This window comes from Candidatus Lernaella stagnicola (assembly GCA_030765525.1).
Classification (GTDB): domain Bacteria; phylum Lernaellota; class Lernaellaia; order Lernaellales; family Lernaellaceae; genus Lernaella; species Lernaella stagnicola.
On record JAVCCK010000010.1, the window covers coordinates 346,030 to 403,700 of the forward strand.

The 57,671-nt window shown below is 60.4% G+C and carries 48 protein-coding genes, 2 tRNA genes and 1 pseudogene (2 of these 51 only partly in view); 21 read left to right on the forward strand and 30 right to left on the reverse strand.

Features of this window, described 5'->3' with window-relative positions; genetic code table 11:
- The 3 genes in view from P9L99_05830 to P9L99_05840 are tightly spaced (at most 12 nt apart) and all read left to right on the forward strand, a layout consistent with a single transcriptional unit that may run on beyond the window.
- Positions 1-245, forward strand: the 3' end of a protein-coding gene (locus tag P9L99_05830) for a MotA/TolQ/ExbB proton channel family protein (GenBank protein MDP8222862.1). 553 nt of this gene lie to the left of the window's left edge; the window shows 245 of its 798 coding nt (coding positions 554-798); its start codon lies off the left edge, out of view; it ends in the stop codon at positions 243-245.
- Between the two features lie 3 nt (positions 246-248).
- Positions 249-674: a biopolymer transporter ExbD gene (locus tag P9L99_05835; protein ID MDP8222863.1), complete on the forward strand. Its 426-nt coding sequence runs from the start codon at positions 249-251 to the stop codon at positions 672-674.
- A 12-nt stretch (positions 675-686) separates the two neighbouring features.
- Positions 687-1,295, forward strand: coding sequence for an energy transducer TonB (locus tag P9L99_05840; protein ID MDP8222864.1), 609 nt, complete (start codon positions 687-689; stop codon positions 1,293-1,295).
- Positions 1,296-1,550: 255 nt separating this feature from the next.
- Here P9L99_05840 and P9L99_05845 read toward each other — a convergent pair whose 3' ends face one another.
- The gene (locus tag P9L99_05845) at positions 1,551-1,943 is read right to left on the reverse strand and encodes an OsmC family protein (GenBank protein MDP8222865.1); all 393 of its coding nucleotides are present in this window, start codon (positions 1,941-1,943) and stop codon (positions 1,551-1,553) included.
- Positions 1,944-2,201: 258 nt separating this feature from the next.
- On the opposite strand from P9L99_05845, the gene P9L99_05850 reads away from it, so the two are divergent.
- The 3 genes from P9L99_05850 to P9L99_05860 all read left to right on the forward strand — a co-directional run bounded on the left by P9L99_05850 (position 2,202) and on the right by P9L99_05860 (position 5,790).
- The gene (locus P9L99_05850; protein ID MDP8222866.1) at positions 2,202-3,248 is read left to right on the forward strand and encodes a glyceraldehyde 3-phosphate dehydrogenase NAD-binding domain-containing protein; all 1,047 of its coding nucleotides are present in this window, start codon (positions 2,202-2,204) and stop codon (positions 3,246-3,248) included.
- Positions 3,249-3,261: 13 nt separating this feature from the next.
- Positions 3,262-4,266 carry a type I glyceraldehyde-3-phosphate dehydrogenase gene (gap, locus tag P9L99_05855; protein ID MDP8222867.1) on the forward strand — a complete coding sequence of 335 codons (1,005 nt, stop codon included), beginning with the start codon at positions 3,262-3,264 and terminating at the stop codon, positions 4,264-4,266.
- Between the two features lie 273 nt (positions 4,267-4,539).
- The gene (locus P9L99_05860; protein ID MDP8222868.1) at positions 4,540-5,790 is read left to right on the forward strand and encodes a response regulator; all 1,251 of its coding nucleotides are present in this window, start codon (positions 4,540-4,542) and stop codon (positions 5,788-5,790) included.
- Here P9L99_05860 and P9L99_05865 read toward each other — a convergent pair.
- From P9L99_05865 to P9L99_05875, 3 genes are all read right to left on the reverse strand, one after another.
- Positions 5,787-6,230, reverse strand: a complete 444-nt coding sequence (locus P9L99_05865) for a hypothetical protein (protein MDP8222869.1) — start codon at positions 6,228-6,230, stop codon at positions 5,787-5,789. The two genes, P9L99_05860 and P9L99_05865, sit on opposite strands and share 4 nt — an antisense overlap.
- A 73-nt stretch (positions 6,231-6,303) precedes the next feature.
- Positions 6,304-6,375, reverse strand: a tRNA-Cys gene (locus tag P9L99_05870).
- A gap of 9 nt (positions 6,376-6,384) precedes the next feature.
- Positions 6,385-6,456: transfer RNA gene (locus P9L99_05875), tRNA-Gly, on the reverse strand.
- A gap of 199 nt (positions 6,457-6,655) precedes the next feature.
- Here P9L99_05875 and P9L99_05880 point away from each other — a divergent pair.
- A complete protein-coding gene (locus tag P9L99_05880; protein MDP8222870.1) occupies positions 6,656-7,504 on the forward strand; it encodes a hypothetical protein in 849 nt (282 codons plus the stop codon).
- A 7-nt stretch (positions 7,505-7,511) separates the two neighbouring features.
- Here the strand turns inward: P9L99_05880 and P9L99_05885 are convergent, their stop codons facing one another.
- Positions 7,512-8,654, reverse strand: a complete 1,143-nt coding sequence (locus P9L99_05885) for a SpoIID/LytB domain-containing protein (GenBank protein ID MDP8222871.1) — start codon at positions 8,652-8,654, stop codon at positions 7,512-7,514.
- Positions 8,655-8,840: 186 nt separating this feature from the next.
- On the opposite strand from P9L99_05885, the gene P9L99_05890 reads away from it, so the two are divergent.
- Together P9L99_05890 and P9L99_05895 are read left to right on the forward strand one after the other, a co-directional pair.
- Positions 8,841-10,223 (forward strand): sulfatase, encoded by a 1,383-nt coding sequence (locus tag P9L99_05890; protein ID MDP8222872.1) that lies wholly within the window; start codon positions 8,841-8,843, stop codon positions 10,221-10,223.
- 76 nt (positions 10,224-10,299) lie between these two features.
- Positions 10,300-11,703: a sulfatase gene (locus tag P9L99_05895; protein ID MDP8222873.1), complete on the forward strand. Its 1,404-nt coding sequence runs from the start codon at positions 10,300-10,302 to the stop codon at positions 11,701-11,703.
- Between the two features lie 9 nt (positions 11,704-11,712).
- On the opposite strand, the gene P9L99_05900 is transcribed toward P9L99_05895, so the two are convergent.
- From P9L99_05900 to P9L99_05920, 5 genes are all read right to left on the reverse strand, one after another.
- On the reverse strand, positions 11,713-11,874 hold the full coding sequence (locus tag P9L99_05900; GenBank protein ID MDP8222874.1) for a hypothetical protein: 162 nt from the start codon (positions 11,872-11,874) through the stop codon (positions 11,713-11,715).
- Between the two features lie 103 nt (positions 11,875-11,977).
- Positions 11,978-12,547, reverse strand: coding sequence for a methyl-accepting chemotaxis protein (locus tag P9L99_05905; protein ID MDP8222875.1), 570 nt, complete (start codon positions 12,545-12,547; stop codon positions 11,978-11,980).
- A gap of 37 nt (positions 12,548-12,584) precedes the next feature.
- Complete coding sequence (locus P9L99_05910) at positions 12,585-13,334, reverse strand: HD domain-containing phosphohydrolase (protein ID MDP8222876.1); 750 nt, start codon at positions 13,332-13,334, stop codon at positions 12,585-12,587.
- A 21-nt stretch (positions 13,335-13,355) separates the two neighbouring features.
- A complete protein-coding gene (locus P9L99_05915; protein ID MDP8222877.1) occupies positions 13,356-13,748 on the reverse strand; it encodes a TIGR02266 family protein in 393 nt (130 codons plus the stop codon).
- A 37-nt stretch (positions 13,749-13,785) separates the two neighbouring features.
- The gene (locus tag P9L99_05920; protein ID MDP8222878.1) at positions 13,786-15,255 is read right to left on the reverse strand and encodes a hypothetical protein; all 1,470 of its coding nucleotides are present in this window, start codon (positions 15,253-15,255) and stop codon (positions 13,786-13,788) included.
- A gap of 322 nt (positions 15,256-15,577) precedes the next feature.
- On the opposite strand from P9L99_05920, the gene P9L99_05925 reads away from it, so the two are divergent.
- The 3 genes from P9L99_05925 to groL all read left to right on the forward strand — a co-directional run bounded on the left by P9L99_05925 (position 15,578) and on the right by groL (position 19,274).
- The gene (locus P9L99_05925; GenBank protein MDP8222879.1) at positions 15,578-16,966 is read left to right on the forward strand and encodes a radical SAM protein; all 1,389 of its coding nucleotides are present in this window, start codon (positions 15,578-15,580) and stop codon (positions 16,964-16,966) included.
- 329 nt (positions 16,967-17,295) lie between these two features.
- On the forward strand, positions 17,296-17,586 hold the full coding sequence (groES, locus tag P9L99_05930; protein MDP8222880.1) for a co-chaperone GroES: 291 nt from the start codon (positions 17,296-17,298) through the stop codon (positions 17,584-17,586).
- Positions 17,587-17,627: 41 nt separating this feature from the next.
- A complete protein-coding gene (groL, locus tag P9L99_05935; protein MDP8222881.1) occupies positions 17,628-19,274 on the forward strand; it encodes a chaperonin GroEL in 1,647 nt (548 codons plus the stop codon).
- Between the two features lie 150 nt (positions 19,275-19,424).
- Here the strand turns inward: groL and P9L99_05940 are convergent, their stop codons facing one another.
- The 7 genes from P9L99_05940 to P9L99_05970 all read right to left on the reverse strand — a co-directional run bounded on the left by P9L99_05940 (position 19,425) and on the right by P9L99_05970 (position 29,596).
- Positions 19,425-20,795 (reverse strand): hypothetical protein, encoded by a 1,371-nt coding sequence (locus P9L99_05940; protein ID MDP8222882.1) that lies wholly within the window; start codon positions 20,793-20,795, stop codon positions 19,425-19,427.
- Positions 20,792-22,189, reverse strand: a complete 1,398-nt coding sequence (locus P9L99_05945; protein ID MDP8222883.1) for a hypothetical protein — start codon at positions 22,187-22,189, stop codon at positions 20,792-20,794. Before P9L99_05945 ends, P9L99_05940 begins: the two co-directional genes overlap by 4 nt.
- Positions 22,190-22,192: 3 nt before the next feature.
- Entirely contained in the window at positions 22,193-24,319 is a 2,127-nt protein-coding gene (locus tag P9L99_05950) for a DUF4091 domain-containing protein (GenBank protein MDP8222884.1), read from the reverse strand.
- 466 nt (positions 24,320-24,785) lie between these two features.
- The gene (locus P9L99_05955; GenBank protein MDP8222885.1) at positions 24,786-27,041 is read right to left on the reverse strand and encodes a heterodisulfide reductase-related iron-sulfur binding cluster; all 2,256 of its coding nucleotides are present in this window, start codon (positions 27,039-27,041) and stop codon (positions 24,786-24,788) included.
- An 84-nt stretch (positions 27,042-27,125) separates the two neighbouring features.
- Positions 27,126-28,085: an electron transfer flavoprotein subunit alpha/FixB family protein gene (locus P9L99_05960; GenBank protein ID MDP8222886.1), complete on the reverse strand. Its 960-nt coding sequence runs from the start codon at positions 28,083-28,085 to the stop codon at positions 27,126-27,128.
- Positions 28,086-28,130: 45 nt separating this feature from the next.
- Positions 28,131-28,916: an electron transfer flavoprotein subunit beta/FixA family protein gene (locus tag P9L99_05965; protein ID MDP8222887.1), complete on the reverse strand. Its 786-nt coding sequence runs from the start codon at positions 28,914-28,916 to the stop codon at positions 28,131-28,133.
- 62 nt (positions 28,917-28,978) lie between these two features.
- Positions 28,979-29,596: a TetR/AcrR family transcriptional regulator gene (locus tag P9L99_05970; protein MDP8222888.1), complete on the reverse strand. Its 618-nt coding sequence runs from the start codon at positions 29,594-29,596 to the stop codon at positions 28,979-28,981.
- Between the two features lie 520 nt (positions 29,597-30,116).
- On the opposite strand from P9L99_05970, the gene P9L99_05975 reads away from it, so the two are divergent.
- Positions 30,117-30,674 (forward strand): MXAN_5187 C-terminal domain-containing protein, encoded by a 558-nt coding sequence (locus tag P9L99_05975; GenBank protein MDP8222889.1) that lies wholly within the window; start codon positions 30,117-30,119, stop codon positions 30,672-30,674.
- Between the two features lie 39 nt (positions 30,675-30,713).
- Positions 30,714-31,928, forward strand: a complete 1,215-nt coding sequence (locus P9L99_05980) for a Xaa-Pro peptidase family protein (GenBank protein MDP8222890.1) — start codon at positions 30,714-30,716, stop codon at positions 31,926-31,928.
- A gap of 86 nt (positions 31,929-32,014) precedes the next feature.
- Here the strand turns inward: P9L99_05980 and P9L99_05985 are convergent, their stop codons facing one another.
- Positions 32,015-34,177, reverse strand: coding sequence for a S8 family serine peptidase (locus tag P9L99_05985; protein MDP8222891.1), 2,163 nt, complete (start codon positions 34,175-34,177; stop codon positions 32,015-32,017).
- Between the two features lie 140 nt (positions 34,178-34,317).
- On the opposite strand from P9L99_05985, the gene P9L99_05990 reads away from it, so the two are divergent.
- Together P9L99_05990 and P9L99_05995 are read left to right on the forward strand one after the other, a co-directional pair.
- The gene (locus tag P9L99_05990) at positions 34,318-35,019 is read left to right on the forward strand and encodes a DUF2461 domain-containing protein (protein MDP8222892.1); all 702 of its coding nucleotides are present in this window, start codon (positions 34,318-34,320) and stop codon (positions 35,017-35,019) included.
- A 105-nt stretch (positions 35,020-35,124) separates the two neighbouring features.
- Positions 35,125-36,000, forward strand: coding sequence for an HDOD domain-containing protein (locus P9L99_05995; protein MDP8222893.1), 876 nt, complete (start codon positions 35,125-35,127; stop codon positions 35,998-36,000).
- Between the two features lie 9 nt (positions 36,001-36,009).
- Here the strand turns inward: P9L99_05995 and P9L99_06000 are convergent, their stop codons facing one another.
- From P9L99_06000 to P9L99_06010, 3 genes are all read right to left on the reverse strand, one after another.
- On the reverse strand, positions 36,010-37,536 hold the full coding sequence (locus tag P9L99_06000) for an aryl-sulfate sulfotransferase (GenBank protein ID MDP8222894.1): 1,527 nt from the start codon (positions 37,534-37,536) through the stop codon (positions 36,010-36,012).
- An 88-nt stretch (positions 37,537-37,624) separates the two neighbouring features.
- Entirely contained in the window at positions 37,625-39,160 is a 1,536-nt protein-coding gene (locus P9L99_06005) for an aryl-sulfate sulfotransferase (protein ID MDP8222895.1), read from the reverse strand.
- Between the two features lie 178 nt (positions 39,161-39,338).
- Entirely contained in the window at positions 39,339-40,610 is a 1,272-nt protein-coding gene (locus tag P9L99_06010; GenBank protein ID MDP8222896.1) for an inner membrane CreD family protein, read from the reverse strand.
- A 137-nt stretch (positions 40,611-40,747) separates the two neighbouring features.
- Between P9L99_06010 and P9L99_06015 the strand changes: the two genes are divergently transcribed.
- Entirely contained in the window at positions 40,748-42,868 is a 2,121-nt protein-coding gene (locus P9L99_06015) for a hypothetical protein (GenBank protein ID MDP8222897.1), read from the forward strand.
- Positions 42,869-43,097: 229 nt separating this feature from the next.
- Here the strand turns inward: P9L99_06015 and P9L99_06020 are convergent, their stop codons facing one another.
- The 3 genes from P9L99_06020 to P9L99_06030 all read right to left on the reverse strand — a co-directional run bounded on the left by P9L99_06020 (position 43,098) and on the right by P9L99_06030 (position 46,869).
- A complete protein-coding gene (locus tag P9L99_06020; protein ID MDP8222898.1) occupies positions 43,098-44,600 on the reverse strand; it encodes a cellulase family glycosylhydrolase in 1,503 nt (500 codons plus the stop codon).
- A gap of 129 nt (positions 44,601-44,729) precedes the next feature.
- Positions 44,730-45,818 carry a C1 family peptidase gene (locus P9L99_06025; protein ID MDP8222899.1) on the reverse strand — a complete coding sequence of 363 codons (1,089 nt, stop codon included), beginning with the start codon at positions 45,816-45,818 and terminating at the stop codon, positions 44,730-44,732.
- A gap of 79 nt (positions 45,819-45,897) precedes the next feature.
- Entirely contained in the window at positions 45,898-46,869 is a 972-nt protein-coding gene (locus P9L99_06030) for an SUMF1/EgtB/PvdO family nonheme iron enzyme (GenBank protein MDP8222900.1), read from the reverse strand.
- 145 nt (positions 46,870-47,014) lie between these two features.
- Between P9L99_06030 and P9L99_06035 the strand changes: the two genes are divergently transcribed.
- Positions 47,015-48,901, forward strand: a complete 1,887-nt coding sequence (locus P9L99_06035) for a thiamine pyrophosphate-dependent enzyme (protein MDP8222901.1) — start codon at positions 47,015-47,017, stop codon at positions 48,899-48,901.
- A gap of 40 nt (positions 48,902-48,941) precedes the next feature.
- On the forward strand, positions 48,942-50,630 hold the full coding sequence (locus tag P9L99_06040) for a dihydroxy-acid dehydratase (protein ID MDP8222902.1): 1,689 nt from the start codon (positions 48,942-48,944) through the stop codon (positions 50,628-50,630).
- A 13-nt stretch (positions 50,631-50,643) separates the two neighbouring features.
- Here P9L99_06040 and P9L99_06045 read toward each other — a convergent pair whose 3' ends face one another.
- The 6 genes and pseudogenes from P9L99_06045 to rpmH all read right to left on the reverse strand — a co-directional run bounded on the left by P9L99_06045 (position 50,644) and on the right by rpmH (position 55,014).
- Complete coding sequence (locus tag P9L99_06045) at positions 50,644-51,585, reverse strand: alpha/beta fold hydrolase (protein MDP8222903.1); 942 nt, start codon at positions 51,583-51,585, stop codon at positions 50,644-50,646.
- Positions 51,586-51,639: 54 nt separating this feature from the next.
- On the reverse strand, positions 51,640-52,422 hold the full coding sequence (locus P9L99_06050; GenBank protein ID MDP8222904.1) for a Jag N-terminal domain-containing protein: 783 nt from the start codon (positions 52,420-52,422) through the stop codon (positions 51,640-51,642).
- Between the two features lie 4 nt (positions 52,423-52,426).
- A complete protein-coding gene (gene yidC, locus P9L99_06055; GenBank protein ID MDP8222905.1) occupies positions 52,427-54,232 on the reverse strand; it encodes a membrane protein insertase YidC in 1,806 nt (601 codons plus the stop codon).
- Positions 54,232-54,492 carry a membrane protein insertion efficiency factor YidD gene (yidD, locus tag P9L99_06060; GenBank protein ID MDP8222906.1) on the reverse strand — a complete coding sequence of 87 codons (261 nt, stop codon included), beginning with the start codon at positions 54,490-54,492 and terminating at the stop codon, positions 54,232-54,234. Before yidD ends, yidC begins: the two co-directional genes overlap by 1 nt.
- Positions 54,493-54,496: 4 nt before the next feature.
- Positions 54,497-54,775: pseudogene (gene rnpA / locus P9L99_06065) on the reverse strand (ribonuclease P protein component).
- Positions 54,776-54,864: 89 nt separating this feature from the next.
- A complete protein-coding gene (rpmH, locus tag P9L99_06070; GenBank protein MDP8222907.1) occupies positions 54,865-55,014 on the reverse strand; it encodes a 50S ribosomal protein L34 in 150 nt (49 codons plus the stop codon).
- A 362-nt stretch (positions 55,015-55,376) separates the two neighbouring features.
- On the opposite strand from rpmH, the gene P9L99_06075 reads away from it, so the two are divergent.
- Complete coding sequence (locus P9L99_06075) at positions 55,377-56,987, forward strand: GDSL-type esterase/lipase family protein (GenBank protein MDP8222908.1); 1,611 nt, start codon at positions 55,377-55,379, stop codon at positions 56,985-56,987.
- Positions 56,984-57,671 carry the 5' portion of a hypothetical protein gene (locus P9L99_06080; protein ID MDP8222909.1) on the forward strand. Its footprint extends 1,088 nt past the window's final position, so the window shows 688 of its 1,776 coding nt (coding positions 1-688); it begins with the start codon at positions 56,984-56,986; its stop codon lies off the right edge, out of view. The genes P9L99_06075 and P9L99_06080 overlap by 4 nt, the downstream gene beginning before the upstream one ends.

A 57,671-nucleotide genomic window follows, 5' to 3' on the forward strand; every position in this document is an offset into this window, starting at 1 on the left:
CGGTCACGGGAATGATCAAGACCTTCGAAGTCATCACGGTCAAAGGTACGGGCGACCCGAAAGCCCTGGCCGGCGGCATCAGCGAGGCGCTGATCACCACGCAAACCGGCCTGATCTTCGCGATTCCGATTTTGCTTTTCCACACGTTCCTGGCCGCGCGGATCGATCGCTACCTCAACGAAATGGAAAAGAACGCAACCCGCCTTTTGGCCGGCCTGAAAGACCAAGGAAACAACGGGGCGTAAACGATGCTGCAACAGACCCTGTTCAAACTCGAGCGCAAGCCGCCGGAGCTGTCGATCGCGCCCCTGATCGACTGCATCTTCCTGCTGCTGATTTTCTTCATGGTCACGACCACCTTCACCAAAGAAACCGGCGTGACGGTGAAAAAACCTGTCGCCAAAAAGGCCGACGTGATGCTGGATCAAAACCTGCTGGTCGCCGTCACCGAGCAGGGCGAATTCTGGTGCGAAGGCGAGAAGGTCGACGAAGGCGGCATCTATACCAAGGTGAAGAATCGACTCAAAGAGTATCCGGAAACCAACGTGATTATTCTGGCCGATAAAAAAAGCATCACCCAATGGGTGATCACGGCTTTGGATACCGCTAAACAGGCCGGCGCGAAAAAGATCTCCATTGCTGAAAAGCTCGAGGTCGAGGCGCCGGCGCCGTAGCGGAGGCAGGTGGTGCGCAAGCGGCTTTTCATAGGCGTTATCGTTTCGCTGGCGCTGAACCTGATCGTGTTCGCCGGGCTGCTGGCCCTGGCGGCGCGGGGCGATTTCGACCTCGCGAAAATTATTCCCGTCGACTTCATCAAAATCGAAGTGCCCAAGCCCACGCCGGAGCCAACGCCGAAACCCACCCCGACACCACCGCCGAAAAAAGAACCGACGCCGCCCCCGGAACCTACCAAAGCGCCGATTGCCGAAGACCTCAACGCCACCGAACCGGCGACGATTCAATCCGCCCCCGTCATCCAGGACACGCCGGTTCCCGTACCGCAAACGGTCAACGCCTCGCAACTGGACAAGGCGCCGAAGATCCTGCGATTCGTCAAACCTCAATACCCGCTGCTGGCCAAGCGGGCCGGCCGACAAGGCGTCGTACGCTTACGCTTCCTGGTTACGAAAAGCGGCCAAGTTAAAAACGTCAAAGTACTTTCCGCCCCCAAAGGGCTCGGCTTCGAAGAGGCCGCCGTCGCCGCCGTCATGCAATGGAAATTCGCCACACCCATGTTCAAAGGCAAGGCCGTTTCCGCCTGGGTCGTCCAATCCATCCGCTTCAAACTCGACTGACCGGGCCAGGCTGAGCCTGGACCCAAAACCGCCTGCGCCCGACGACGTCACTGCATCACCGAACGCTCCCGCCGGTCGCTCGGCGAGCCTGGGCAAGGCCCGGCGCAAAGACCGCCTGCACCCGACGACGTTGTTGCACCCACGACCGCTCCCGTTGGTCGCTTCGCGAGCCCAGGCAAGGTTAAAAACCGGCAGGGGCGGGCCGTGAAGCCCGCCCCGACCGCGAAAACAGGAGGAGGAGTTCAATGACGTGGTTTAAGTCGCAATGGTGACGCCGATGTTCGGTGGATCGGCTAGTGCTTTTTTCACCGCGCACATGCCCGCGGCGCGGGCGATGGCGCCATGATATTTCTCGGGGATTTCCGGTGGTAATTGGATCTGCAGTTCTACGCCGCTCAATCGGGAAGTGGTCGGATCGAAAGCGTGTTTCTGAATGAGCTCCGCTCCCTCGATCGGCAAATTTCGGCTCTGTAAAAAGCCGAGCACGTAGATTCCCGCGCAGGTGCCCAACGATGCCAGGAACAACTCGTAGGGCGCCGGGGCCGTGCTGTTGCCGCCGGCTTGCGTCGGCTGATCGGTCGAAATTTTGTAGCCGTTGATCTGGGCGTCAACTTTCTTGTTACCGCCAAAGCTCACTTTGATGTCCATTGCCGTTCCCTTTCCCAAAATAACGGGGTTTACCCAGTTATATTCGTTTATATTGATATAGTAATAATGCTATTCGGGAAAGCAAGTACAACTCCTTCTTTTTTTGCCGTAGAATCCGAAGTGGTATTTCTTCGGCCACTTCGCGGCCGCAGGACGCTTTTTTTTCGAGAATTTATCCATGGCGGATTGCTTGACCCTTGCGGAAGCCGCCTTAACTCTATATATGCTGCGAGTTCACACTTGTAATTGGAGGAGAACATGGCGATTCGAGTAGCTCTCAACGGCTTCGGCCGAACGGGACGCGCCATTTTGCGTGAGGCGAAGCGCCGCAAGGTGCCGTTCAATTTCACGCTGATCAATGACCTGGCCGATCCCGCCCTGCTTGTTGCGAACCTGCGATTCGACTCGGTGCACGGGGCCTATCCGAAAAAGCAAGTGAAGATCACCAAGGATGACAAGGGTCATCATGTGCTCGTCTTCGGGACGGACCACATCCGTATTCTCGGCGAGCGTGACAACGCCAAACTTCCCTTGAAAGAAATGGGCGTCGACGTAGTCATCGACACCACCGGGGCGTTTCCGACGCAGAAACAGTTGGCCGCCCATTTCAAGGCCGGGGCGAAAAAAGTCCTCATATATCCGCCTCCCAAGGCGTACGACCCCGACTATTCGGTCATCATGGGCGTCAACGAAGACGGCCTGACCGGCCGCGAGAAGGTCATCAGCGCCGGCAGTTGCACGAGCAATGCGGCCGGACCTCTTGTCAAATTGCTCGACGAGCATTTCGGCATCGAGACCCTGTACCTCTCGACCGTGCACGCTTACACGAGCGACCAGCGCTTGCTGGACTATCCGCACGAGGATGTGCGGCGCGGCCGGGCGGCGGGCTTGTCGATCATTCCGACCTCCACCAACGCGGGCACGGCGATCGAACGCATCCTGCCGCACCTCAAGGGCCGGGTGTTCACCGGTGCGCATCGGGTGCCGGTTCCCGACGGCTCGATTGTCGATTTGACGTTCCAGACGGGCAAACCGACAACGGTCGAAGCCATCAATAAAGTATTCGAAAAGGCGGCCCGAAGCCGGGCGCTGCGTAACGTCTTGGAGTACACCACCGATCCGCTGGTGTCCGTGGATGTGGTCGGCAGCCCCTATTCGGCGATTTTCGACTCGGCGTTGACCCAAGCGGTCGATGAAAGCCTTTTGAAAGTGGCGGCCTGGTTCGACAACGAGATCGGTTACGCCAACCGCGTGATCGATGTCTTGTTGAAACTCGACGGCCTCGGCAAAAACGTTTGGTCTTGAAAGGAGACACCCGATGGCACTGCGCGTAGCGATTAACGGATTCGGTCGTGTCGGGCGCTCCGTTCTACGGACCGCCCTGCAGCGAAACGTCGACCTGGAATTCGTCGGCATTAATGATTTAACCAACCCCGAGAAACTGCGCCTTTCGTTCAAATACGACTCGATTCACGGCGTGTTTCACGAAAACATCGCGCTGGACGGCAAGTATTTGGTGGTCGGCGGCAATCGAATTCGCCTCACGGCGGTCAAAAACCCCGCCCGGCTGCCCTGGAAAGAACTCGGCGTGGACGTGGTCATCGATTCCACGGGCGTGTTTCGCACGCGCGACCAGCTCGAAGGACACCTGAGGGCCGGCGCCAAGAAGGTCGTGTTGGCGGTTCCGCCTAAGGACGCGCTGGACGCGACAATCGTCATGGGCGTCAACAGCGACATGCTCCACAGCGGCATGAAATTGGTGTCCAACGCTTCCTGCACAACCAACTGCGCCGCCCCCGTGGTCAAGGTACTCAACGACAACTGGGGCATAATGCGCGGTTACATGGTCACGGTGCACGCCTACACCAACGACCAGCGTTTGCTGGACTTCCCCCACAAGGACCCGCGGCGGGCCCGCGCGGCGGTGCAGTCGATCATCCCCACGACGACCGGCGCGGCCAAAGCGATCGGCCAGGTCATTCCGGAGCTGGAAGGCAAGCTGCAGGGCATGGCTTACCGCGTGCCTGTGGCCGACGGTTCCGTAGTCGATTTAGTGGTCGAGTTGCGTAAGAAGGCGTCGGTTCGGTCGATCAACAACGCGATGAAGCAGGCTTCAATGACCGATCTGCGGGGCATTTTGCAGTATACGACCGACCCCATCGTGTCGGTGGATATCATTGACAATCCGCACTCGTCGGTTTTCGATTCGCTGCTGACCCAAACCCTGAACGGTAATTGGGTGAAGGTATCGAGTTGGTACGACAACGAGTGGGGGTATTCCAACCGCATCATTGACCTGCTGGAGCGCCTCTTCTACGTCTAAGCAAAACCGAGCAACTGACAAAGGCGGGCCGCCGGGCTCGCCTTTTTTTACCGAAAACGCCATTTGTTTTGTCGTTACCGGCCACCTGCGGAACTCGCTAGAGGGCTGTAAGCCGCCGTTTGAGCGGACGCTCGTCTACCGCCATAACTGTTTGATTATACTAGATTAGTGAGCGTATGGGCCTCCGGCAGAACGGCGCGGGGTTGCAACGAGGCACGGTTATCAAGATTTTCTTCTTTGAGAACCAGTGCGAAATGATTATGATGGCAGCACATGAGCATACAACGGTCATACAGGCCGCCTCACTCTCCTTTGCGCGGGATCTTGTGCGTGTCCGGCGACGGTCCGACCGCCCAAGAACTATGTCGGATGTTGCGAAAACGCCGCTTTCGCGCCGAAGCAGCCGTGAGCATGGCCGAGGCCCTGGCCAAGATCGAGCAATACACCCCCTCGCTCGTCTTGATCGATTTCCATTTGGCCGACGGCACCGGCGTCGAGCTCGCCAGCCGCCTGCGCGACATGCCGCGCACGGCTAAATTACCGGTGCTGATGCTGGCCACGGCATTCCAGGCTGAGCACTATCGCGCCCATCTGGGTCCTGAAGGCCCGCAGGGTTGGCTGCACAAGCCCGTCGACGAAAGCACGCTGGCCAAAGCTGTGCAGTTGTGGATCGGGGCCCGCGTGAGGGACCGGTCGCGACCGGTCGAGAGCGGCGAAATCGAAAGCACGCGCTCCCTACCCGAGGGCGGAGGAACTTTCGCGGAGCTACCCGTCGCTCGGGTTTTGGTGTTGGCCGGGCGACGCGGTCGGGGTCAACTCGTCATTGAACGTCACGAGCACTGGTTGCGGATTTCGCTGAAAAAGGACGCCATCGAGGGCGTCTCGAGTTCCTATATCGATGCAATCTCACTGGGGCGTATGCTGCTTTTATCGGGCCGGATCAACAGTGACGCCTTGCGGGATGCGCAACCGGCGGTTGCCGCCGGTACTCGCTTGGGCGAATGGTTGATCGAGCATGGATTGCTCACCAAAGAGGAATTGTATCAGCATCTGCGGCAGCAGATCACGGTCAAGCTGACCGATCTGTTCTCTTGGCGCTGGTATGATGCCGCGTGGACCTACGATCCGACCGACCTACCCTTGAACGAGCATGTGGCCGAGCACCTGGGTCTAAAAGATATTGTTTTCACCGGAATCGCCAAATACTACGACCGCGACCGGTTGGAAATGATTTTCACAAAGCGGCGCCGTTTGCAGCGCCCCCTCATTCCCACGACGCCTCACGTTGACGACCTGCCCGTGGCGGCGAGACGAATTTTGCAGGCGGCCGATGGGCGATCGATTTCCGCCCAGGTGCGCGCGCGCGCCGGGATGGAAGTGTTGCGCTTCTATCAGATTGTTTATGCGTTATGGGTGTTGGACTTAGTACGCTTCGGCGATCCGGTTGAAGACAAGGGACGTACCGTCGGTTTGGACGACGAACTGTTCTTCGCGGCGCGCGAAACCGTCGGCAAAAGCCGTTAGGGCGCCGTGGGCGGGATGACCGCCGTATGCAAGATCACATTGGCAAACTGACCGCCGCAACGACCTTTGATTTCCAGATTCTGTCCCGGTAACAAATTGAGCGCCTGCTTGTGGTACTTGCGTGCAAACATCACCTGCACGCGGCCGGCGTCGCCGCCGAGCATGACGTAGGGTTTCTCCTCCACGTCGACGCCCACATTATCCACAATGCCTTTGACGAGGATAACGCGGTTTTTGTAGCGCTCATCGGCCTTGGCCTCGTCACCAGCAAAGGCGATGGTTAACTCGGCGGCGGTTACTTCGGCCTCCGCGGCTTCGTTTTCCATGCGACTGGCTTCTTTTTCGATCTGCTGCGCTTCGGTAAGATTCTCGTCACCCGACGTGCATGACACAGCCAATAAGAAAACCATTACCAAGAACAATATCGCGCCGTGTTTCATGGTTCGATCCCTTTTACCAAACAAATAGTAGACTATTTCCATACCACGTTCGTGAAGAAAAGAAAGGGGGGAAAGGCGGCGACCGGATTCGAACCGGTGCGTGGAGGTTTTGCAGACCTCTGCCTTACCACTTGGCTACGCCGCCAAAAAAAAGAGCGGGAAACGGGAGTTGAACCCGCGACCCCCGCCTTGGCAAGGCGGTGCTCTACCACTGAGCTATTCCCGCAGAGTCCCTCGTGCTTCGGGGACGGCAAATATTGCCTGACACAGAAAAAATGTCAAGCACAAAATATGGCCCTTTCGAGCCGCATTGTTCGCAATATCGTGGGTAATAATGGGAACTTTCTCATCCCGGCAGCCTCCAATCAACTATGCCTTTCCTTTCGCGAAAAACGGCACTCGGCCTCGGAGTAACAGCGGCGGCTTTGTTCGTTGTCGCTTTTGCCCTGCTGGCGAAACCGGCATTCGTCGGCGTGAACGCCGCTCCGCTTCATTCGATCATTCCGCGACCTCCACAATTGGCGGATGCGGATGCGAAGATTCTCGCGAAACGGCTGCAGCCGCTGTCGGATCGGCATCTGATGCTTGGGGGCGCGGTCGCATGGGATCTGCAATCGAAACGCTCCATACGCCTGAAAAAGCAGCAAGCCAAGCGCGCGGAGGTCGCCCGGCGCTACGGGGAAATTCGCCAATGTTGCCTCGATCTTCGCGGCCGATTACGCTCCGAAAAGCGCGCGACGGCGTTGGCCGAGGTCGAGAAGTTGCTGCCCCACTTGCTCATCGTATACACCATGCCGCCCTGGCAGGGCACGACCTGGGATTTCAACGGCGCCAGCGACACGCCGGGTCAGGGACAAATTGCCTGCGGATATTTCGTTGCCCAAATTCTCTACGCGGCGGGATTCGATTTCCGCAACAAAAGCACGGGCGACGGGCGACGCCTATTTCCCTTCGCCATGCTGGCTTCAGAGCCGGCGATGAAAAAGCTGATCGCCCCCCAAAAGCTCAAGCGGTTTTCCGACAGCCCGGTCAAGGAAGTAGAAACCTGGCTGCGTAGCCAAGGCGACGGTGTGTACCTGGTGGGGCTCGATCAGCATTTTGCGACGCTCATCGTCTCCGACGGTAGAATTTGGATCTGGCACGCCAAGCCCGGCCACGACGTGCGCTTCGAGCGACCGGCGGACGCGCCATTTTTTGCCGAATCACGCTACCGGGTGGTTGGTAAATTGGGTCCGAAAGCCGCCCAAGTGTGGCTCGACGGCGTTCGCCTGTAACCGTTGTTCACCAGATTCTGGCCTCTGGGAAGTAAAAATGCAGGATGTCCTCGGCGCTGCGACCCGCCTTAGCCTGCGCGAGCGCCCCGGCCTGACAGAGCCCGACCCGGTGCCCAAAGCCCTTGCCGTCGAGCATCACAATGTGCGCCTGGTTGGAGATCGCGAAATCATCCGACGGCGCGGTGTTCCATCCCAACTCGCGACACAAGGTCATACGGAAACGCCAAGCGGGCACGCTGCCGCCGCCGGTGAGGCTGATCAGCGGATTGCCGTGCCTGCGTTCGGCCCGCGCAGCGCCGAATTTCGACTGCAAAAACGCCGTCCACTTCTCCAGCGGCACACGGCGATTCCATCGATACCACTTGTTGTCGCGGCACCAGGCGCGACCTTCCTCGTCGGCGCACCGCACGCCATGCAGGTGGCTCCACGAGGCGAGTTTGGGCCACACGTCACGGACATGTCTGGTGCGACCGCCGCAACAAGCGTGATAAAAAGCCGGCGCGCGCCGGCCGTCCACCGACAAGGTCCAGGCGGCGGTGCGGCGAGCGACGTCGCTCAGGTTTTTGGCGCGCGGACCGGTGGGCAAGCCGCGGAACATCTGAACGCGGGTGTCGTCGGCAACCGGTCGCCGGCCTTGGTCGCCGGCCGCCAGGGCATGGTGCCGCACGACGACGGCGAGGGCTTCCAAGTAGGCTTTTTCATCGTGAACGGTTTCGGCGGCCAGTACGCCGGCCACGTAGTCGTCGAGGGGCAGTGTGATCTCCAGCCGCAGCCGTTGGTCGCGCTCGGCCAGTCGCAGCGCACCCGAGTAGCGCCGTTTTTCAGTCCCGACATGAATGAGGAATGTGGTGCCGGCGGCGGTTTGAGCCAGAACAAAGGGGGCGCGGGTCAGACGTTGTTCGCCACAAACGACGCCGCGCTCGGGACCAGCCAGAACGATGCGGCAATCCTCGGCGGGCAATGTTGCGCCCCCCGCGTCGCTGATGTGCCGCCCGGGCGCTTGCAGACGCACCTCGCTCGGCGTTTTGGCGAAGAGAGCGCGCACCGTGATATCGTCCGCGGCGACCGCTGGTCCGGCGAGGCCGAGCAGCAGAAAAAGCAGGACGCTAACGGCGGTGATTTTCGGCATAATGCGCGAAACTGCGGTCATGGATCTTCTCGACCTCCGGCGGAAAGCAGCCGGCCGGTAGTTGGTTCTTCACCAATTCCCCGGCGATTTCGCGGCAGTATATCACAGGGTCGCGCGGTATCCGGGGTAACTCGCCAAAGGGCCCGTGATTTGTTAAGGTTTCCGCTTCGTTGGGCCGCGCGCGCGGCCCCGAATGGAGGATAGCGTTTGCGGAATTGGTACGCACGAAGCCTGCTTGTTATCGCGTTGGCGCTGGTCATGGCGCTGGGCGCGTCGTGCTTTGGGCGGCGGGGGCCGGACAAGCCCCATGTCGTGCTGATCGTCATCGACACCTTGCGCGCCGACCACGTGGGAAGCTACGGCTACACGCGGCCCACAACGCCGAATCTGGACTTTTTCGCCAAGGATGCCGTTCAATTTGACAACTGCCAGGCACCCGCAAGTTGGACGGTGCCGAGCATGGCTTCGATGTTCGCCGGCGTGTACCCGTGGCGGCACGATATTCAGACCGCGGAAACCACCGGCCAGCGGGGCATCAAGACCCAGGCGAAAATGAGCGACGCCTTCCTCACCATTGCCGAGAGCTTGCAGAAAGCGGGCTACGAAACCCTCGGCGTTACCGCCAACACGCATATGGACCCCAAATACGGCATGGCACAGGGCTTCGAGCACTACGAAGTGTTCAATTTCGCCAACCGCAAGCCGGTCAACAAGCAGCTTAAAACGTGGTCGAAAAAACTGCGGCGCCTTCATCGGCGCGGCAAGCCGTATTTTCTGTACGTGCATTATTTCGACCCGCACCATCCGTATTTGCCGGTGCGGCCCTTCCTGGATAACTGGCGGCCCGGCGTCAAGTTGGCCGACGTCAAGCCGATGATCAAGGACCAGTTCATTCCCAAGGTCACCTCGGGATACTTTTACGATCATCCGGCCAAGATGCAGCTACTGATCGATCTGTACGACGCCGAAATTGCGGGAGTCGACGCGTCGGTCCGCAAGCTGTTGGACATGCTGCCCGGCGATGACAATATGATGGTCATCATCACCGCGGATCACGGCGAGGCTTTCGGCGACCATAAGAACATGCTCCACGGCGGCGATTTGTACGCCGAGCAATTGCACGTGCCGTTGATAATTCGTTTTCCGAAGCGCCAATACGCGGGCCGCGCGGTCGGCAACCTGACCAGCTTGATCGATCTGTACCCGACCATCGCCACAGCCGCCGGGGCCCAGAAGCCGCCCTACCTGGATGGCGTGGATCTCGCGGCGTACCTGGGCGCCGAACCACCGAAGCGCGAGCGGGTCTACGCGCACATCTCGCGGGATCCTGCCTACTTGTGGTCGGCGGTCATTGGGTCGAAAACCAAATGGATGTTTCACGGCAAGCTTCATCACGAACTGCTGTTCGACCTGGCTGAAGATCCGCATGAGCTGCACAATCTGTCTGAGAAAAACAAGGAGCAATGCGCCGCGTGGCGCAAGCATTGGGAGCAGCGACCGAATCCGGGCGTACTGTTTACCGCCGGCACGACCGGCGAGGAAATCGACCCCAAGCTACGCGAACAATTGCGGAATCTGGGTTATTTGTGATGCCGCGTTGGCGCGACGGCCAAAAAGAGATTAAAAACATAAAGACGTCTTCAGTAACCGAAATGAAAGCAGTTTGATGTTGACTCAACGAAACAGGACGATTTTTCTCCGGATCACAATCGCGATATTCGCCCTTGTCGTGTTGCTGTTGCCGGGATGCAAAAACCTGAAACAGGGCCGGACCGGGCGGCAGGCGAAGCCGCCGGTGGTGATATTCGTGATCGACACGTGGCGGGCCGATCACGCGGGTTGCTACGGTTACGAACGCAACGTGACGCCGAATATCGATCGCTGGTCCCAGCAGGCGACGCGTTTCGTCACCGCCCATTCGCCGTCGAGTTGGACCGTCCCGGCGATGGCGTCGATGTTCACCGGTGTGTATCCGTGGTCGCACGGCGTGGTGAAAGCCGAGATTTCCGACGCGAGCAAAGTAGACTATCAGCCCACACTGGCCGAGCAGTTCACGACCTTGGCCGAGGCGATGAAAGCGGCCGGATACGAAACCTTCGGCGTGTCGGGCAATTACCATCTGCATGAGAAGTACGGCATGGCGCAGGGTTTCGATCATTACACCGCGTTTGGCTTTCGCACCCGCGATCCGGTCGATCTGCAAATCAAGGATTGGTTGCCCAAGCTGCAGCAACTGCAGCGGCAGGGTAAGCCATATTTCTTGTTCGTGCTTTACTTCGACCCGCACCACCCCTACTTGCCGGTCGAGCCTTTCATCAGCCAGTGGCGGCCGGATTACGATGAGGACAAGCTGCGCGAACTGGTGGGCGAAAGTTTCGCGAAGCGGGCCTACGCGGGGGATTACGACAACGACCCGAAAACCTTGCAGATCTTCAAAGACTTGTATGATTCGGAAATCGCCGCCGCGGACAATTCCGTCGGGCGCTGGCTCAAGGAGTTGCCCGGCATCGACGACGCCTTGGTGGTCGTGACCGCCGATCACGGCGAAGCCTTCGCCGATCACCAGAACATGATTCACGGCACCGACTTGTACAACGAGACGGTGCACGTGCCACTGCTCGTGAAATTCCCGGGCGGCGAGTACGCCGGAAAGGCGCCAACTCACGCAGTGAGCACCGTCGATTTATATCCGACGATTGCCGATTACACGGGCGCTTCGCTTCCGGCCTACCTGGAAGGACAAGACCTGCTGGCCGGGCTGGCCAAGCCCGACGCGAAACGTTACCTGTTCGCCGAGACCGAGCGGGCCGAGCAAGCGCATTGGCGGGCGGTCATTACGACTCAGGAGAAGTGGGTAATGCGGGCTTCGGATAAGGTACAGAAGTTTTACAACTTGCTGGCCGATCCGACCGAGCAACGCGATCTTTACGTGCCCGAGCACGAGCCCTCGTCGAAATTCTATGCGGTGTGGGTCAAGCACAATCGGCACAAGCCGCTTTACGAGCCGGGCAGTGCGGGCGAGGTGACCAAAGAATTGCGCGATACGCTCAAGGAGTTGGGATACCTGTAGCGCGGCGGCCTACCACTCTTCGACGAAGCCCGCTTCCGCGAAGGTGACGCGACACCAAGCGCGCAGGAAGCCGCTGTAGGCCTCGCGTCGTTGCTCGTAAAGCTGGTCGTGTTGGCAGATGAAATCCTGGCGACGCTCCCCGGCAAAGGCACTACGGGCGCGGTCGGTCACACAGTCAGAATAAAAATGGTAGCCAATCCGGCTAGGGCGATGGTGCCCACGAAGAGCCAGAGCTCGCCGACATCGAGTCCGTTTTTCGGAGACGGTTCGTCGCTCATGGCGTGATTAGGCCCTCGTCTTTTACCTTCGCGCCTTCGGCTTTCTGCCGCAGATTCTTCACCAACTCCTGCGCGCGGTTTTTGTCGAAGTCGTCGGCCGCCATCAACTCAAGCAGTTCCGTGAGGCCGGCATCCACCTGCGTGAAGATTTCGACTTCTTCGCGGGCGCGTTGGCGCAACAGGGCCTGCGTGGCGTTGAAGACTTGCGCGAGGTTCTGGAATTCATCTTTTTCGCGCAAGTGCAGGTCGCGGGTGTAGTTGCCGTCGCGCACCCAATTCAGGTGTCGATTGAAGGCGTACACGGGGCCGACAATCCTGTGCGAGAAGCGCACGCCGTACCAGACGGTCAGTCCGACGAAGAGCATCACCACCAAAAGCATGGCGATCATGGCACCGTCGATGTCGGCTTCCGCAGTGTTTCCGGCTGAGTCACCGCCGAGCCAGAGAATCAAAACGCCGGCAATGCCGAGCGAGACAATGAAGACAACTAACAGCGCAACAAACTTGCCCTGGAAGGTTTTATCGATGAAGTAGCGTTTTCGCTTATCGGTTCCCGCAAATGCCATGGATTCCCTCCTGTCGGCGGACTCCCACTCTTATAGTTCACTCCTGGGCGGAGTTCAATGTCGTGGCAGTGAAGCGATCAATTTCCGCGCGCAGATCTTCGTCGCCCTTGAGAACCTGCACCAACGCGGCGACGCACGCTTCGTCGAACGCTTTGCCCGCCTGTTCGTAGAAGTACTCGAGCACTTCGCTTTCGTCTCGAGCTTGACGATGGCCGCGGTCGGCGATCATGGCCACGAAGGTGTCGCTAAGGCCGATCACGCGGGCGTCGAATTCAATCGCGTCGCCCTGCAGGCCTTTGGGATAACCGCTGCCGTCAAGGCGTTCGTGTGACTGAAAGATCAGCGTGGCAATATCCCACGGGTAAATAACGGGGTCGAGGATTTGGGTCCCGATTCCCACATGCCGCTCCAACACGACGCGCTCTGCGGCATCCAGTGCGCCCTCTTTGACCAGCACCTGCTTGGGTACGCCGATTTTGCCCACGTTCATCAGCGTTGCGGCAATGCGCAGGCGTTCGCGCTCGCCTTCATCCATCCCGAGTTGGCGCGCCACGGCGACCGCCACATTGGCGACCATTTCCGAATGGCCTACGGTGTAGGGGTCCTTCGCTTCGATGGCGCGAACCAAGGCTTGGATCGTGGCAAGGTAAGCGATTCTGAGTTTGATTTCCGATGTGGCCAGAGCCTCGTCGCCGTGGGCCAAGGCCTCGCGCAGCGCGCTGATCTCCGCCTTAAGCCGGGCGTTTTCCTCTTGTAGTTCAGCCCATCGAGAGTCTTCGCCGCTCATGCAGTGCTCCTTTGTCCCTCGTTACTCGGTGAGCAGGGCTTTGCGCTTGACCAAGTTCGCGATGGCCTCGCGGTCTTCGTCGTTCAGATCGGTGAACTCAATGCCCATGCCGGGATTGATGTTGTCGCCGCCGGGCCGGTACTCGTTGATCCACGCGACTTGGCCGTTGGTGTCGATGATGCGGCCGTTCTCGGGCAACGTGAATCGCAAACTCAAATGCGTACCGATCGGCAACGGATTGCGCGTCGCTAAGAAAATACCGCCGCGGCTTAGGTTGGAGGTGTATTCGAACAGGAAGGTGTCTTCCGATAGCAGTTCGTAGTCAACCCGCGCTTTGAGGGGAACGCGAGCGTCCCGACGTTGATCGCTTGCCTGCGAGCCTTTTTTGGCTTTGGTCGTGGTTTTTTTGGCCATTTGTTTCTCCTAACAAGAGTATCGGCACCTCGGCTGACTACTTTAAAACAAAGGTCTTTTCCGCCCGAACCGCACCGTCGCTTTCCCACCGAACACTGTATTCGCCGGGTGTAAACCACGTGCCGCTCATGAGAATCACCGTGTTCTCGCCGAAAAATTCCTGTCGCCACGATTCGACGACAAAGTCTTCTCCACCCGGACCGGTCACAGTCCATTTCATCTGTTGAACACCTGCCGGGTGGCCGAGGATCAGATTAAAATACAATCGAGTGCCGGCGGGAAATTCCGTCGACGATTCGCCCGTCGCGGAGGAGGAGTCGCCGACGGATGCCGTCATCACGTAACCAGGCGAAGGTTCCAACGCTTTTTCAGGTGCCTCGCCGATCGCCTCGGCGAGTTGCTTGCGTTGGGCTTCTTCAGCTTCCGGCAAGAGCGACAGAGCGTACAGACACTGGCGGGCACCGGGCGGGTCGTCAAGTTGCGTGGCGCGGGCCAAGCCTAACTTGAACCAGGCTTCGGCGTTTTGTGAGTCCACCAGCACAGCTTGCAGAAACTGTTGCGCGGCGTCGTCGGGCCGTTCGCGCGCCGCGTAAAAATCGCCCATGCGAAGGTATTCGAATACGTCGCTGCCATCGTTGGCCGGCGGCAACGCGAACACGTCGGCAAGAGATGCCCCTTCACCATCGCGTTGTGCAACGGCTAGTTGGCGGTATCGTTCCGCTGCGGCGTCATGGCCGTCCACGAACAGCAGCCGGGCGATTCGCAAATGGGGCAACTCGGCGCCAACCTGCGGTAACGACGCCGCGAGGAAATACTGCGTCAGCGCCCCCTGGCGGTCACCCTCTTGTTCCAGGGCGTTGCCGTGTGAAAGCAGAACGCTGAAATACAATTCGGCGAGGTCTTCGTCCTCCGGTCGCAATAACCGAGCGCTACGGGCGGTCTCGACAGCGCCGGCATGCGCGCCGCGATACAGTTGTACGCGGGCCAGCCCCGCCAGGACTTCCGGTTCGCGGGGTCCGACGCGGGCGGCGGCGGCGAGCTGTTTTTGTGCGTTGTCGTAGTTTTCCCGCCAGATCCAATATTCAGCGAGGATGACGCGGGATTCCCACCGTGCCGGATATTCGGCGGCGCATTCGCGGGCGACCTTGGCCGATTCGAGGTACTTGCCGATCTTTTGCAGCGCGTTGGCTTGGTAGATCATCGCGTCGGCGCGCATCGGGAATTTCGTGACACCGATTTCCACGGCTTGGTCGAGCAACGAAGCGGCCGATTCAAAATTCTTCGCCCGGTATTGCTCGAGCCCTTGCTCGTACAAGCGGCCCGCGACCGGATGCACCGGCCCTTGCCACTGCCTCGCGGCTTGAATCGCTTCTTGGTATTGGCCGGGCCCGGTGGGGTTGAGTTCGGGCCCTTTTTTTTTGCAGCCGACGAGCCCCGCACAGCCGATCACCACGGCCAGCGCGACGAGTAGGACGGTCAACACGCGTGATGTTTTTGTATCCATCATGCTCCTACGCTCGCTGTGGGCGAAAAGACTGCCTAAAATCAATTAGTTAGGAATAAGTCCCTATTAACGCTAGCACCCCGAAAAGATTCTTGTCAACATGTGTTTTCGACAACCTCGCCAACGAAGGCCGCCAACCTGCCGCGGTCTGGTTTTGTTGCGCACCCGCAACGTATCCGCTACAATTTTCGCCACGTCTCGCGTCGCCCATCCCGGCGCCCGAAAATCGTAGGATCGCCACCCCATGGCAAAGCAAAAACCGAGCGTCTGCAGACCGGCGGAATAACACGATGATGGATCACGCCTTCACCCCGGCAAGCGCGTTATGAAGATCGTGCTGCTGCGCTGCGGCCCTCGCGCGGCTTTCGACGAGCTGCTCAATCCGCCACTTGGTTTGCTGTATTTGGCCGCCGTGCTACGCGATCGAGGCGATAGCGTCCGGGTGATCGATCTGAAGCTTGCCCCGCCCGGCCACGACCCGACGGGTGAGCTGCGCGACTTCGCGCCCGATGTTATCGGTTTGAGCGCCTTCTCGCCCGACGCGATCGATTTGGCCCGCATCGCGAAGTTGCTGCGCCGCTCTTTTCCGCACACGCCATTGGTTGTCGGCGGTCCGCACGCCACCAGTGATCCGGCCGCCACGCTGGATGATGGCGTTATTGATTTCGCCGTCATCGGGGAAGGTGAGTCGACGTTTCCGGAATTGTTGGACCGACTGCCGGATCGGCCGCACGAGGTGCCGGGCGTCGTAACCAAATACGAAGGCGAACTTCGTTGGGGGCCGACGCGCGAGCCGATTGCCGACCCGGACACGCTGCCCTACCCGGCCTGGGATCTGGTGGACGTGCCGGCCTACAGCCGTTTTCACGGCGCCACGCCGGTGGGTAAGCGGCCGTACATGCCGGTCTTCACCTCACGTGGCTGCCCGTTCGGCTGCACGTACTGTCACCGCATTTTCGGAAAAACGTTTCGCGGACGGTCTGCCGCAAGCGTGGCCGGGGAGATCGCCGCCCTGCGTGACCGCTTCGGCATCCGCACGATTGAAATCTGCGACGACATCTTCAACCTGCAGCCCGCGCGCGCCATCGCGATATGCGAAGCGATTGCCGACCGCACGCCCGGTACGCAACTCTCGTTTCCCAACGGCCTGCGGGCCGACACAATGACCTCCGAAGTGCTCGCCGCCATGCGACGGGCGGGCACGTATTACATCAGCTACGCCATCGAAACCGCCACGCCGCGGCTGCAGAAGATGGTGTGCAAGAACGTTAACCTAGAGAAGGCTCGGGACGTTATCGCGCAGACCGTCGCCGCGGGCATTTTCACAAACGGCCAGTTCATGGTGGGCTTCCCCACCGAAACCGAGGCCGACGTGCGCCGCACGATCAATTATGCCGTGAGTACCCGATTCCATTCGATGAGCGCCTATATTTTCGTGCCCTTCCCGAATTCGGAAATCTACGAGCAGGTCAGCGACAAAATCGCCGGGCTGAAACCGCAGGCGCATTTCGACTACCACACCGGCGTGGTCAATTGCAGCGAGATCCCCACCCCGCGACTCGCGCGACTGCGCCGGCGCATGTATCTGGCCTTTTACCTCGGGCGCGGTCGCTTGCTGCGCACCGTATGGGCGCACCCGGACAAGGCTTCGCTGCCGCGGCTGGCCTGGATTGTCATCAAGCGTTTGTGGCGGGGTGTGGCGGCGTCGAGTTAGCCGGCCAGGGCCGACGTGCTGTCGGCAAAACGAGCAGCCGGCCGCCATTTTCGTACATTCCAACGTCGGTTTTTGCTCTGCGGGCCGGGCAGACGCGCTTGTCTGCGCCGATTTGCCGGAAAACTTGTGCTCGACGTATTAAAACCCCCAAGCCCGCGTTGACTTTGTTGTTAATAATGTTTACTTTTCCGCCGCTTTGCGGCGTTGAGTGGATGCCGCAGCTTTTGGTGGGTGCGTTGGGGCACATCGATGTTTTGTGACTAATTGCGCCACGTCGGTGGATGTGGTGAATGACTTTTTTACCCATTGGTACCATAAGGAGTGACGACATGAACTTGAAACCGCTGCATGATCGAGTAGTCCTCAAGCGCCTGGAAGAAGAGGACAAGACCAAGGGAGGTATCTTCATCCCTGAGTCCGCCAAGAAAAAACCCGCCCAGGGTGAGGTTATCGCAGTCGGCGACGGCAAGGTGATGGAAGATGGCACGAAACAGGGCATGAACGTCAAGATCGGCGACAAAGTCCTGTTCAGCACCTATGCGGGCACCGAAGTCAAACTCGACGGCGAAGAATATTTGATTATGCGTGAGGAAGAAATCCTCGGCATCATCGAGAAATAACACTTTCCCTTTGGGATTCACGAATTACACGGGAGTAGAAAATGGCGAAAGATATCCTCTACGGTCTGGAAGCGCGGACGAAGATCCTCGCGGGTGTTGACAAATTAGCCAACGCCGTGAAGGTCACGCTCGGCCCCAAAGGCCGCCATGCGATCCTTGAGAAATCCTTTGGCGCGCCGACCGTGACCAAGGACGGCGTAACCGTTGCCAAGGAAATTGACCTGGAAGACCGGTTCGAAAACATGGGCGCGCAAATGGTGCGCGAAGTCGCGTCGAAAACCTCGGACGTGGCCGGTGACGGCACGACGACGGCGACGATCCTCGCCCAGGCGATTTTCCGCGAAGGCGTGAAGATGATCGCCGCCGGCGCCAGCCCCATGGAACTCAAGCGCGGCATCGACAAGGCCGTGGACGTGGTTGTGGAAGAATTGCGCAACCTGTCCAAGCCGATCCAAGACCCGAAAGAAATCGCGCAGGTCGGCGCTATTTCAGCCAACAGCGACAGCCACATCGGCGACACGATTTCCCAGGCGATGGACAAAGTCGGCAAAGAGGGCGTGATCACGGTTGAAGAAGCCAAGGGCATCGAAACGACGCTGGAAGCCGTCGAGGGCATGCAGTTCGACCGCGGCTATCTCAGCCCCTATTTCGTGACCGATCCCGAGCGGATGGAAGTGGCTTTCGACGAGCCGTTGATCCTGCTGCACGAAAAGAAAATCGCCGGTATGAAAGACCTGCTGCCGCTGTTGGAGCAGGTTGTCAAAATGGGCCGTCCGTTGATCATCGTGGCCGAAGATATCGAGGGTGAAGCCCTGGCTACGTTGGTGGTCAACAAACTGCGCGGTACGCTTCAAGTCGCCGCCGTCAAGGCTCCGGGCTTCGGCGATCGCCGCAAGGCCATGCTGGAAGACATCGCGCATTTGACCGGCGGCAGAGTGATCGCCGAAGAGCTCGGTGTGACGCTGGAAAGCGTATCGCTCCAAGATCTAGGCTCCGCCAAGCGCGTAGTGATCGACAAAGACAACACGACGATCATCGACGGCGCCGGCGCCTCCGAAGCCATCGAAGGCCGCGTGAAGCAGCTTCGCCAGCAGGTCGAGGCAACGACCAGCGACTACGACCGTGAAAAGTTGCAGGAACGGCTGGCCAAGTTGGTCGGCGGCGTGGCGGTCATCAAGGTCGGTGCGGCGACGGAAGTTGAGATGAAGGAAAAGAAAGCCCGCGTCGAAGACGCTTTGAACGCCACGCGCGCCGCAGTGGAAGAAGGCATCGTTCCGGGAGGCGGCGTTGCGTTGCTGCGTACCGTCCCGGCGGTGGCCAAATTGAAGCTGGACGGCGATCAGCAAGCTGGCGTGAAAATCATTTTGCGCGCTCTGGAAGAGCCGATTCGGCAGATCGTCAACAACGCCGGCCTCGAAGGCGCGGTGGTTGTCGATGCGGTCAGGGGCAAAAAGGGCGGCTACGGCTTCGATGCTCAGAACGAAGAGTACACCGACCTGATCGCCGCGGGTATCATCGACCCGACCAAGGTCACCCGCAGCGCGCTGCAGAACGCGGCGTCGGTCGCCAGCACACTGCTGACCACCGAAGTGATGATTGTCGAGAAGCCCAAAGACGACGCCGCCGGCGGCATGCCCGGCGGCATGGGCGGCATGGGTGGAATGGGCGGCATGCCCGGCATGATGTAACAGACCAAGTCCCGCCGGCTTTCGCCGGTGACGACGCAGTCTTTACGTGAGAAACAAAAACCCTCGGCCTTTGGGCCGGGGGTTTTTTTACGGCTGAAGCCGTTCTTACCGGTGGTTGGGGAACTCGCGCCCCAAACCTCGTTTGCGCCGTTACTCGATCGGCGAAATCTCCAGAATGCGTACTTGGTATCGGTCGTACAACACGTCGATGCGGCCGTCTTCGTCCGGAGTGAAGGTTTCCTCGGTGGTGTAATCGACGACGCAAAGATTCTCGCCAAACGCCGAGACATCAAGGTTGATGACCATCGGACGCTCGTTGGTCGAAACCGAAAGCACCCAGTCGGCGGTGTCTTCCTGCTTGACGACGTAGTCGAACATGGAAACCGAATACGGCGTTTGCGGGTCTAGATCGATCGCGGCGTCGTCGGCCAGGATAACGCCGAACAACTCGTTGATCTCACCCACGTGCGTAATGAATTCATCCCAGATTTCCGGCACGGCGTGAATCGTGTAGTCGCCGCTGTAATTCCACGGCAGCAGGCCCCTGGCCCCCAGGACGATGAACTGCCACATCATGTTGCGCAGTTCCCAGGCGTCGGGGTGGAAAGGCTGGTCAAAGCGACCTTCATACCACTCCCAACTAAAGGCCTGCATGACGCCCATGACCGGTTTTTCGTCCTCCACCGCGGCGCGCGCTTCCAGAACGGAGTATTTGACCATCGACAGGAAAATGTACGGCGACGGGTATGGGTCGACGGCAAAAACCGAGCAGTCCGAGGAGTACATCGTGAAATCCTCCATCGCCTGCTCAACCAGGAAGTCCGGATGCTCCGCGGAATAGGTGTTGAGGATGTAATGCACGCGCTCGGTCAGTTCATGGTCGGGCCGATGCAGCGCGGGCTCGTCGAAGGTATGCCAACCGAAAAGGCTGCCCACGCCGTTGCGCTCGTCCAGTTCGGCTTCCAGTTCCGACTCCGGCCGCGTGAGTGTTTCGCTCAAACTCGACCAGGGCTTCAGGAACAGGAACACGCCCTTGTCCTGTGCCAGACGCAACAAATCGATTTGCGGTTGCGTACCACTGCCGCAACAGCCCGGCCCGCCGTAACCGATGTTGAACCCCTCGGACTTGTAGATCTCGAGGCCCTCCGCATCGGTGGGGACGCGATAGAAACCGATCGGGAAAAAGCGTTGACCGTCGACGAGAAAGTAGTTGTCTTCGTCCCAGGAAACCGTGGTGGGGTCGGCCAGGTCAGGCTCGGGCCAGGGATCCGGCGCCACGGGCACGCAATCTTTGCAACCGCCGGCCCGCTGCGGCGGGCTGAGGTTGGCGAGTTCGCCGCGTTGGGCGGTTTCATCGGGCAGGTTCGGCGCCCCGTCGTCGTCCGCCGTTGCGTCATCGCCGCCGTCGTGATTCGCGTCGGGGCAGTCGTTACAGGCTTGGTCGCTATTGTGATCGCAGGCGGCCAAACCGAAAACCAACAAGAACAGGGCGATCGCCAGCCGGAACGTCGCGCGTTTCATGGCAGCACCTCCTCGGGCATCGTGGCGTCGTAAATGTATTGCGCAATCGTCAAAACCGTCGAACGCATGCCGTCTTCAGGCGGGTTGTATAGGAAGGGACCGATCGGCACGGGCACCGGCAACAGGCGGATTTCCGGCAGGTCGAACCACGCGAAGGCCACGTCCAGCAGTTCCATCAGCCAGTTCAGTTCGCTGATGACGAACCAATTGGGCAGCGACGGGTTAATGTCTTCCGGCCCGCCGTCCAGCAACGCCGCGCCCAGATCATTCGACATGGTCATGATGCCTTCGATTGTCGTTTGCAGTTCCGGCGACAGGTCGAGGAAAAAGGGCACGTGCCACAGCTCGCCTTCGTCGTACCGGCCGTTGCCGTTGGCGTCGATGTAGCCAAGCACGTCGTCTTCCTGCGGCTCGGTTTCCTCCATCGCCATCGCGAACGCGCCAGCCATCGTGCGCAGACCCAGGCCGCCGTTGACGCACGAGGAGGTAAGCTGCTCTTCCCCGTCATCCAGGAAAGTCAATAATTCCGGGTAGTCCGGGTCTTCCAACAGAGCGATGAGCAGCCCGCTGAGACTGTGCAGCAACTCTTTGATATCGCCGCTGGCCGGGAATTCCCAATGCGCGAAGGTGTAGTAGTTGAACGTGGCGTCGTAGGCCAACAACGCGTGCTCGAACGATCCGACCAATTGCGCGAAGGCGTACGCGTTCTCCACGTCGGCGATGTCCCATTCCCCGCCCATGTCCAGGATCACGTGGTCGCCGTCCACCCACAGCGGCAGTTCCTCAAAGTAGAACTCGACTTGCGGGTGATTTTCCCGGAGATCGGCGGCCAACGCGGTGATTTCCGCGTTCACCGGCAGCATGTAGTCGCGCACCATCGCCTGCACGACGGTGCCGATGCTCTTGTCGCCTTGTTCGTGCGGCGCGGGGTTGAAGTTTGTGATGAACTGAATGAGCCGCTGGAACATATCGACGTACCATTGCACGTCGGCGGCGAGCATACCGAGTTTGGCGTCGCCGACTTCGGGGCACAGCCGCGTGGCTTCGAGAAAGTCACCGTAGGCGGCGTCGAACTCGTAATCGTAGAGGTGCTGTTTCCCCGAAACGACGAGCGGATTGTAGTTTTCCCAATCGCAAATCTCCGGCGGAGGAGTGTCGTCATCATTGTCGTCGTCATCGGTTGTGTCGTCGTCATCATCGGTTGTGTCGTCATCGGCGCCCGTATCGTCATCGGCGGTGTCGTCATCGTCACCGGTAGTGTCGTTGTCGTCATCGTCGTCGGCCGAGGGCGTGTCGTTATCGTCGTCGTCGTCGTCGCCGCAGGCCATGGTCAACAACATCGTGCCGACCAGCAGCGCCAGGAAAATCAAGAGAAAGGTCCGTGTGGTTTTCATCGTTCAAATCCCTCCACAGCCGGCGTTTTGGTCGCCGTCGTCATCATCATCTCCCGCGGCGTTGCCACCGCCGTCGTCGTCACCGGCGGTAATGCCTTCGGCGCTGACTCCGTTACGATTGTGCTGGTCATCGTCGTCGCCGTTGTCGTCGTCGCCTTCGGCAAGCGTCCGCACGGTGATTTCCTCGCTGGGCGCGGAGCGGTTCCCATTCAGGTCAAACGCCTGCACCCAGATAACGTGGTCGCGTCCGGGCATGAGGCCCAGCAGCCGCGCGCCCGTCGCGTTGGCGTCGACCATGCCACCGAAGAGTTCATCGCCTTCGTAAATCGCGTACCAAATTTCGTACCCCGCCAAATCCGGCGCGGTGGGCGCCGTCCACGTGAGTTCAACGGCCTCGATATCCGGCGTGCCGTCCACATCGGTGGGCGCGGCGGGCGGTATTTCGTCCAGTTCGCCAAGGATTTTCTCGGCCACCTTGCGCCGCCAATCCAGCACGCGTTCCCAGTCACGCTCGAACTGCCAGGTTTTCGGCGCCACGGTGAGCGTTACGCCGTCCACCCAGTCTTCGTACCCGGCCAGGTCCAGCAGGTGGAAATACTCGTAATCTTCCATTCCCTCGCGCAAATACTTCATGCGCAACGAGGCGACGGGAATGTCGGACGAGCCGCCGATTTTGCTCACGACGCCTGGGTAGATCATCGTGCCGTCGCCCTGGCAGACGAACTGATACGCGAAATTATCGCTCCACAGGTCCTGCCCGCCACGGTAGTTGTACAAGGTGTGCCAGAACAAAATGCCTTGGAAATGGTACCGGCGTGTCAGCCACAGCCACGCTCGCATGTGGGTCGATTCTTGGTCGATCATGTGCGAGGCGTAGCCGAAGCCGGTCGTGGCGCTCACGCAGTTGTACCACCAGGTTTTCATCCCGGCGTCGCGCACTTCGTCGTACTTTTCGGGATAAGGCGGCCACGGCATGCTGTCGGAGAACAGCGGTTCGTCCGGGCACCAGATGTCGATGTCGCCGTCGAGATCTTCCTCGTATTGCTCGGTAACCATCGGCTGCAGGCCGGGATGCGCATTGTGGATGCGCTGCGATAGATCCCGCAACGACGGATACTGCGCGGGGTCCGGCTCGTCGGGCATGTAGTACCAAATCTTGTCGATCCACCCCATCGCCTCGAAGTGATCGCCCCACCCCTTCCAGTACTCGCGCTCCCAATCGGCCGGGGTTACATGCCCTGGTCGACCGCCCTGCGGGCCCGGCAGGCGCATGCCGGTGAAGGCGTAATCGCGGTAGAAACCGCCGTCGAGGTACGGCGCATGCAGGGTGTCGAATTCCGTCCAATCCCAATCGAAGGTGTTGGTGGCATCGTTCCAGGTCGCCGTCGGCGAGGTCATTCTCCAACTGTAGATGCCCATGCGGTGCCGGGCGAATTCTTCGTAGTAGTAAAGATTAAGGGTGTCGCAATCGGTCGTGCCGCCGTTGTTGCCGTGCCAGGAGCAGGGCGTGCTGCGACTGTAGCCGTAGTTGCTGTCGATCGAAAGTTGGTCGGGCAGCGCGAAATCCCACACCGTCAGCGTAACGGTACCGGTCCACGTCGCGCGATCGGTCGCCGTGACCGTCACCGTCGCGGTGTAGTCGCCGGGCGTTTGGTCCTCGGGTACGAACACGTCGACAAAGACCGCCTGGGCGAAATCGGCGGCGACATCAAAGGGTGCGCCGGCACGGATTTCGCCGACGAAATGGTCGACGAAGGGCACGAGAGCGTCGGGCCAATAGCCGGCACTGTTTGGATCAGGCGGCTGGTGACTGATTCTGTCCGCTGTCACTTCCAGGTAGTGCACGCGGTAGGCTTCGACCTCGGTGATGTCGTCGCCGGGCCCGCTAAAGGGCGAGATATCCACATCCACATCGGTCACGCCCGCATCGTCGCGCACGAGTACTTGAAACGGCTCCCATTCGTTTTGAGCGGCGAACAAATGGTAGGTGTCGGCCGGCTCAAAGGAAAATTCAGGCCGGTGCTTATTTGTACCGTGGGTAAGGCCGACCAGATACTCCGCCGCCGCCGGACCGACCATCGCCAAGCACAAACCGACCGCCACTATCAGCAGGAAAAATCGCTTCCACATTGGAGGGACCCCTTGAGCGGTTGGAACCATACAGCACACGAACGGTAATGATACGCGCCGCGGTACAGCCGGTCAATTCCTGAATGGTGGAATGCGTTTGAAACCATGATATTCAACCCGATGATCACCCTTTTTGAATATTTTTGTCATAAAAAAACGGGCGGGTTGGCGGCCCCGCCCGCTGCTGGGGGTCGAAGAGGGTGCGACGCGACGCCACTGCGGCGTGCGACAGGGGCTGGAAGCGAAGGCGCGATATGATCGGCTTGGCTGTGGTCGCGAAGGTGACCGCATGGGTTGGGATCCGACCACAAGTGTCGGAAACCCTATCGCCTCGCTTGCCCTCTTCTTTTCACTGTCGGCTATTTAAAGAGATCGGCTCGGGCGACAAAGACGATGAGAATAAAAAAACCACCCCCGCAAACCAATCAGCTTGCGGGGGCGGTTGGTGCCTATTGGCGAGGATTCGTTAAGCCTGCTCTTCAGGCTCCGCCGGCGCTTCGACCGGTTCCGAGAAAACCGTGTTTTCAAAGACGATCTCAGCGATATCCATTTGGCGCTTGCCTTCCATGACTTCTTCCATTTGCGGCCGTTTCAAGGCTTCGTCGAACATCATGCCGCACAGCGGACAGGCCGAGACGATATCCGTCGCGCCCGTAGCCGCCAACTCTTCACTGCGCACATTGTTGCAGCGGTCGATGCCCTGTTCCGGATCGAAGTCTTCTTCCAGCCAAGCCCGGCCGCCACCGCCGCCGCAGCAGAAGGTTTTCTTGCCGGTACGCGCCGGCTCGATCACCGTGTAGCCGCAAGCCGCCAACACGTCGCGTGGCTCTTGCACGATATCGTTGTAGCGGGCCAGGAAGCAGGAATCGTGATACGTCGCGGTCTTGCCGTTGCCGCCCCGCAGCTTGATTTTCTGCTCGCGAATGAGTTGCGCGAGAATTTCGGTGTGGTGGAACACTTCCCACTGGAAACCGAAATCCGGGTACTCATGCTTCAGGCAGTTGTAGCTGTGCGGATCGGCCGTGACGACTTTCTTGCCCTTGAAGGTCGGGTCGAGTTCGCACTCTTCCACCGTCTGCTTGAACATCATCACCAGCGCCTGGAACGAAGCCTCGTTGCCCAAACGACGCAGGCTGTCGCCTTCCGAGAACTCCATCTCGCCCAACACCGCAACGTTGAGGCCCGCTTCTTTGAAGATCTTGGCCAGCGCGCGGTTCGCTTTGATCGCTTTCGGGTCGTAGGAACCCAGATCGCCGACATACCAGAGGTATTCGAAATCGGGATTCTCAAAGACCGTCGGCACGCCTTCTTCGGCGATCCAACTCATGCGCTCACTGGGGCTGAAGCCCCACGGATTGGCGTTGGTGTCCATGTTCTTGAAGAAGGTTTTGCAGGCCTTTTCGGAATCGTCGAATTCCATGGCCAGTTCGCGACGCATGTAGGTGATCAAAGGCACGTGCTCGATCATCGCGGGGCACGCGTGCATGCAGGCCATGCAGTTGGTGCAATCCCACAAGACAGTCGAGTCGATGGCGCCCCGGTATTCTTCGCCCCACATGGCGGCTTCGGATTTCAACAGGAAATGGCCGTCGGCCACCGAACCCTCGAGGCCCTCAGTTGCCTGGGCTTCGCCTTCTTCGGCGGTTTTTTCGACTGCGGCGTCAGCCTCGGCCTCGACCTTGGCCCACCAGTAATCCTTGACGGCCTGGATGAAGTCCTTGGGCGACAAGTGAACCTCACGGCCCTTCTTGGTTTCATAAGCCGGACAGACATCCTGGCAGCGGCCGCAACGCAGGCAGCCGTCGAGTTGCGCGATTTCGCGCCAGGTCAACTCTTCGATGCGTTTGTAACCCAGCTCGACATCTTCCCCGGCTTCCATCCGCTCCATCATGCTGGGGATGGGTTCGATCATTTTGCCGGTCGGTTTCAACGTCGCGGTGTAGATGTTGATCCCGGTGGTGAAGATGTGCCGCGCCTTGTAGTAAGGAATGCTGGCGATAAAGACCATCGAGGCCAGCACGTGGATGGTCCAGAACGCCTGGTGCAAGCCGGCGCTGCCGCCGAAAATTTTGCCCAGACCGTAACCGACGAAACTCGACGCTTCGTAAGCGACCTGCCCCTTCTCGGCCATCACCACGCCGATGCGCGCGCCCTCCGACAGGAACCCGGTGACCAACACGCCCAGCAAGAACCACAGGAACAGCGCGTCCTCGGCGCGGTTGTCCAAGCCTTCGGGTTTCATGACGTACCGGCGGTACATCGCCATCAGCACGCCGATGATCGCCAGTAAGCCAAACAGGTCCAGCAAAAAGCTGAATACAACATAGAAATCGCCATGAATGAATTTTTGCCCCCCGGAAAGCAACCGGTAGAGGTCTTCGTCCAGCACCGTCAACGAGGTGCCGATAAAGAGCACCACGAAACCCCAAAAGATCATTAAGTGCAGCACACCCTGATAGGTTTCCTGAAGAACCTTCAGTTGGCCGATCCAGTACTTAAGAAGTGAGCCCACGCGCGCGCCGACGTTGTCCAGCCGTCCCTCCGCCTTACGCCCCATGCGATAGGCCTTAAAGCGCGTCCAGAGGCCATAGGCGAAAATGGCTACGACGACGACGGCCAGCCCGTAGATGATCCAGCGGGTGTAGCTCCAGAAGCCCGGGTACATTTCCCACATGGCCAAGCGTTCCACGCCACTTTCGGCTACGTGTTTGGTGACAGCCATGTTCTGGCCTCCTTGTTCGATTTGCCGTAATAGGGGGCGCGACCGATGGCCGCGCCCCCTGACGAGTAATTAGTTCACGCGGCGTTACGCCGTGATTTTCTTGAGTTCCTCAGTCATGATCGGCAAGGCCTCAAAAAGGTCGGCCACGATGCCGTAATCGGCAACTTGGAAAATCGGCGCTTCTTCGTCCTTGTTGATCGCAACGATCACTTTGGACGTCCGCATGCCGGCCAGGTGCTGAATCGCGCCACTGATGCCGCAGGCAATATACAAAGTCGGATTGACGACCTTGCCGGTCTGCCCCACCTGCATCGAGTGCTGTGCGTAACCCGCATCCACTGCCGCGCGCGACGCGCCGACCGTGGCGCCGATGACGTCGGCGAGATCGTCGAGAAGCTTGAAGTTCTCGTCGCTCTTCATGCCGCGGCCGCCACTGACGATGCAATCGGCTTCGGTCAGGTCGAGCTTGCCGCTCTCCCCGGCGATAATTTCGGTGATCTGAGCCTTGGGCGCAGCCGCGTCGGTCGCGAGCGCGGCCTCTTCCCCGGCACCGGCGTTTTCTTCCACCGGGAGCGTATTGGGGCGAACCGTGGCCACGGCGATACCGGAAAAGGCGACGTCACAAAACGCTTTACCGGCGAACACAGGCCGTTTGGCGATGAAGTTCGCGCCGTCCATCTTGAAATCGACGATATCGCTGGCCAGCCCGGCGTCGACCTTGACGGCCACGCGGGGCGCGAGGTCCCGACCCAATGCGGTGGCGCCGATGAGCACCACGCTCGGGTTTTCCTGTTTGATCAAATTGGCCAGGATTTCAGCCCAAATTTCAGTGTTGTATTTGTCCACGCCGTCGGCGATGAAAACCTTCTCCGCGCCGTACGCGCCCAATTTGGCGCCGAGGCCGGCCAGGCCACTACCGATGGCGCAGGCCAAGACCTGGCCGCCGGTGCCCGCGGCGATCTTTTTCGCGGCGGACAGCATTTCAAGGGTAATCTTCTTAGGCTCCGTCCCCCGGAGCTCAGCCAAAACCAGAACGTTCGACATTTTGTTTCTCCTGTTCGAACCCGAATTCCGTTTCCGGGGTGAGAGTTAAACCACCTTCGCTTCTTCGCGAAGAAGCTTGACGACTTCGGCCACGCGTTGCGCCAGATCGTCGGCCGTGCCCTTGAAGATTTTGCCCGCTTGGCGGGGCGCCGGTAGCGTCCAAGCCACGATCTTCGTTTTGGCATCAGCAGCGCTCACGCCCACATCGGCCAGGGATTTCTTGGCCAGAGGTTTGCGTTTGGCTTTCATGATGCCGGGCAGGCTGGCGTAGCGGGGCTCGTTCAAGCCCTTGGTCGCGGCCAGAATCATCGGCGCGGCGCCCTGCACTACTTCTTTGGCGCCACCTTCGATGTCACGGTGCGCGGTAATGCTGTCGCCTTCGACTTCCACTTTGCGAATGACCGTTACCTGGCCGATGCCGAGCAGTTCGGCAACCATTTGCGGCACGGCGGCCATATCGTCGTCGACGGCTTGCTTGCCGCACAGGATCAGGCCGAAGTCTAACTCTTTGAGCGCGTTGGCGAGCGCTTTAGCCACGACGAACGAGTCGGCGCCGTAAATGCTGTCGTCCTCGACGTGCACGGCGTCATCGGCACCCATCGCCAAGGCGGTTCGGATCGCCTCTTCGGAGCGTTTCGGGCCGACGGACAAGACCGTTACTTTGGCCGCTTTGCCCGCTTCCTTCAATTTGAGGGCTTCTTCGACGGCATATTCGTCGTAGGGATTCAGGACCCACTTGATGCCCTCGAGGTCGATGTTGCTGGCGTCACCGAGCAGTTTGATTTTGCTCTCGGTATCCGGCGCTTGTTTGCACAAGACCACAATGTTCACGATAATACCTCCTTCAGCATTGAAGTTTGCATGTCATGTTTTCGAAACCACCCCCCCGGTGGTTATTTCCGTAACGATCGAATAAAAAACTCAGCCGTTTGGTCGGCCAAGGTTTTGATGTCGTACTTCGGAGACGGCGTCAGCACCCAATAGAGCACCAATTCGTCGAGCGCCCCGAACAACGCCCGCTTGAATACACCGGGCTGAATGTCCTCGGAGAACACGCCTTTGTCCTTGCCCTCGCGGATAATGTGGCTGACGATGTTGAGGTATTCGGCGAACTTTACCGGCACATATTCCTTCATGAACTTATGACTCTGCCGCAATTCCACACTGATCACTTCGGCAAGATTACGGTTTTGCTCCATAAGCCGAAAGTGCATCTCGATGAAAGTGCGCAGCTTCTCTTCGGGCGACTCAATGTCCGCCAACGCTTCTTGAAAGCGGGCGTTGATCTCCTGCAGGCGCTCTTCGAACACCTTGATGAGAATGTCGTCCTTGTTCTTGAAGTAAAGATAAATGGTACCGTCGGCGACGCCGGCTTCCTTGGCAATCTGGCTGATTTTCGAGTTGTGGAACCCGTTCTTCGCAAACACTTTGATGGCGGCGCGTAAGATCCGCTCGTGTTTGTCTTTGGCGGCGCTGCGCCCCTTGCTTAAATTCAGGTTCTGGGTCTGCACCATAAGCTCCTGAATCGAGTATTTCTCTGGCCTGAGCCCTTGATTTGATGGGTCCTGGTGATTCGTACCATCGGCCGCAATCGGTGGCCCCACCTACCATCCAGGCGGTTGCCGAAACAAATACTGAATGAACCCTCACTCAGTTGCCGAACTCTACCGACTCCGGCACAGCGTGTCAAGGGTTATCACTGGGTTATCACCGGCGTGCGAGAGCCCGCGCGGGCCGCCGCCGACAACCCCGTTCCGCCGCTTCTCGAAGTGGGTATTCCTTATGACGGACGGGCTCAATCGGGTTGCGTACTTCGGCCCGATTCGGGACGCTTTCACACCCTTGTCATCGCTTGCCGACGACGTTCAGCGATCGAAGAAGTAGGACACCTCTAGGGCGAGGTTCGCGGCCCCCTGAACGGCGCTCGCGGCAGAAAGACAAACGCATATTGCCCCAACCGGGGCGTTCGGTTTACAATTCGGCTCCGGTCACGGCGCAAGAAGCGGGTCCGGGTAAAAACGGGGACAGGGAATGGAAATCGAACAAGCCATTGCACAAATCAAGAAAGCTATGTTCGACTTGCGGCGCGATTACGAGCAATTTTTCAAGGGCGACCTTCGCCGTCCGCCGATGGCCGAGCGCGACCGCGTGCAAAAAATCCTCACGAAACTGCAAGTCATGCGTGTGACCAACACGCAGCTAAAGTTCCAAATCCAGACGGTCGGCAACCAATTCCTGACCTATTGCCGTCTGTGGGATCGCATCATGGCGCAGATCGAGACCGGCACGTACGCCCCCGATCGTTTCAAAGCCGATCAGCGCGTGGGACGCGTGGACGACATCTCCGAGAAACGATCCAAGACCGGCGAAGCGCCGCCGCGTGCCATGTCCAACGAGCGCGAGATGCGGGTGCTGTACAACCAGTACATCACCGCCCGCCACAAAACCGGCGAGAACACGCGCTTGAGTTACAACGCGTTTCAACGCTCGGTGGAGAAGCAGCGTCCGGTCATTGAAAAGCGACTCGGGCGTGACGCCGCGTTCAAGGTCGTGGTCGAGGACGGCCGCGCCAAAGTCAAAGGCTCCTGACCGGCTCCGGTCTCCGCAAAACCCAAAAGGACATCTCGCATGACGATTGTCGACCGCGCCGATTTCCCACTCGTTCCCGAAACCGAAATTCCACCTCGCCACGAGGCGTTCCGCCGTTTGCTGGGTGAAAGCGACGTCGCGCTGGCCGTCGTGACCCACCCGGTCGATGTCTTCTATTTGACCGGCTCGATGCCCGATGGCTGGCTGCTTTTTCCCCGCGACGCAAAGCCCACGCTGCTGGTTCGCAAAAGCCTCGAGCGGGCGCGGCGCGAAACGTCGCACACCACGGTCGACCCGTTTCGCGGCGCGCGCGGCTTGGCCGCTCTCATTCGCGAGCACGTCGGCGCAGGCGAGATGCGTCTGGGCCTCGACCTGGATGTCTGCCCCGCGGCGTTGCATTTGAAGCTGGCTGAGCTGCTGCCCGGCACCGCGTGGATCGACACCGGCTCGCTGATCCGGCGCGTGCGTGCCGTCAAATCGGCGTGGGAAATCGAACAACACAAACAAGCCGCCCGTCAGCACGTAGCCACGTTCGCCGCCATCCGGGAACATTTGGCCGAAGGCGTTACCGAACTGGAACTCTCCACCGCCGCCGAAGCCGCCATGCGGCGCGAAGGCCACCAGGGGCTCGTACGCTTTCGCCGCCCCGGCATGGAATTGTGGTTCTGCATTGTGGGCACCGGCCCGGGCGCCGCGTATCCGACCGCCTTCGACGGTCCCATGGGCAGCGACGGCCTGCACCCCGCCTCCGGGTTGGTGGCCGGGCACCGTCCCATTCGCCGTCACGTGCCGGTCATGGCTGACATCCTCGGCAACCACTACGGCTACCACGCCGATATCGCCCGCACTTTTTGCTTGGGCGAGCCGCCCGACGCCGTGCACCGCGCTCACGACTTCTGCCGCGAAGCCCTGCGCCGCGTCGAGAAACTTCTCGTACCCGGCACGCCGTGGAGCGATGTGTACGTGGCGGTGGATGACTGGGCGCGCCAAACGGGCGAGCCGGAAGGCTTCATGGGGTACGGCGAGAATCGCGTGAAATTCTTTGGCCACGGCGTGGGGTTGGAGGTCGACGAATTCCCGGTCCTGGCCAAAGGCTTCCGGCAGCCGCTCGAAGCCGGGATGGTCGTGGCCGTCGAACCCAAAGCCTACTCGCCGGACTTAGGCCCGGCCGGGTTGGAAATGAGTTACGTCATCACCGACCAGGGCCCTGTGCCTCTGCTGGACTACCCCGAAGAGATCATCGTCGTCGACTAAGCCGCGCGTTTCGTGACGAGCTCCGGGCGTAAAAAAACCCGAGGCCGAAGCCCCGGGTTGCGCGGTTCGGAAATGGGTCGTCGAGGTCAGCAGCCGCAGCCGCCTTCATCGTTATCATCATCGTCATCGGTGTCGGATGCGTCCGAATCGTCGTCGTTAGCGTCGTCGTCGTCATCGATTGTGTCGTCATCGGTGACGTCGTCGTCATCAACGGCGTCGTCATCCACGTCGTCGTCATCGGTGGTGTCGTCATCATCGCCGACGGCGAGGGTCAATCCTTCGTAAACGAAGTACGCGTCCTGCGGGCCTTGCGGCACGTTGACGCCCTTGATCACCACCGTGTAGGTGCCGGCGGCGGCGTTTTTGATCTGCACCTGCTCGACGGGGTTCAGGTTATCGACGCCGCGGGTGGCCGGTTGCGCCGGGGCCTGCGGATTCAATTTCCAGGGGAAAGTTTCCGCGCCGCCGGGGCCGACAAGTTTCATGTTCAAGTTGTTGACCAACGCCTTTTGCGCTTGTGGCGCGCCGGCGGGGTCGGTCCAGACGAGCGTCACCTTGACTTGGCCTTTGCCGTCGTGGGTAAACGCCTGTTCGTATTGGTCGCCCTGGTCGAGCTCGAGCGCTTCAAACGTGCCGGCGGCGATCAGGTCGAGCATCGGCGGAATCCGCAGACCGCCGTAGCCGTATACGAAATCCGGCCCGTTCGGTCCCAGGTCTACCGCACCATGGATGACCAGCGCCTTGACCAACGCCGGGTGCGGATCGTCGCCGCCGATTTCCTTGTTCCAGTAGTCAAAGAGCAGTGCCGTCGCGCCGGTGACGGCGGGCGCGGCCATGCTCGTGCCGCTCATGTCCTGATATGACGGGTCGCCGCCGAACAAGCCGAAGCCGCAACTTTTGGTCCCGAGGATGAAGCTTTCGTAACCCGGCGCGGAAACGTCGGGCCGAATGCGGCCGTCGTCCACGGGGCCCAGGCTCGAGAAGGGCGCGATGCTCTCGTCGATCGAGCTGGTGGCGCCGACGGAAATCGTGTTCTTGGCCGGTGACGGCGGCGGCGTGCTGTAGAAACCATCACTGCACCCCGAGCCCACTTCGTTGCCGTTGGCCCAGACGATGGTGATCGGCGCGCCGTGCCGCCCGCGGACGATTTCGTCGATCAGCGCCGCGGTGATGGTGTAGTCGCCCATCCAGTCGCACTTGGTGACGGGTTGGTTGGCACCGAGGTTCGCCCCGATGGAATTGTTGGCGGTCTGCACGCCGTAGTCTTCGATAGCGGCGCGGTAGCTCATGTCGATGTCGCCGCTGTTTTGCACGAAGGGGAAATTAGTCGGCGAATAGGAACCGGTTGTCAGGTCCATCGAAATGATGTTGGCGCCCGGCGCGATACCGGCGTAGGTGCCGCCGCTTAGCTGGCCGCTGCCGCCGATGGTGCACGCCACGTGGGTCGCGTGGTAGATGCCGAATTCCTGCATGCTGTTCGGGCCGCGCGTCAACCGGCCGGCGAGGTCCGGGTGCTTGGACTGGTTGCCCTGCATCGGCACCGCGCCCGCGTCGTAGACCATCGCCGTGACGCTGCTGCCGTCGACGGAATAGGGTTCGTCCCATGCCACTTCGGCCCGCATCACCCGCCGCACTTTGTCGTTGCGGGCTTCCCAGGCCGGTTCGGGCAGCGTCACGTATTCCACGGCGTCGCGTTCGGCCAGCCAGTGCGCGTCTTCCACCGCGGGCATGGCGACGTACGCGAGGCTGAGTTCAGGCAGGTGTTGGACGACATCCGCGCCGACACCGGTCAGCAATTCCTGTTGCGCTTTGAGCGTGACGTCGCCGTGAAATTTCACGAGCAACAATACGTTCCCGTCGCCGTCAAAAAGATACGCGTCGACCTGCCCCGTCACCAGACGCGGATGCATCTTGTCCTCGGGTTCCAGTTCCATGGCCATGGTCAACTGAGCCGGGGCCTTGATCGCACCCCAGTCGCGCGTTTCGACGTAGGCGAAGTAGGCGCGGTCGGGAATCGGCTGTAGCAGGTGCAGGCCGTCCGCCGCGAGGTCATCGCGCTCGCCTCGGGTCGGCGTAACAGCTAACTGCACCAGGACGTGACGACCGACATACGGCGCCAGCGTCGTCCACGGCAGCGGTGAGGATGCGCCCTGCAGCGTTCGGCTTTTCAGCAACACGGCGTCGCCAGCCACCGCCAAGGCGGGGATCGCCAGCGCAACCGCGAGAATAACAACGAGTAGGCGTTTCATGCTTCTCTCCTTCCGACCCACGAAGTGCGTAGTGTAGTCATCGGGTCGTGCCGACGCAAGAATGCGTCGACCGCCGCTTTAGATTGCCGGAAAAATGGCTACATTGCTGTCGAATGCCACACCGCCAATAGGAGGGCCCCATGTCCGGCGACGCTTTCCAAGGTTTCACTAAGCAGACCGCATCTTTTTTCCGCGGTCTCAAAAAAAACAACGACAAAGCGTGGTTTACGGCTCACCGCGAGCAATACGACGAGCACGCGCTGGAACCCGCGCGCGCTTTCGTGGTGGCCCTCGGCGACAAATTGCGCACCATCGCGCCGGGCGTTGTGGCCGATCCGCGGGTCAACAAATCGCTGTTCCGCATCCATCGCGACACACGTTTTTCCCACGACAAATCGCCGTACAAAACCCATATGGGTCTGTGGCTGTGGGAGGGGCCCCACCGCGGCCGCATGGAGAACTCCGGTTTCTACTTTCACCTTGAGCCGCCGAACATCATGTTGGGTATCGGCCTCTATCGCTTCACCGACACCGCGCTGAAAAACTACCGCATCGACGGGGCACACCCGGTGCACGGCCGGGCCTTACGCGACGCGGTGGATAAACTTACGAAAAAGGGCTTTGCCATTGGCGGCCTGCACTACAAGCGCGTGCCGCGATCGGTCGACCCTACGCACCCGAACGCCGAGTTGCTCCGACACAACGGTTTGTACGTCGGGGTTGAAATGAAGATCCCGGACGCGTTTTATACAACCAAGCTGCCGGCGTTTTCTTTGCGGCTGTACAAACAAATGTTGCCGCTGCACCAATGGTTGCTGGCATTCACCGAGCGAAACCTTTAAAGTAGAAAAGTCTTTTTTTCGCGCAGAAACGAGGCGGCGCCGGCCGGGCGCTTACGATCACGGCGGTTTTGATATGGAGCGAACCAAGCGGGGGAAGGAAACAAGATGACCGAGGGTTTCTACACAAGCGACGCCGTACGCAAGATGGTGAAAACCGATATCAGCCGCAAGTTACGTGACGGCTCTCTGGACGTGCCGACCTTGCCGCAGGTGGCCAATCAGGTTTTGGCACTCGTCAACCGTCCCGATGTCACCGCCAAAGATCTGGAAGCAGTGATTTCGCATGACCAGAAACTGGCGGCCCGCCTGATCAAGGTCGCCAACAGCCCCGTCTATGGCGGCGTGGCGAAAATCACGTCCATCCAGAGAGCCGTGGTCACTATCGGCTTGCGCTCCTTGCAGGAGATGGTGTTCTCCATCGCCATGGGCGAAAAAATCTTTCACTCGAAAACCTTCGCCAAATACATGGAGCACCTGTGGCACCACTCGTTGGCCGTGGGTTTCATTGCGCGGGAGATCGCGCGCTTGAAATCGCTGGATTCCGAATACGCTTTCCTCTGCGGCATGCTGCATGATGTCGGCAAGCCGATCTTGCTCAATTCGATGGAAAGCTTGAGCCGAAAAAAGCGCGATCGGTTTTATTTCACCAACGAGTTGGTCGACGAAATCCTGCACGACTTCCACGAACAAGTCGGCGGCCTGGTCGCCACGTCATGGCGCTTTCCCGATCTGCTCAAGGGCGCGATCCGCCACCACCACGATTACGGCGACGCCGGGGCCGTGCAACAAATGGCGCTGCTGACTCACGTTGCCAACCTGTTCGCCCACGCGTTTGGTTTCGGCAGTTACGCCGACGATTACCCGGTGAACTTGAACAACGAACGTCCGCTATACGAACTCAACCTGTTCCCCGACGAAGTGCAAAACCTGCGCGAGACACTGCCGGCAAAGGTCCAACAGGCCATCGACGATTTCAAATAATTTGCGAGACTAGCGGCCGCCCTCGATGGTGTCGCCCGGCGTCAGGTCGCGTCCAGCCAGGCCCGGGTAATCCGGATCGAAGCGCCGCACGCGAAACACGGCGTTGGCCCGGCCGTCGGGCGTTTCAGGGATCCAGCCGTCCGGATTGACCGCGCCCAAGGGCGTTATCGGATTGACGTAGCGCCACACGATTTGACCGGCAGGGGTCACTTCGAAAAACTCGCCGTTGGTGCCGTCACAAATAAGCGTATTGCCGCCCGGCAGGCGCTGGACGCCCGAGAGGCGCGGCGCGAAGAAGTCGCCGGGGTTCGGCGCGGCGTAACTCCACACTGGCGCGTCCGGCCCGTAGCCGACTCCAGGAAAGTACTCATAGGAACCATCGGCTTGCAGCGGTAGAATCCATTCGTCAATCGAGGAGAACTCCACCGGCGCGCGCAAATCGCCGTTGTTGAACGCAAGCGCGTGCCCCGCTCCGGAAAGGCCGTCGGCGATCCAGTGCGTGTCGTGTTGGCCGTAGAACGTCTGCTCCGCGTCCGGTATCCGATACGCCGCCGGGTTGCCCCACCGATACAGAAGGTCGCCGCCGCGCCCGTAGCGTCCGCCCGTGTGCCCCGCCGCCTCTTCGGTGGTCGTGCCGTGGTCGATGATCCACACCTCGCTGAATTCGCGCGAACTGAGCATGATCTGGTCCAACTCGACGTGGTAGGTGACGGTGTTCAGGTGCGTCCAATCGGCGATGGGCGCTTCGTTGATGTAGTTCACGTCAATCCGTTCGGGGTGGTCGGCCACAACCCCGTAGTGGGCTTTGGTCGGGTCGAAATCCTGGACGAGGTGATCCCAAATGTGCCACTCCCATACGATGTCACCGCTGCGAGCGCCGGAGGGGCGAACCTCGATAAGGTGATCGATCCATAGTTCGTCGTCGGCCAGCAAATCCGGATCGCGACCGGCGGCAATCGCTTCGGCGGCGCTTTTATGCTCGAAGGCGATCATCAAGATGTTGCCGTTGGGCAGCATTTCGATATCGTGATGCAACACGTGCTCGGGGCTGGCGTATTCGAACTCCCACAGCAGATTGCCGTCCCAATCCAAGCGCTGCACAACCCCGCCGGCCCCGCCGGCCACGAAGTAGGGCTGCACAACCGCGCCGGTGCGCAGCAGCGTGCCGTCTGTCAAAAGGTATTCGGAATTACCCGGCGTGTGGTTGGTGCGCCACTGGTTCACGACACGCCCGTACATATCGATGAGGTAGGTTTTGAAGCCGAACAGCGGCGAGAAGAGCGAATACCCCTCGTGCGCCCCGGTCCGGCAGTAGAGCAGCCCCACGATGGCGTCTTGATTATCTACCGCGCATTCGAACGGCGTATCGTCGTCGTCATCGTCGCCGACCGCGGTGTCGTTGTCGTCGTCATCGTTGTCGTCGTCGGAGGCACCGTCGTCGTGGCCGTCATCACCGTCGTCGTCGCACGCCCCGGCCGCCAAGCCAAGCGCCACCAAACCGACCAACAACAACAGCGCGAATCGTGAGGCTTTCATCATCCCTTTCTCTCACCGTGTACGCGACGGCATCGCGACCGACGCGAACTACAGGTTGAGCGAATCGGCGTAACGGGTCAATCACGCCTCAACCGCCGCCCTCCACGTAGTCGCCGGGCGTCATGTCGCGCCCCTCAAAGCCGGAGTAACCCGGCGCATACCGCCGCGTCTTGAACAGCGAATTGGCGTTGCCGCCCGGGGTCGTGGGCACCTGGTCGTATTGATCCAGCACGCCGAACGCCGTGGCCGGGTTGATGTAGATCCACACCATTTGTCCATCCGGGGTCACTTCGAAAATTTCGCCCTGGTTGCCGCTGCACACGAGCGTGTTGCCGTTGGGCAGGCGCTGCACGCCGGAGACATTCAGGGAATACAAATCTCCGGGTTCGGGCGCGATATACGACCACACCAGTTCGTCGGGCCCGAAGGCCTCGCCCGCCGTACGCGTGTAGCTGCCGTCGGCCTGCAAGGGCGGCGTGAACTCGTCGACGGTTGAGTACCGCTCCCAGGATCGGCCGACGCCGTTGTTGAACACCAGGATGTTGCCGGCGCCCGGTATGCCTTCCTCGATTCGCTGCGAGTCGTGCTGGCCGTAAAAAAAGCGCGTTGCGTCGCCCATGCCGTAGGCTTCCGGATTGCCCCATCGATAGAGCAGGTCGCCGCCCTTGTCGCTGTTGCCGCCGCTGTGACCGGAGGCTTCAGCGGTCGTCGTGCTGTGGTCGATGACCCACACTTCGCTGAAATGGCGTGAGCTCAGGATGATCTGATCGAATTCCTCCACGTAATACACCGTGTTGAGGTGGAAAACATCCGCCAGCGAATCGTCGTACGGGTAGTTGATATCGATCAACTCCGGATGCTCCGACACCACGCCGTAATTCGCCTGGCCCGCATCGCGGTCCTGCACCAGGTGGTCCCAAAGCCGCCACTCCCAAACGATGTTGCCGCCCGAGGTGCCCGTCGGCTCTACCTCAAAAACCCGCTCGGACCAGATTTCACGTTCCCGAATGCGCGCGGGGTCGCGCCCGGCGGCAATGGCCTGGCTCTCGGTTTTCTTTTCCCAGGCAATGACCAGGATGTTGCCGTTGGGCAGCGGCGCCACGTCATGATGCTGCAGGTGTGAGGCGTCGGCGTGTTCGAACTCCCACAAGATTTCGTTATCCCAACTCAGAAGCTGAAGGATCCCGCCCGCGCCGCCGGCCATAAAATTATTTTGCAGCATTTTGCCGGTGCGCAGCAGGTTGCCGTCCGGCAGTAGGTACTCGGAGTTGCCGGGGGTGTGGTTGGTTTCCCACTGGTTGACCACGCGGCCCAACTCGTCGATCAGATAGGTCTGAAAGCCCAACATCGGCGAAAACAGGGTGTAGCCCGGCGACACGCCGGATTGGCACAACAGCAGGCCGACCGTCCAGTTTGCGTTGTTTTCCGAACACTCGAAGGACGTATCATTATCGTCGTCATCGTTGTCGTTATTGTCGTCGTCATCGTCGCCGGTCGCGTCGTTGTCGTTATCGTCATCGTCGTCGGTGGCGCCGTTGTCGTCATCGTCGTCACCGCAGGATATCGCGCCGAGGAGCACCGCCGGCAACAGGAGAATAGCCAGGAGCCACATTGTTTTCTTCATTCAGCCCTCCGTTCGAGTCGGCGCCGACCGCCGACCCGATTCCAGGTTACCTAGGCTATGTAAAGCCGATATGAGACACAACGGGTTTTTTGTAACCGTTTGGTAAAGGCGGGAATAGGAAAAGGCAACGCCTATTCCGAAAAACAGGCGTTGCTCCCGGATTCCCGCCGCAATGCTTTTAAGGTCGCGGTTGCGGTGGGACGATAGGGCGCTGGACCGGGGGCCGGGGCGCGAATTTCTCGGCCCAGTTGATGCGGCCGGTCAGTTGCATGAGCAGGAAGAGGGTCAGGATGCTGCCCACGGTGACGATCAGCCCCGTCCAACCGCGGTAGAAGTGCGCGTACGAGAACAGGACGAGGTAGACGATTTGCGCGAGGCCCGCCTCGACCGCCGCGAAGCGCAGGCCGACCGCGAGGCGCAGGTAGCTGATCACCAAAACGACCGAAACGGCCGAACTGAGCAGGAAAGCCGGCAGCAGATCGAGGTGGTCGACGGTATAGGCCAGCAGCAGGTGGAAGCTGAAAAAGGCGGCGCTCAGGAACAGGTAGTTCATCGGGTGCAGGTCGATCTTTTTCAGCAGGGTGATCACGAAAAGCCAGACGAAGAAATACAGCAAAGTGAGGGGCGCAAAGAAGCTGATCTGCGCGGCCAGGGGGCCGGGATTCAGCTTCTTGGGCATCTCCATACCGATATCGAAACCGGAAATGAGGTTGCTGAATTTCCATTCCAACTGCCAGCCGTTCGGCGTTTCGTTTTTGGTCGTGGGAGACATCGAACCATCGGGGAAATCGATGTCGCGGAAATTCGTGGTCATGGCCAGGTCGAAACTTTTCACGCGGTTCACGTTTTCGCCGAAGGTGTAGCGCCAGTAATCGAGGCCGCGGCTCTTGTACGCTACGGAAAACGCCACCGGTTGCCCCGGTTTAACCGGGATCTTCTCGACCACCGCCTTGCCGTCGTGAACGTCCACAGGGGTCATTTGCGGGTTCTCGACGCCGTCGACGATGAAGTGGAAGTCATCGTAAATCGCGCGCTGACTCGGAAAGCGGGCGGTGATCTGCAGGAAACCGGCGACGTCTTCGTTGTGTACGTAGCCGTAGTCGCCGGCGAAGGTCAGGCCGTATGTGGCGTACCACAGCAGCCCCTTTTTGCGGTGGGAAAGGTCGAAATCCACGTTGATCGCGGAGGATTCCAGTAACACCGGCTTTTCGTGCCAGACCTGCGGAGCTTTCTTGCCGTGCTTCTTCTTGGTAGCCGGGTCGGGGGTCGCCCACATGAAAGTCAGCGTCGGCGCGGGTTGAACCTGACGATCGCCCCACAAGGCGGCCACTTCTTCGGCCAGTTCGCGCGAAGCTTGGTTCGACCGGGATTTGGTCATGCCGGCCAGCACGAGCCAAGCCACTAATACCAGAATAAAAATCAGGACAATCGCCACGATTCGCTTCACCATCAGCATCTCCGCGTGTTTGACTTACCGTGTCTCTTTACCCTCCGACCCTCCACCACCGAAAAAGTTGCCGCGGTTTGACCGCGTCGGAGACGACGGCATACACTCTTGTTGCAACCGATGTGATGGGAGGGCCGCTCATGCGTACCCGAACAGTGATCCTGGTTTGCGTTCTTCTGTTCCTGCCGACCGGCTCTTTAGCGCAAGGCATCATCCCGCTGGAGGGTGAGGTGCCCAACGCCGCCGCGGCCCACGTGACACCGCAAGGATTCGAATTCATCAGCGACGTGGCCACGACCACGCTGAGTTCGTTCGACCTCGAAGGCGCACTGATGGCGCTCAATCCTCTCGTGGAAATTCAGAACTGCGCCATGTTCATCTTCGACGGCACGATCCTCTTCGACTCGGTGAACCTCGACACGCTGGCGCTGGAACTGTCCACGGCGCCCATCATGGGCATGATCCCGGTGCCCAACGCCCTGTACGCGCGCCTGGCCGCCTACCCGGCGGCAGGGGAATCGCTCATCGTCATCGGCATCGACGGCAACTGGGGTGTGGGCTGCACCGACCCCTTCAACGCCACCGCCGCGCTCACCGCCGATCCCTTTGAGATCGGCGTCTCGCTGACCATCGACTACGCGCCCGGCGGCAAGGCGATGTCGATCGTGGTGCACAACATCAAGCTGGGCGACGACGCCCTGGAAATCGCTTTTACCGGCCTGCCGGATCCATCTTTGGAAGTGTTGCTTGACTTGCTGATTCAGCAAGCCATTCCGCCCCTCATCGAATCGTTGGCCCCGCAGATCATCAACGAGGCCCTCGCCGAGGCGCTGGGCGATATCGTGTTGGAAGGCCAAGCGCCGGTGGGCGACTACACGCTTGTTTTCGCGTTCGACCCAGCCTTTTCCACCAGCCCGGACGGCTTCACGGCTGCCACCGACGGCAGCCTTTATTTGCAGGGCACGACGATCAACCCATGCATCGAACCAGCCTGGCCGATCGGCAGCCCCTACACGGCGGGCCCGCTGCCCGAATTCGATGTATACACGCCGGGCGGCGAGCTCTACGACATGGCGCTCGTGTTTTCCGACGACATTTTCAACCAGTTGATCTACAGCTTTTTCATCAAGGGTGACTTGTGCATGATGTTCCCGTGGGATTTCGACGACGAATTGCGTCTGTCGAGTTTCGCCGGACTTTTCCCCAACCGGCTGCCGGACCCGGCAACCGAAGACGATCGCTATTTGATCGACATCTATCCCGATGACCTGCCCCTGGTTGTCGTCGGCGAGGGCGACACCGACCTGGCGTTGACGGCCGATCCCATTCGCCTCGATTGGCACCTGCAAGTCGAGCAACGCTACGTCACGATGATCGCCGCCGATATCGCGCTCGATCTCGGCCTCGTGCTGGATATCGACGAAGACAACAACCTCGTGATTTCCTTGGACGAGCAGGCGTCGCTCGTGCATTTCGACATTAGCGGCACCGAGTGGAACCTGCTGCCGCCGGAACTCATTGAAACCCTGCTCAACGGTTTGATCGACAACTTCCTGATGCCGCTGATCGGCGGCATTCTGCCGGATATCCCGCTGCCGTCGTTCGGTGGATACCAATTTGTCATTCCGGAAATCGGCGCGACCGGCCCGGATGAAGACTTTTTCGGCCTCTACACCGAGTTCGTCGCCCAGCCGCCCGACGCCGGCGCGGCGTTCGACCTGCCGCAGCGCGGGCTGGTCACCGGCGCCTTTCTGGGACCGCGTCAATCGACCATGGAAGGCCTTTCCGGACCGCTATCACCGGTGCTGCGCTTGGCCGACTCGGGCCGCGACGCGGCCGACTACTTCCGCGTGCGGGTCGACGGCGGCATGTGGCGTGTGGTGCGGGACGGCGAATTGGATCTTTCGTGGCTGCTCGACGGCGCTCACGTTGTGGAGGCGGTGGCGGTCGTCGGCCGACGCGCTGCAACCCGCCGTGCGGCACGTTTGGTTTTCGTGCTCGACCGCGTGGCGCCGCGTCTGGATGAGGTGACGGTACGCACCGACGGTCCACGCTTCATGCTTAGCGTGGAAGCTCACGATTTCGTGTTTCGCCCGGAGCGGCTTTGGGTGCAGGTTCGCACCGCGACGACGCCGTGGTCCAAGTGGCGACCTCTTGGCGACCTGCCGGTACCTGCCGGCCTTGATCCGAGTTCGGTGGTAGTTCGCGTTGCCGATCCGGCCGGTAACGTTTCCCACGTACTTTGGGCTGATGTGAAATAATTGCGTTACAATGCGTAATCTCGCCCTTCCGAAATTGGGGCCAGGCACCAAATCGCGATTCGCGTTTAATTTCGTCTTTCTTACATAAAGTAACAATAACCGGCCAATATCGGCTTGATCCGTGGGTTTGTTTTCTTTTCGAATTACATTTCGTAGTCCCTTAACACCACCCCCTGGGGTCAGGCACCATGCGTTATACGTTTCTGTTGTTGTTACGAAAGGTAATTAATCATGGTGTGACGGTGATGGTATGCGTCGCCATGTCCGGGTCGTGCACGATGGTCAGCACCTGGGTTTGCGGATCATAGGACTGAGTCCACGTGCCGAGAGGGTCGGAGCTAGTCACGGTAAATCCGTCCGGGAAATGCCGCTCGGGAACGAACACCAACAACTCGTCGCTCGTCGTGTCGCTTTCCCGGTACGTCAACTCGAACACGCCGGTGTCGAAGTCAAAACCAAAAGCCTCGATGTGCCCCGGCACCGCGCGCGGGTAAGGGCGAAGCAGCAGGTCGGTGTATGGCGTGTACTCACTGCCGTCGGCGTTGAGCAACGACCACCCGCCGTCGCTTTTCCAATAGCACCAGACAATCTCCCCGAACATATATTCGTCGTGATAGCCCACCGCGTCGCGCAGCCAACGGATATTGTCCGGCGCGCCCTTGGTCACACCGAATTCGCCGGTGACCAGCGGATACCCGGTGCGCGCGCGGTCGCCGTCGGCCTTGCGCATATCGAAATCGAAATACGACTCCGGAAACCAATACCCAATGCCGTCCAAGCTGGTCAGGCCCGTGTACAAATGCGGCGAGAAAATCAGCCGCTCGCCCGTTATCGGCGGCAAATAGGAGGGAAGAAGCGCGGCGAAAATATTGGGTTCGAGAAACACCCACGCTTCCTCGTCGTACGTGCGCAGTAGGTCGTAAAGCTCTTGGTAAAAGTCGGCCAGCGTATGCCGCTCGAAAGACGGCAAAAGGCCGCGCACCCCGGCCCACGGTTCGTTGAACAAATCCCAGCCCCAAACGGCCGGATGATCGGCCAGATAATCCCAGGTCAACTCCCACGCGTCGCGCCAGTGGCGGTCCAGCCCGCGATCCCAAAAATCGGCGGCGAAAATCAGCATCCCCACGTAGCCTTCCGGATACATTTCGTCCGGGCACGCCCAATCCGGCGCGCCGTTGCCGCCAAATCGCCGGCACCACTGCCATTGGTGCATGTCGGGAACAGCCTTGAGCCCGGCCGCGTGGATCATATCCAGAACCGGCTCGACCTTCTCGGTCAAATAGCTCGGGTCCCACACGCCCTCTTCGGGCTCCATGAAACGCCAACTAATGGGCAGCCGCACATGGGTAAAACCCCACGCGGCAATTTGCTCAAAATCCTCGGGCGTCTGATTGTACCAGCCGAACTCCAGCCCCATGTAGTTCGTGCCGTGAATGATGACCTCGCGTTCCAGTTCGTCGGTCACCTGCGGGATCGGCGTGGGTGTCACGGTGTCGTTGTCGTCATCGTTATTGTCATTGTCGTCATTGTCATTGTCGTCATTGTTATTGTCGTCGTCGTCATCGTTGTTGTCGTTGTCGTCATCATCGTTGTCGTCATCATCGTTGTCGTCATCATCGTCGTCGTCATCATCATCGCTGCCGGCATCGCCGTTAGCATCGTCGCCGCCGCCGCTACAAGCCGCCAGCGGTACGATGAAAGACAACACGATCAGCAACCAGGCCCATTTCATGTCACAGTCCTCCGGCAGGTTCATTGCCGCGACTCACTTTGCCACAGATGTGTAGATCGAAAAAGAGAAGGCATGCCAAGCGGCTCTGCCGCGACGGGCTTTTCACAGGAAGAATATTTTGGCCCGGTCTTAGCTGCAGCCGCCGCTGTCGTTGTCGTCGTCGTCGTCACCCTGGTCGGGCGCGGCGCCCGCGGTGTCGTTGTCGTCATCGTCGTCGTCATCGTCGCCGGTGTCGTCGTCGCCGGTGTCGTCGTCAGCTTCGTCGTCGTCACTTTCGGGTGGCTTGAGGCCCTGCGCCGTGTATTCGGGCAAAATCGTAAAGGCGCCCACAAACGCGGCACCCCATTTGATGCGGAAATACCCGTCCTCACCGAAGCTTGACCCCCAGGAGTTCTTGCAGATCCAGTACCCCTCCTCGACGTCGTAGCCGACGATCGTTACCGCGTGGAAGCCTGTGGGGATGCCCAGCATGTGGTCGTAAATGCCGCTCTCGTAGGAATAGAAATCCTGATAGATTGCCAAGCTCGTACCCAGCGGTCCGAACATCAACCCTTCGATCACGTCTTCCGGATCCGGCAGCACGGCGTCGAGCGCGCCTTCGCCGATAATTGCCCAGTTGTCGATTTTGTACACGCGATCGTTCCAGTCGGAGCACTTGTCGTCGCAGGGCACCGTATCGTTAGCTTTGTAGGCGAAACAATCTTCGTCGACCAAGCCGATGGTTTCGGCAAAGTCGTATGAGGTCGTCGTGAAGCCGCCGTTGCAGCCGTGGCAGCCGACGCCGGTGCAGCAACTAATCAAATGCTGCTCGGACAGGTTGACTCCCATCTCCGGCCAGTCTTCCTGAATCTGGATGTGCGCCTCGATCGGTCCGATGGTGGCGAAGGACCAACATGACCCACACGACATTTGGTTTTTGACCCGCGTCACCCAGTTTTCGCCTTCGAAGTCGCGCCAGTCCAAATGCGCCGGGTAATCATCCAGACCCAGCGGCCGAAAGTAGCGCTCGTTACCGGTCAGCTCGGGCAGGGTCAGGTTGGCCGGATACCAGCCGTAATCGTGGTGCTTCTCCCACGCGTCGGTGTACGCCGCCGACCATTGGCCGCCCTTAGCTTCGATAGCCGTCTGAATTTCTTCCACGGTGATATCCTGGGCGACCGCCGTAGTCGCCAGGGCCAAAATCGCCGCCAGGGCGATGATCCATTTCAACCGACGCATATCCTCACTCCTTGCGCAGTGGGTCGTTCTTTCAACACGCCATTATAGCCCGCGGGTGCCGCGCCGCAATGTCAACGCTCTAGGATTCGGGCGGCCGGTTGCCGGTAACCGACTCCGGGCGGGGTATTTCGTACGCCACTTTCTTGCCCGTTTCCGGATCGAAGTACCAACCCGCGAGCGGAAACTTCACCGGCGCAGCTTGCGTTCGTGCCTCGAAGGTCGCCCAGTGCGGTGACGGAGCTACCGCCGGACGGAAGCCGTCGTCGCGATAGGTGCGATTGAGATAGTCGTGTTCGTGCTCGCCGCGAATCGTCCCGGCGAAACCCGAGAACAACCAACAGCCGGGCTTATCGGGGTTCGGCTCTTGGGTCGTTTCCCAGGCCGGGCCGCGGCCGGCTAGGAACGCGTGACCGAATAGCGAGAAACGGGTTAGTCCGTAGCATTTGCGATTCCACGGCGTACTGGTCATTTCCGCCACCCCGCCGAGAAAATCGTACCAGGGCAAGCCGTAGTTGCTTCTTCCGGAGGGTCCGCCGGTCACGCCCGCGCCCTCTTGGGGCATGCGCACGCCGCGGCAGGTTTCAAACCACGATAACTCCGCTTTTCTGCAATCCCACTTGGGGCCGTGCACCCACAAGCGCTCCGGGTCACCGCTTGAGGCCGCCGCCTGCAATTCCTCGTACGCCGGCAAGCGCCAGCCCTGCTGCGTCACGGCCATCATCGCCTCGACCCAGGACACGACGATCCACGGCTTAACGCCTCGCTTCACCTGTGCGGGCGGCACGTCTTGACCGAAGCTGTAACGGCCAAACTCTATGGCCGTCGCGCCCGGTTGCGACGCTTCGTATTGGGCGAGGCAAAAGGGCTCCAGGGCGATCTGATAACGCTTTTCGCGCGCCGCTCCCCAACGCGCCCCCTCCCGCACGATGGTAAAGGTCCCGCCCGGATGATAGGCGAAATGCGGCGGGCACAACGTGCGGCTTTTGTCGTCACGAGACACCTCGGGCGCGGTACCGCCGGGCCGGCACGCGACCGCCAGCAGCACCAACATCAAACATCCGATAAGCCATCGCCACATAGCCGAAACATAGGCGGAAAGCCACAACAAGGCAAACCCGCGGGGTGATTTGTCGACTCAATCCGGCTATACTCCGGTCGCATCATCCGCATCCCTTTCGCATCGCAACGGAGGAACCATGGACCCAGAAGCGTTGGTCGAAGGCCGGCGGCAACACGCTGCTGCCATCGCCAAAGCCGGCGGCTTGGAAACCGCCCTGGCCACGGGAGCGCTGCCGCAACAGATCGACTCCACACTTTCCGAGCTGATCGTTTTAGGATTGCTGCGCCAGAACGTACGTCGTTTCGTAGGCGTATTCGGCCACGGCTCGACTGAACTAGCCGACGTGTTGCGTATTTACGAAGAAGCCGGCGTGGTCAAAACCTATGCCGTGCGCAATGAAGTCGAGGCCAGCCACGCCGCCATGGCCCTGCGCTGGATTACGGACGAGAAGGCGGCGGTCGTCACGTCCATCGGCCCCGGCGCCATGCACGCTCTCGCCGGCAGCCTCGCCGCCGCCAGCAACGGTGTGGGGGTTTGGTATCTGTTCGGCGACGAAACGTCCCACGATGAAGGCCCGAACATGCAGCAGATCCCCAAGCAAGAGCAGGGGCTGTTTCTGCGCATGTGCGCCACGATGGGCGAGGCTTATTCGCTTCACACGCCCGAGGCCATCGGCGTGGCCATGCAGCGCGGCTTATGCGCGGTGGGCGACCCGTACTTCGCGCGGCCCTTTTTTCTACTGATGCCGCTCAACACGCAGCCGGCCGAGTTGCCGCAATTCAATCTGCGGGAGCTGGCGGTCGGTTCGCCGCCGCGTATGGGACCCGCCGTCGGTGAAACCGCCTACGAGAACGCGACCGAAGCCATCGAAAACGCCAAGCGCATTGTCGTCAAAGTCGGCGGCGGTGGACGCCGGGCCGTCAAGGAACTTTCCGATTTCGTCGATTTGGCCGACGCCGTTCTCGTACACACGCCGGTGGCTGTCGGGGCGCTGCCCTACCGGCACCCGCGCAACATGCTGGTCGGCGGCTCGAAAGGCACGATCTGCGGCAATTACGCGATGGAAGAAGCTGACCTGGTGATCGCCGTGGGCACTCGCGCGGTGTGCCAGTCGGACTCCTCCCGCACCGCGTACGGCAAAGCGCAGCAGGTCATCGCCATCAACAACGATCCGCGGCACGCGCTGCACTACAACAATACGATTCCCTTGGTCGGCGACGCCGCCGCAACGTTGGCTCGTTTGTGCGAGATTCTGCGCGAACGCGGCGCCCGCCCCGCGGCGGAGTCCGTCTGGCTCAACGCCTGCACCGCGCGCCGGCGCGAATGGGAAACCTACAAACAAGAGCGGTACGATCACCCCACCCTTCCCGACGACATGTGGGGACGAGACGTGTTGACGCAACCTGCGGCGATCAAGATTGCGAGCGACGCGGCACGCGAATACGGGGCGGTCGCCCTTTTTGACGCCGGCGACGTGCAGGCCAACGGTTTCCAGATCGTCGAAGACGAACACCCCGGCCAGACTTACACGGACACCGGCGCCAGCTACATGGGCTGGGCCGTCAGCGCCGTGATGGCCACCGCTCTTTCGGACCGCATGCCCTATGCCCTCGCTTTTACCGGCGACGGCTCGTTCATGATGAATCCGCAGGTGCTGATCGATGCGGTCGAACACGGCGCGCGCGGCTGCCTGCTGATCCTGGACAACCGCCGCATGGCCGCCATCTCGGCCCTGCAAAGCGCTCAATACGGCGCAACCTACGCGACCGGCGATAGCGTGGCGGTCGATTACGTCGCCATGGCAAAGTCCGTGGCGGGCGTCAACGCCGTGTTCGGCGGTTATAACCCCGACGAACTGCGCACCGCGCTGGCACAGGCTTTCAACTACCCCGGCCTGTCGGTCGTGCACCTGCCGGTGTATTACGGCGCGGACGAACGAGGCGGCTTGGGCGCGTGGGGTCGGTGGAACGTGGGCAACTGGGTCGACGAGGTCCAGGCGATGCGTCACAAAATCGGGCTGTAACCCGGCGCCCCATGCGTGGCGCGCCGGCAAAGGGTTTTACATGAGCGATAACAATTCCCGCGGTATTTTTCGCAACTTGGCATCGTACGGCGACACGGGCTTTTCCCGTTACATGCGCCGCGCGTTTCTGGCCTCGATGGGCTGCGACGCCGAGGACATCGACCGCCCCATCATCGGCATTGTCGATACGTCATCGGACTATGTGACGTGCCACCGGCAGATGCCCGAACTCGTCGCGGCGGTCAAGCGCGGCGTGCTCGAGGCGGGCGGTTTGCCTTTCGCGTTCCCGACGATCAGCCTGCACGAGATTTTCGTCTCGCCGACTACGATGCTTTTCCGCAACCTGATGGCGATGGACACCGAAGAAATGATCCGCGCCCAGCCCATGGACGGCGTCGTGCTGCTGGGCGGCTGCGACAAGACCGTGCCCGCCCAACTCATGGCCGCCGCCTCGGCCGACGTGCCGGCGATTTCGGTCATCACGGGCCCCATGTTCACGGGGCGCTGGCGCGGCGAACGCCTCGGCGCCTGCACGGATTGCCGACGTTATTGGGCCAAGTATCGCGCGGGCGAAATCACGGACGCGGAAATCGCCGAGATCGAAAAAAACCTCTGCCCCACCGGCGGCACCTGCATGGTCATGGGCACGGCCTCGACGATGGCCTGCGTCACCGAAGCTTTGGGCATGATGCTGCCTGGCGGCGCGTGCGCTCCCCTGCCCACCGGCGAGCGCCTGCGGCTGGCCACCGCGTCGGGCCGCCAAATCGTCCAGATGGTCGAGTGCGATCTCAACCCCCGCGATATTCTCAAACGCCGCGCCTTCAAAAACGCTCTCGTAGTGTTGGTGGCCCTGGGCGGCTCGACCAACGCCATCATTCATCTAACGGCCGTGGCGCGTCGCGCCGGCGTGACCTTAACCCTCGACGACCTGCAGCACGCGGCGGAACGGGTGCCCTTGCTGGCGGACTGCAAGCCCGCCGGCGTCGGCTATCTGGAAGACCTGTATTACGCGGGCGGCGTGCCCGTGCTCATGAAGGAACTCGAGCCGTTGCTTAACCTCGAAACCGTCGGCTGCACCGGCAAACTGTTGGGCGAACTGCTGAGTGATGTCGACAAACCCGGCGATTGGCAAACGACGATCCGCACGCTGGACGAACCCCTCGGCCCCGTCGGTTCGCTGACGGCGCTGGCCGGTTCGCTTGCGCCGGACGGGGCGATTATCAAGCGGGCCGCGGCGACACCCGAATTGCTTCATCACCGGGGACCTGCAGTGGTGTTTGAATCGCCCGAGGATGTGGCCGCACGCATCGACGACCCGGCGTTGGCCATTACGCCGCAGCACGTGCTGGTCATGCGCAACGCCGGTCCCATCGCTTCAGGCATGCCCGAAGCGGGCGCCCTTCCCATCCCGCGCTACCTGGCCGAAAAGGGTGTCAAAGACATGGTACGGGTATCCGACGCGCGCATGAGCGGTACGGCCTACGGCACGATCGTGCTGCACTGCGCACCCGAAGCCGCCGCAGGCGGCCCGTTGGCGCTGGTCGAGACTGGTGACGAAATCGAACTGGACATCGATAAGCGGGAAATCAACCTGCTGATTTCAGCGGACGAACAGGCCCGTCGCCGCGCCGCCTGGCAGCCACCGGCGCTGCCCGCGCGCGGCTACCGCCGCCTGCACATGCAGCACGTCCTGCAGGCCAACGAAGGCGCAGATCTCGATTTTCTGTAATCTCGATTGACGCTCATTCCACGAGGTGGCGATCCAAAAACGCGCGAATTTCGTCGCGCTGAGTCAGGCCATACGAGGTATGCAATGCGGAGACCGGTGCGTTATGCAGTTCGTTGAGGTAACTCGCCAGCGGCGCCAAACGTGGATCGCGTTCCGATAAGTACGACACCCCATCGGAGGCCTGTCCCTCAAAAACGCTATGATAATCCGACACGACCGCCGTAAAACCCACGTCCAGCCAAGCCAAAAGAGTGCCCACACAGCCGCCAAGGCTGTGGCCGACAAAGCCGCATCGTCCGACTCGTTCACGCTCTTGAAGATAGCGCAGCCAGAGGCGCGCCTCGAGAACATGGGCCTCCAGCTTCGAAGATCCGGCCGCGAGCAGGGCTCGCGCGGCACGGTCTTCATGCGGCCTACCTCCGGCCGCCCGCAGTGTGGGGGCCAACACGAAGTAGCCCCGCTCGCACAGTTCCGCCAACCCGGAGCGCGTTACAAACACCTCCGGCGACTGCCCGTGGCCATGGAAAGCGAGCACCGCCGGTGCGCCGGGCGCTGCGCGCGCGGGTGTCACCAACAACGCCGGAAGGTCTCCCAGAACGGGATCGCGAAGCAAAATATCCGTCGCCCGGCAACTGCCGAAGGCGCCCCGCTCGCGTTTCTCCAGCCGTGCCGCCGAGTCGGCCTCAACAGGCAATGGCGGCAGTAGGCGACGCAGCGTCACGCCGAGTTTCCGGCCTTCCTCAATTACCTGGGGCCTTCGCGCGAGTTTCGCGGCCAGGCGTTCGTAGTCGGCCGAAAGGTTCAAGCAACGGGGATCGTCACAGCCGATAGACTGCCAGGGCCAGCCGCTCGATCGCGGGAACGGGGCGGGGGTTTCGTTCCGACCACTCATGAAGTGAATCGCCGCCAAGCCCATTGCAATGACAAGCGCGGCGATGGGCAGAGCCTTTTTCACGTTGCGTTGCTCCACGGAACGTTGGTGCTAACACGACCACCGGTGTTGTCGTGCTTAGCGCCGCCCGCGCTGCGGCCGGCGGTCGCGACTGCGGTCATCGTCGGCCAGGTGGATCTGCACTCGTTTCACCTCGCCGTTACCGATGGAGCGGGTGCGAAGTTCGGAAAACTGAGTGATTTCCGAATGGACGATTTTGCGCATGGCCGCGTCGAGCAGTTCTGTACGCAGCGGGCGACGCTCGTCAAGCACGCGCTTGGCCAAGCGGTGCACCTTCTCGCGCAGCCCGTCCACACGCCGTTCGCGGTACCCTTCAGAGTCGACGATGATCCGCTTGCCGGCCCACATCTGCTTCTGGGTCATGCGGGTCATCAGGAACTGGATCGCCTCCAGCGTCGCGCCTTTGCGACCGATAAAGATGCCGCTGCCGTCGCTACGAATGTCGAGGTTGAGTTCATCGTCGTTTTCGGTTGCGAGAACGGTTGCCTCGGGAACGATGGTTTGGGCAATGCGCAGGAGCGCGTCGGCAGGGTTGAAACCGTCGACGGGCAGCTTCGCGGGCGTGAGAGGTTTGCGCGGCGAAAGAACGCGCGGCTCGTCACGCGGGACGTCGGAGTCGAAACGCAGTTCGTTAGCGATCTTATCGGCCATCGACGGGCCTTTGACCCGCGCCCGAATGCGGGCCTTTTTGCCGAAAAGCGCTTTGAATGAACCGGGCTCATCGATTATTTCGACGTCCAACTGTTCGGTTCCGACGCCCAGTTCCGCGGCGGCCGCGGCCATGCAATCTTCAACGGTCTTGCCGGTGAATTCTTGTTTGCTTTCGTGTGCTTCAGTCATGATTCTATTTCCCTCCGGCGGTCGTCTGGGCAGGTGCCGGGTCATCGCCGAAATACTTGTTGGTGACCACCTGCTGCAGGATCGAAAGAATGTTGTTGGTCAGCCAGTAGAGCACCAAACCCGCGGGGAAACTCAAGAAGAGGAACGTGAAGATGACAGGCATCATCATCATGATGCGTTGTTGCGCGGGGTCGGCGGTCGATGGCGTCATGCGTTGGGACAGGAACATCGACACGCCCATCAGCAAGGGCGTAATGAAGTACGGATCTTGCGCCGACAGGTCCTGTAGCCAAAACATGAATGGTGTATGCCGTAACTCAATGGCAAACCCCAGTGCCCGGTAAAAGGCAATGAAGATCGGCAACTGCAGTAACATGGGCAAGCAGCCGCCGGCGGGGTTTACTTTGTGGACGCGGTAAAGCGCCATCATTTCCTGATTGAGCTTTTCCTTTTCGTCTTTGAATTTCTCTTTGAGCTTCGCAATCTCCGGCTGCAGCTTGGCCATCTGCCGCATCGATTTGAAACTCTTGTGCTGCAAGGGGAACATGAACACCTTGATGATTACCGTCACCAGGATGATCGCCACGCCGTAGTTGTGGGTTAGCCCGGCGAAGAAGATCAGCGCGTACATCAGATAACGGGCGATGACGTCGAACCATCCAAAATCGATGGATTTATCAAAGTGGAATTTCGGTCCGTTGTTGCCGGCGGAAATAAATTCTCGCTTCTTGGGACCGAGATACGCCTTGAAAACCACCTTCTTGCTGCTGCCCGCCGGGATGTTCAGCGGTTCGGCGAGCAGACGCGCCTCCATCACGTTGCCCGGCAACACCTTGATCTGCGCGCGCGCATTCTGCACCGGGAAGCTTTCCTGGTCCGGACCGACCAAGGCCGCAAAGTAGTTGTCGGCAAAGCCGGTCCAGTACGTCGCGCCCGGCGGTACGTCGTCGGGCTCCACCTTGGCGATATGCTTTGCTTCCAGGCTGCCGTCGACGTAATTGATCTGTAGCGGCTGGTTGTAGTCGCGATAGAAAAACGACGAGTTGTCTTCGATGATCTGGTCGTACACCGCGCAGAAAGGCTGGACGACGGCGGTTTGCCCCGCCGCGTTGGCTATCTCCATTTCCACGTCGATATTGTAGGGCAGCTCCTGCGGCGTATTGCCCCGTGGCCGGAAGCGAATCGTTTTCGTCACCGTGAGCGCGCCGGCTTGGCGGCTCAACGTGACTGACGAGGAGTCCTGGTCGATTTCCTGCCACGGCTCTTTGCCGCTGAGCCCCTGCATCTGGTGCAGCGCGCAGACCAGTTGGTCCTGATCGGCGTAATCCTGGGGAGCAACCTTCTTTTTCACCACGGGCCGCGCGTAGGGCGCGAGGTTGACCCGCAGGCGTTCCGGCTCCGGTTTGTCGGCGTCTTCGGTGGTTTGAAAATACTTGAGCAGATTCCAGCGCCGGACGCTGCCGCTCTCGGCGTTGGTTACGCTGCCGCTGACCAAATCCCCTGAAAAATTCTTCTCAAAAAGCCCGACGGCCTGCGGAGCCGCCGGCGCGGCATTCGAGTCGGTGCCGGTTTCGACCGCGGGCGTTGGCGTGGGAAGCGGGGTCGGCGTGCCAAGTGGTGGCGGGGTCTGCATGGGCTCGGCGGTATCCGCGGTGGCCGGTGAGGAGGCCGGAGTCGGCGACGCGGTGGGCGCGTCTCCGGCTGGCGTCATGTCCTCCGCCGGCGGCGGCGGATCGGGCGTGAAAAAGCCCTGCCAAACCACGAGCACCAAGATCATCAAGACCATGGCGATAACGAAATTGCGGTCCATTAATTTTCCTTCCTGCGGGCCGGGGGTACGGGGTCGTAGCCGCCCGGGTGGAAGGGATGGCAGCGCAGAATCCGTCGGATGCCAAGCCACCAACCGCGAAAGAAACCATGTGTCTGCAGCGCCTCGAGGGTGTACTGCGAACACGTGGGGCGAAAGCGGCAAGCATTACCGAGCCATGGGCTGATCGCTTTTTTGTAAAAGCGTATCAACGCGCTGCTGGCCCAGACGGCCAGTCCCGGATCGGGTTGCTGCTTCGCCATCGGGTTATGCGCGAGGTCGACGGGCACGATCGAAGTATGCGGCGAACTCTGTTTCCAAATCGGCCAAGTGACGGAATTTGTTCCGGGGCCGAACGATAACCACAACATCGCGATGGGGCTCGAATTGTTCTCTGTGGAGGCGAAAATACTCACGAATCAATCGCTTGAGCCGATTTCGCCGTACCGCGTTGCCCACCTTGCGACTTACCGTAATACCCAACCGGGGCCGGGCGTGTGGTGATCTGCTTTCGATAATCACCAGGCCGCTTGTGTTAAACCGGCGGCCGACCTTGGAAACTCTTGCGAATTCGCCCTTTGTTCTGAGACGATCGCATCTGGTAAATCTGCGCCGCGTCGCCCTCTCGCTCCTTCTTACTTGCTGGGAACCGTGGCTGCCAGCCGTTTGCGCCCCTTGGCCCGGCGGCGTTTCAAGATGTTGCGGCCGCCGCGCGTGGCCATGCGGGCGCGAAATCCGTGTTTCCGCAACCGCTTGATATTACTGGGTTGAAAAGTCCGTTTCATGACGCTACCTCTTTTCCACGTCCCAAATTTACATGCTTCCTGGCCCGCAACATTTGGGGCCGTTTTTCCCCCGACCAAAATCCAGAGTGGTGATTCATAGAGAATCTAGACGGCCTTGTCAAGTGATTTTCCTTGGAAATTGCGGAGTTGGGTCTATCAGATCGACAGCCTATGGTGCTTGGCGTTCCTCGAACGCGCTTGTTTTTCCGGGTAAGATCGTCCACAGAAAAAACAACCGGGGCACGTTATCTTGCCGCTTCCGATGCCGCTCTGCTACATTGAGTCGGTTTTCACGCCGATCCATGGGACGGGTCGCGGAACTATCACGGATGGCTTTTCCCGTTTCCACCGGAGGGTGTTCTTTGCGCCGGATACCGCTTGCGCGCCGATTGCTTTACCTTCTCGTGTTGCTGCTGCTGGCAGCCGCGTTGGTGGAGGGTGCGCTGCAGCTTACCGGTTGGATTTACCTGCAGCGCGCGCGAACCGCGTTTGGACAAAACAGCGACGCCGCAATCCTGTGCCTCGGTGACAGCTTCACCTATGGGATCGGCGCCGGTCCTTCCCAAAGCTACCCCGCGCACCTGGCCGCCGAGCTCGGAAACACCTGGCAGGTAACCAACGGCGGACATCCCTATATGGACTCCACTTCGCTGCTCGCCGGTTTTTCGCAGCGGCTCATGGACGCCAAGCCGCAGATCGTCGTGCTGCTCATTGGCTACAACAACCGTTTCAAGAATCCCAATCGTCCCTCACCGGACGATTCTTTGTGGGCCACTGTCTTGCAGCGATTGCGTGGGCTGAAGATCGGCCAACTTCTATACATTCTGAACGTCAACCGCGCCGTCGATGCCGCCACCGGGGTCGCCGCCGAAATCCCGGCCCTGTCGGAAAAAGAAGTGCAAGCGGTGCTCACCGACGCCCGTTTCGCGGCGGTGCAGCGGGTCTTTACCCGGTTCGACGACGACCACGCGAAAGTGTTGACGGCAACCGGCTCCGACGCAGACACCGCCTTGGCCAAAGGCATCGCGTATCTCATCGAAGGCGAAGGACGCTTGGCCGAGCCCCTCTTCTTCCGTGTGTTGGCCGAGCGGCCCGACGACGAAGTCGCCTTGATGGGCGCCGGTTACGTGACGCTGTACCGGCGGGAAATTGTGATCGGTTTCACCAAGGCTTTGTTTTTCGCGGAGGATCCTTGGCTGGCCGCAGGCATGGCCACGGTGCTTTACGATCGCGGTCGATCCGCCGAGGCAATCTCCCGGCTGACCGAGACCCTGGAATCACACCCCAACTACGCTGGTGGTTACGAGTTGCTCGCCGGCTTTCTCTTGAAAGAACAAAACCCCGGCGAAGCGTTGGTGTTGCTCGACCGCCTGGAAGCCCTCGAACCCTGGCGGGCCGAGTTGCACTGGCTGCGGGCCGAAGCGCTGCTGGAATTGGGGTTGTGGATCCCGGCAAAGCAGTCGTTCGAGCGCGCGTTTCGTACCGGCCTCGACCACCCGAGTTACTACGCCCGTTTACGTCGCCTACTGTTGTCGCTTCCCGCCGACCCGGATGCGGCTTTGAACAACGACCCGACGGCGTACGCCATTGCGCCGTTGACCACCACGTGGCGGAATTTCGCCGCCTTTGCCGAGGAAAAGTTGGCGCGGCAAACAACGTCCCGCACGGCCGAAAACCTTTACGGCGATCTCGCCGAGATGCACGCCATCTGTCAAAACCTGGGCGTTACCCTGGTGTTGATGAGCTATCCGGACCGCTACGCCTACGACGACCTGCGCGCGTTCGCAGCGGTGCGCGACGTGCCGTTTGTCGATAACGTGGCGACCTTCGAAAACGCCCTGCGCGACACCGCGCCCACGTTGCTGTTCCAGCCCGACGGCCATTGCACATCGCGCGGCTATCGGCTGATGGCGCATACGCTGCACGACGTTCTCACACGGGCCGGGGCGTTGGCCGAGGGGGCGACGCCATGAACCGGCGGCAACTCTCTTGGCTGGGCCTGGCCTTCTTCGCGGCGGCTAGTTTGCTGGTATTCGCGCCGAACTTGCCGCAGCTTTCGACGGCCGCGATCGGCGACCCCGATTCCGACGCGCTCAAGCATGTCTGGGGGCAATGGTGGGTTCACCACCACGTGGTCGAACACGGCCGCATTCCGCTGGAAATGGACCTGGCCAATTTCCCGGACCTCGGCCGCTTTTATTGCCTCGACACTGTCAACGCACTGCTAACCGTGGTGCTGCGGCCGCTGGCGAACGCGGTTGCGGCATACAACCTGCTCTATCTATTGCACTTGGCGCTGGCCGCGTGGGCGGCTTTTTTGCTGGCGCGGGAAGTGACGGGCGACTCGGCGGCGTCGCTGGTCGCGGGAATGATCTACGGCTTCTCGCCCTACGTGCTTTCCTTTCCGGTCGGGTCCGGCGTGGCGGAAACGAGTTTCTTGTTCCCGCTGCCGCTGATTGTTTTATTCGGGCTGCGCACCATCACCCGCGATTCCTGGGCGAATCCGGCGCTTACCGCCGGGCTGCTGTTGCTGCAAGGGTTGGCGGCCTGGAGCTACGGCATTTACGGCGCGCTCTTTTTGTTCGGCGTGGCGATTTCATTCGTCGTTACGAGAGTGCGCGGACGCGATGATTCCCTGTTCGGCGAGGCGCGGCTAG

Bases quoted from the DNA above. Each gene is read 5' to 3' on its own strand.
- P9L99_05835 (MDP8222863.1), top strand. From the start codon at position 249: ATGCTGCAACAGACCCTGTTCAAACTCGAGCGCAAGCCGCCGGAGCTG.
- P9L99_05845 (MDP8222865.1), bottom strand. From the start codon at position 1,943: ATGGACATCAAAGTGAGCTTTGGCGGTAACAAGAAAGTTGACGCCCAG.
- P9L99_05850 (MDP8222866.1), top strand. From the start codon at position 2,202: ATGGCGATTCGAGTAGCTCTCAACGGCTTCGGCCGAACGGGACGCGCC.
- gap (MDP8222867.1), top strand. From the start codon at position 3,262: ATGGCACTGCGCGTAGCGATTAACGGATTCGGTCGTGTCGGGCGCTCC.
- P9L99_05860 (MDP8222868.1), top strand. From the start codon at position 4,540: ATGAGCATACAACGGTCATACAGGCCGCCTCACTCTCCTTTGCGCGGG.
- P9L99_05865 (MDP8222869.1), bottom strand. From the start codon at position 6,230: ATGAAACACGGCGCGATATTGTTCTTGGTAATGGTTTTCTTATTGGCT.
- P9L99_05885 (MDP8222871.1), bottom strand. From the start codon at position 8,654: ATGACCGCAGTTTCGCGCATTATGCCGAAAATCACCGCCGTTAGCGTC.
- P9L99_05895 (MDP8222873.1), top strand. From the start codon at position 10,300: ATGTTGACTCAACGAAACAGGACGATTTTTCTCCGGATCACAATCGCG.
- P9L99_05905 (MDP8222875.1), bottom strand. From the start codon at position 12,547: ATGGCATTTGCGGGAACCGATAAGCGAAAACGCTACTTCATCGATAAA.
- P9L99_05910 (MDP8222876.1), bottom strand. From the start codon at position 13,334: ATGAGCGGCGAAGACTCTCGATGGGCTGAACTACAAGAGGAAAACGCC.
- P9L99_05915 (MDP8222877.1), bottom strand. From the start codon at position 13,748: ATGGCCAAAAAAACCACGACCAAAGCCAAAAAAGGCTCGCAGGCAAGC.
- P9L99_05920 (MDP8222878.1), bottom strand. From the start codon at position 15,255: ATGATGGATACAAAAACATCACGCGTGTTGACCGTCCTACTCGTCGCG.
- P9L99_05925 (MDP8222879.1), top strand. From the start codon at position 15,578: ATGAAGATCGTGCTGCTGCGCTGCGGCCCTCGCGCGGCTTTCGACGAG.
- groES (MDP8222880.1), top strand. From the start codon at position 17,296: ATGAACTTGAAACCGCTGCATGATCGAGTAGTCCTCAAGCGCCTGGAA.
- groL (MDP8222881.1), top strand. From the start codon at position 17,628: ATGGCGAAAGATATCCTCTACGGTCTGGAAGCGCGGACGAAGATCCTC.
- P9L99_05940 (MDP8222882.1), bottom strand. From the start codon at position 20,795: ATGAAACGCGCGACGTTCCGGCTGGCGATCGCCCTGTTCTTGTTGGTT.
- P9L99_05945 (MDP8222883.1), bottom strand. From the start codon at position 22,189: ATGAAAACCACACGGACCTTTCTCTTGATTTTCCTGGCGCTGCTGGTC.
- P9L99_05950 (MDP8222884.1), bottom strand. From the start codon at position 24,319: ATGTGGAAGCGATTTTTCCTGCTGATAGTGGCGGTCGGTTTGTGCTTG.
- P9L99_05955 (MDP8222885.1), bottom strand. From the start codon at position 27,041: ATGGCTGTCACCAAACACGTAGCCGAAAGTGGCGTGGAACGCTTGGCC.
- P9L99_05960 (MDP8222886.1), bottom strand. From the start codon at position 28,085: ATGTCGAACGTTCTGGTTTTGGCTGAGCTCCGGGGGACGGAGCCTAAG.
- P9L99_05975 (MDP8222889.1), top strand. From the start codon at position 30,117: ATGGAAATCGAACAAGCCATTGCACAAATCAAGAAAGCTATGTTCGAC.
- P9L99_05980 (MDP8222890.1), top strand. From the start codon at position 30,714: ATGACGATTGTCGACCGCGCCGATTTCCCACTCGTTCCCGAAACCGAA.
- P9L99_05985 (MDP8222891.1), bottom strand. From the start codon at position 34,177: ATGAAACGCCTACTCGTTGTTATTCTCGCGGTTGCGCTGGCGATCCCC.
- P9L99_05990 (MDP8222892.1), top strand. From the start codon at position 34,318: ATGTCCGGCGACGCTTTCCAAGGTTTCACTAAGCAGACCGCATCTTTT.
- P9L99_05995 (MDP8222893.1), top strand. From the start codon at position 35,125: ATGACCGAGGGTTTCTACACAAGCGACGCCGTACGCAAGATGGTGAAA.
- P9L99_06000 (MDP8222894.1), bottom strand. From the start codon at position 37,536: ATGAAAGCCTCACGATTCGCGCTGTTGTTGTTGGTCGGTTTGGTGGCG.
- P9L99_06005 (MDP8222895.1), bottom strand. From the start codon at position 39,160: ATGAAGAAAACAATGTGGCTCCTGGCTATTCTCCTGTTGCCGGCGGTG.
- P9L99_06010 (MDP8222896.1), bottom strand. From the start codon at position 40,610: ATGGTGAAGCGAATCGTGGCGATTGTCCTGATTTTTATTCTGGTATTA.
- P9L99_06015 (MDP8222897.1), top strand. From the start codon at position 40,748: ATGCGTACCCGAACAGTGATCCTGGTTTGCGTTCTTCTGTTCCTGCCG.
- P9L99_06020 (MDP8222898.1), bottom strand. From the start codon at position 44,600: ATGAAATGGGCCTGGTTGCTGATCGTGTTGTCTTTCATCGTACCGCTG.
- P9L99_06025 (MDP8222899.1), bottom strand. From the start codon at position 45,818: ATGCGTCGGTTGAAATGGATCATCGCCCTGGCGGCGATTTTGGCCCTG.
- P9L99_06030 (MDP8222900.1), bottom strand. From the start codon at position 46,869: ATGTTGGTGCTGCTGGCGGTCGCGTGCCGGCCCGGCGGTACCGCGCCC.
- P9L99_06035 (MDP8222901.1), top strand. From the start codon at position 47,015: ATGGACCCAGAAGCGTTGGTCGAAGGCCGGCGGCAACACGCTGCTGCC.
- P9L99_06040 (MDP8222902.1), top strand. From the start codon at position 48,942: ATGAGCGATAACAATTCCCGCGGTATTTTTCGCAACTTGGCATCGTAC.
- P9L99_06050 (MDP8222904.1), bottom strand. From the start codon at position 52,422: ATGACTGAAGCACACGAAAGCAAACAAGAATTCACCGGCAAGACCGTT.
- yidC (MDP8222905.1), bottom strand. From the start codon at position 54,232: ATGGACCGCAATTTCGTTATCGCCATGGTCTTGATGATCTTGGTGCTC.
- yidD (MDP8222906.1), bottom strand. From the start codon at position 54,492: ATGGCGAAGCAGCAACCCGATCCGGGACTGGCCGTCTGGGCCAGCAGC.
- rpmH (MDP8222907.1), bottom strand. From the start codon at position 55,014: ATGAAACGGACTTTTCAACCCAGTAATATCAAGCGGTTGCGGAAACAC.